The 55,025-nt window shown below is 69.1% G+C and carries 65 protein-coding genes and 1 pseudogene (2 of these 66 cut by a window edge); 30 read left to right on the top strand and 36 right to left on the bottom strand.

The features are described 5' to 3' along the window. The 13 genes from BCF44_RS28835 to BCF44_RS28775 all read right to left on the bottom strand — a co-directional run. Nucleotides 1-397, bottom strand: the 5' portion of a protein-coding gene (locus BCF44_RS28835; RefSeq protein WP_246015667.1) for a hypothetical protein. 86 nt of this gene lie to the left of the window's left edge; 397 of the gene's 483 nt are visible here — the first part of the coding sequence; its start codon is at nucleotides 395-397; the stop codon falls past the left edge of the window. After that, nucleotides 394-1,356, bottom strand: a complete 963-nt coding sequence (locus BCF44_RS28830) for a GH25 family lysozyme (RefSeq protein WP_116177540.1) — start codon at nucleotides 1,354-1,356, stop codon at nucleotides 394-396. The genes BCF44_RS28835 and BCF44_RS28830 overlap by 4 nt, the downstream gene beginning before the upstream one ends. Nucleotides 1,357-1,438: 82 nt before the next feature. After that, on the bottom strand, nucleotides 1,439-1,804 hold the full coding sequence (locus BCF44_RS28825) for a hypothetical protein (protein WP_116177539.1): 366 nt from the start codon (nucleotides 1,802-1,804) through the stop codon (nucleotides 1,439-1,441). Further along, nucleotides 1,801-2,499, bottom strand: coding sequence for a hypothetical protein (locus BCF44_RS28820; RefSeq protein ID WP_116177538.1), 699 nt, complete (start codon nucleotides 2,497-2,499; stop codon nucleotides 1,801-1,803). The genes BCF44_RS28825 and BCF44_RS28820 overlap by 4 nt, the downstream gene beginning before the upstream one ends. A 21-nt stretch (nucleotides 2,500-2,520) precedes the next feature. Further along, a complete protein-coding gene (locus BCF44_RS28815; protein ID WP_116177537.1) occupies nucleotides 2,521-3,633 on the bottom strand; it encodes a hypothetical protein in 1,113 nt (370 codons plus the stop codon). Between the two features lie 471 nt (nucleotides 3,634-4,104). Continuing rightward, complete coding sequence (locus BCF44_RS28810; RefSeq protein ID WP_147328672.1) at nucleotides 4,105-5,139, bottom strand: hypothetical protein; 1,035 nt, start codon at nucleotides 5,137-5,139, stop codon at nucleotides 4,105-4,107. A 22-nt stretch (nucleotides 5,140-5,161) separates the two neighbouring features. Then, a complete protein-coding gene (locus BCF44_RS28805) occupies nucleotides 5,162-6,049 on the bottom strand; it encodes a phage tail family protein (RefSeq protein WP_147328671.1) in 888 nt (295 codons plus the stop codon). A gap of 12 nt (nucleotides 6,050-6,061) precedes the next feature. Next, nucleotides 6,062-8,914 carry a phage tail protein gene (locus BCF44_RS28800; protein ID WP_116177534.1) on the bottom strand — a complete coding sequence of 951 codons (2,853 nt, stop codon included), beginning with the start codon at nucleotides 8,912-8,914 and terminating at the stop codon, nucleotides 6,062-6,064. Nucleotides 8,915-8,921: 7 nt separating this feature from the next. Then, nucleotides 8,922-9,278, bottom strand: coding sequence for a hypothetical protein (locus BCF44_RS28795; RefSeq protein ID WP_116177533.1), 357 nt, complete (start codon nucleotides 9,276-9,278; stop codon nucleotides 8,922-8,924). Between the two features lie 41 nt (nucleotides 9,279-9,319). Further along, complete coding sequence (locus BCF44_RS28790; RefSeq protein ID WP_116177532.1) at nucleotides 9,320-9,598, bottom strand: hypothetical protein; 279 nt, start codon at nucleotides 9,596-9,598, stop codon at nucleotides 9,320-9,322. After that, entirely contained in the window at nucleotides 9,595-9,819 is a 225-nt protein-coding gene (locus BCF44_RS28785; protein ID WP_116177531.1) for a hypothetical protein, read from the bottom strand. Before BCF44_RS28785 ends, BCF44_RS28790 begins: the two co-directional genes overlap by 4 nt. Next, nucleotides 9,816-10,433, bottom strand: a complete 618-nt coding sequence (locus tag BCF44_RS28780) for a phage tail tube protein (RefSeq protein ID WP_147328670.1) — start codon at nucleotides 10,431-10,433, stop codon at nucleotides 9,816-9,818. The genes BCF44_RS28785 and BCF44_RS28780 overlap by 4 nt, the downstream gene beginning before the upstream one ends. A 76-nt stretch (nucleotides 10,434-10,509) precedes the next feature. Continuing rightward, nucleotides 10,510-10,938, bottom strand: coding sequence for a hypothetical protein (locus BCF44_RS28775; RefSeq protein ID WP_170217805.1), 429 nt, complete (start codon nucleotides 10,936-10,938; stop codon nucleotides 10,510-10,512). A 58-nt stretch (nucleotides 10,939-10,996) separates the two neighbouring features. Between BCF44_RS28775 and BCF44_RS55725 the strand changes: the two genes are divergently transcribed. Then, entirely contained in the window at nucleotides 10,997-11,134 is a 138-nt protein-coding gene (locus BCF44_RS55725; RefSeq protein ID WP_170217804.1) for a hypothetical protein, read from the top strand. Nucleotides 11,135-11,273: 139 nt separating this feature from the next. On the opposite strand, the gene BCF44_RS28765 is transcribed toward BCF44_RS55725, so the two are convergent. Beyond that, a complete protein-coding gene (locus tag BCF44_RS28765; protein WP_116177527.1) occupies nucleotides 11,274-11,603 on the bottom strand; it encodes a head-tail adaptor protein in 330 nt (109 codons plus the stop codon). A gap of 143 nt (nucleotides 11,604-11,746) precedes the next feature. Between BCF44_RS28765 and BCF44_RS28760 the strand changes: the two genes are divergently transcribed. From BCF44_RS28760 to BCF44_RS28750, 3 genes are all read left to right on the top strand, one after another. Next, on the top strand, nucleotides 11,747-12,187 hold the full coding sequence (locus BCF44_RS28760) for a hypothetical protein (RefSeq protein WP_116177526.1): 441 nt from the start codon (nucleotides 11,747-11,749) through the stop codon (nucleotides 12,185-12,187). A 4-nt stretch (nucleotides 12,188-12,191) separates the two neighbouring features. Further along, entirely contained in the window at nucleotides 12,192-12,908 is a 717-nt protein-coding gene (locus tag BCF44_RS28755; RefSeq protein ID WP_170217803.1) for a GAF and ANTAR domain-containing protein, read from the top strand. A gap of 341 nt (nucleotides 12,909-13,249) precedes the next feature. Then, a complete protein-coding gene (locus BCF44_RS28750) occupies nucleotides 13,250-13,537 on the top strand; it encodes a hypothetical protein (protein ID WP_116177524.1) in 288 nt (95 codons plus the stop codon). Here BCF44_RS28750 and BCF44_RS28745 read toward each other — a convergent pair. Then, on the bottom strand, nucleotides 13,534-13,884 hold the full coding sequence (locus BCF44_RS28745; RefSeq protein WP_116177523.1) for a hypothetical protein: 351 nt from the start codon (nucleotides 13,882-13,884) through the stop codon (nucleotides 13,534-13,536). The genes BCF44_RS28750 and BCF44_RS28745 overlap by 4 nt on opposite strands. A gap of 327 nt (nucleotides 13,885-14,211) precedes the next feature. Here BCF44_RS28745 and BCF44_RS28740 point away from each other — a divergent pair, with 327 nt between their 5' ends. Next, nucleotides 14,212-14,595 carry an STAS domain-containing protein gene (locus BCF44_RS28740; protein ID WP_246015715.1) on the top strand — a complete coding sequence of 128 codons (384 nt, stop codon included), beginning with the start codon at nucleotides 14,212-14,214 and terminating at the stop codon, nucleotides 14,593-14,595. Here BCF44_RS28740 and BCF44_RS28735 read toward each other — a convergent pair. From BCF44_RS28735 to BCF44_RS28715, 5 genes are all read right to left on the bottom strand, one after another. Beyond that, complete coding sequence (locus BCF44_RS28735; protein ID WP_116177521.1) at nucleotides 14,592-14,771, bottom strand: hypothetical protein; 180 nt, start codon at nucleotides 14,769-14,771, stop codon at nucleotides 14,592-14,594. The genes BCF44_RS28740 and BCF44_RS28735 overlap by 4 nt on opposite strands. Next, nucleotides 14,768-15,757 carry an SU10 major capsid protein gene (locus BCF44_RS28730; RefSeq protein ID WP_116177520.1) on the bottom strand — a complete coding sequence of 330 codons (990 nt, stop codon included), beginning with the start codon at nucleotides 15,755-15,757 and terminating at the stop codon, nucleotides 14,768-14,770. Before BCF44_RS28730 ends, BCF44_RS28735 begins: the two co-directional genes overlap by 4 nt. Nucleotides 15,758-15,784: 27 nt before the next feature. Then, nucleotides 15,785-16,414 (bottom strand): hypothetical protein, encoded by a 630-nt coding sequence (locus BCF44_RS28725; RefSeq protein WP_116177519.1) that lies wholly within the window; start codon nucleotides 16,412-16,414, stop codon nucleotides 15,785-15,787. Between the two features lie 344 nt (nucleotides 16,415-16,758). Beyond that, nucleotides 16,759-17,727 carry a VG15 protein gene (locus BCF44_RS28720; RefSeq protein ID WP_116177518.1) on the bottom strand — a complete coding sequence of 323 codons (969 nt, stop codon included), beginning with the start codon at nucleotides 17,725-17,727 and terminating at the stop codon, nucleotides 16,759-16,761. After that, nucleotides 17,724-19,229, bottom strand: a complete 1,506-nt coding sequence (locus BCF44_RS28715; RefSeq protein ID WP_211353266.1) for a phage portal protein — start codon at nucleotides 19,227-19,229, stop codon at nucleotides 17,724-17,726. Before BCF44_RS28715 ends, BCF44_RS28720 begins: the two co-directional genes overlap by 4 nt. Before the next feature lie 46 nt (nucleotides 19,230-19,275). Here BCF44_RS28715 and BCF44_RS54845 point away from each other — a divergent pair, with 46 nt between their 5' ends. Beyond that, nucleotides 19,276-19,875: a hypothetical protein gene (locus BCF44_RS54845; RefSeq protein WP_147328669.1), complete on the top strand. Its 600-nt coding sequence runs from the start codon at nucleotides 19,276-19,278 to the stop codon at nucleotides 19,873-19,875. On the opposite strand, the gene BCF44_RS28710 is transcribed toward BCF44_RS54845, so the two are convergent. From BCF44_RS28710 to BCF44_RS28695, 4 genes are all read right to left on the bottom strand, one after another. After that, nucleotides 19,841-21,616 carry a terminase large subunit gene (locus BCF44_RS28710; RefSeq protein ID WP_116177517.1) on the bottom strand — a complete coding sequence of 592 codons (1,776 nt, stop codon included), beginning with the start codon at nucleotides 21,614-21,616 and terminating at the stop codon, nucleotides 19,841-19,843. The two genes, BCF44_RS54845 and BCF44_RS28710, sit on opposite strands and share 35 nt — an antisense overlap. Beyond that, nucleotides 21,576-22,037 (bottom strand): phage terminase small subunit P27 family, encoded by a 462-nt coding sequence (locus BCF44_RS28705; RefSeq protein WP_116177516.1) that lies wholly within the window; start codon nucleotides 22,035-22,037, stop codon nucleotides 21,576-21,578. Before BCF44_RS28705 ends, BCF44_RS28710 begins: the two co-directional genes overlap by 41 nt. 193 nt (nucleotides 22,038-22,230) lie before the next feature. Continuing rightward, on the bottom strand, nucleotides 22,231-22,647 hold the full coding sequence (locus tag BCF44_RS28700; RefSeq protein ID WP_116177515.1) for a hypothetical protein: 417 nt from the start codon (nucleotides 22,645-22,647) through the stop codon (nucleotides 22,231-22,233). Continuing rightward, entirely contained in the window at nucleotides 22,631-23,284 is a 654-nt protein-coding gene (locus BCF44_RS28695; RefSeq protein WP_116177514.1) for an adenine nucleotide alpha hydrolase family protein, read from the bottom strand. The genes BCF44_RS28700 and BCF44_RS28695 overlap by 17 nt, the downstream gene beginning before the upstream one ends. A 113-nt stretch (nucleotides 23,285-23,397) precedes the next feature. Between BCF44_RS28695 and BCF44_RS28690 the strand changes: the two genes are divergently transcribed. From BCF44_RS28690 to BCF44_RS28660, 6 genes are all read left to right on the top strand, one after another. Further along, the gene (locus BCF44_RS28690; protein ID WP_116177513.1) at nucleotides 23,398-23,634 is read left to right on the top strand and encodes a hypothetical protein; all 237 of its coding nucleotides are present in this window, start codon (nucleotides 23,398-23,400) and stop codon (nucleotides 23,632-23,634) included. A 758-nt stretch (nucleotides 23,635-24,392) separates the two neighbouring features. Continuing rightward, nucleotides 24,393-24,809 (top strand): hypothetical protein, encoded by a 417-nt coding sequence (locus tag BCF44_RS28680; protein WP_116177511.1) that lies wholly within the window; start codon nucleotides 24,393-24,395, stop codon nucleotides 24,807-24,809. A gap of 222 nt (nucleotides 24,810-25,031) precedes the next feature. Next, nucleotides 25,032-25,313 (top strand): hypothetical protein, encoded by a 282-nt coding sequence (locus tag BCF44_RS28675; protein WP_147328668.1) that lies wholly within the window; start codon nucleotides 25,032-25,034, stop codon nucleotides 25,311-25,313. A gap of 62 nt (nucleotides 25,314-25,375) precedes the next feature. Further along, on the top strand, nucleotides 25,376-26,488 hold the full coding sequence (locus tag BCF44_RS28670; protein ID WP_116177509.1) for a DUF932 domain-containing protein: 1,113 nt from the start codon (nucleotides 25,376-25,378) through the stop codon (nucleotides 26,486-26,488). Next, a complete protein-coding gene (locus tag BCF44_RS28665; RefSeq protein ID WP_116177508.1) occupies nucleotides 26,485-27,144 on the top strand; it encodes a hypothetical protein in 660 nt (219 codons plus the stop codon). Before BCF44_RS28670 ends, BCF44_RS28665 begins: the two co-directional genes overlap by 4 nt. Nucleotide 27,145: 1 nt before the next feature. Then, a complete protein-coding gene (locus BCF44_RS28660) occupies nucleotides 27,146-27,526 on the top strand; it encodes a hypothetical protein (protein WP_116177507.1) in 381 nt (126 codons plus the stop codon). Nucleotides 27,527-27,763: 237 nt separating this feature from the next. Here the strand turns inward: BCF44_RS28660 and BCF44_RS28655 are convergent, their stop codons facing one another. The 6 genes from BCF44_RS28655 to BCF44_RS28630 form a co-directional block, all read right to left on the bottom strand. After that, complete coding sequence (locus BCF44_RS28655) at nucleotides 27,764-28,504, bottom strand: DUF7341 domain-containing protein (protein ID WP_116177506.1); 741 nt, start codon at nucleotides 28,502-28,504, stop codon at nucleotides 27,764-27,766. Continuing rightward, the gene (locus tag BCF44_RS28650; protein ID WP_116177505.1) at nucleotides 28,501-29,046 is read right to left on the bottom strand and encodes a zinc finger domain-containing protein; all 546 of its coding nucleotides are present in this window, start codon (nucleotides 29,044-29,046) and stop codon (nucleotides 28,501-28,503) included. The genes BCF44_RS28655 and BCF44_RS28650 overlap by 4 nt, the downstream gene beginning before the upstream one ends. Continuing rightward, nucleotides 29,043-30,194 carry a hypothetical protein gene (locus BCF44_RS28645; RefSeq protein ID WP_116177504.1) on the bottom strand — a complete coding sequence of 384 codons (1,152 nt, stop codon included), beginning with the start codon at nucleotides 30,192-30,194 and terminating at the stop codon, nucleotides 29,043-29,045. Before BCF44_RS28645 ends, BCF44_RS28650 begins: the two co-directional genes overlap by 4 nt. A 12-nt stretch (nucleotides 30,195-30,206) precedes the next feature. Beyond that, nucleotides 30,207-30,431 carry a hypothetical protein gene (locus BCF44_RS28640; RefSeq protein ID WP_116177503.1) on the bottom strand — a complete coding sequence of 75 codons (225 nt, stop codon included), beginning with the start codon at nucleotides 30,429-30,431 and terminating at the stop codon, nucleotides 30,207-30,209. Further along, nucleotides 30,428-30,760, bottom strand: a complete 333-nt coding sequence (locus BCF44_RS28635; protein ID WP_116177502.1) for a hypothetical protein — start codon at nucleotides 30,758-30,760, stop codon at nucleotides 30,428-30,430. The genes BCF44_RS28640 and BCF44_RS28635 overlap by 4 nt, the downstream gene beginning before the upstream one ends. 149 nt (nucleotides 30,761-30,909) lie before the next feature. Then, complete coding sequence (locus BCF44_RS28630; protein WP_116177501.1) at nucleotides 30,910-31,245, bottom strand: hypothetical protein; 336 nt, start codon at nucleotides 31,243-31,245, stop codon at nucleotides 30,910-30,912. A 301-nt stretch (nucleotides 31,246-31,546) separates the two neighbouring features. On the opposite strand from BCF44_RS28630, the gene BCF44_RS28625 reads away from it, so the two are divergent. The 4 genes from BCF44_RS28625 (at nucleotide 31,547) to BCF44_RS28610 (ending at nucleotide 34,406) form a co-directional block, all read left to right on the top strand. Then, entirely contained in the window at nucleotides 31,547-31,996 is a 450-nt protein-coding gene (locus BCF44_RS28625; RefSeq protein WP_116177500.1) for a hypothetical protein, read from the top strand. Nucleotides 31,997-32,092: 96 nt separating this feature from the next. After that, on the top strand, nucleotides 32,093-32,629 hold the full coding sequence (locus BCF44_RS28620) for an ImmA/IrrE family metallo-endopeptidase (protein WP_147328667.1): 537 nt from the start codon (nucleotides 32,093-32,095) through the stop codon (nucleotides 32,627-32,629). Nucleotides 32,630-32,635: 6 nt separating this feature from the next. Next, nucleotides 32,636-33,802, top strand: coding sequence for an MAB_1171c family putative transporter (locus BCF44_RS28615; protein ID WP_116177498.1), 1,167 nt, complete (start codon nucleotides 32,636-32,638; stop codon nucleotides 33,800-33,802). Continuing rightward, complete coding sequence (locus BCF44_RS28610; RefSeq protein WP_246015663.1) at nucleotides 33,783-34,406, top strand: phosphatase PAP2 family protein; 624 nt, start codon at nucleotides 33,783-33,785, stop codon at nucleotides 34,404-34,406. The genes BCF44_RS28615 and BCF44_RS28610 overlap by 20 nt, the downstream gene beginning before the upstream one ends. Nucleotides 34,407-34,501: 95 nt before the next feature. On the opposite strand, the gene BCF44_RS28605 is transcribed toward BCF44_RS28610, so the two are convergent. The 4 genes from BCF44_RS28605 to BCF44_RS28590 form a co-directional block, all read right to left on the bottom strand. After that, entirely contained in the window at nucleotides 34,502-35,683 is a 1,182-nt protein-coding gene (locus BCF44_RS28605; protein ID WP_246015661.1) for a methyltransferase domain-containing protein, read from the bottom strand. Next, nucleotides 35,680-36,672, bottom strand: coding sequence for an ATP-grasp ribosomal peptide maturase (tgmB, locus tag BCF44_RS28600; RefSeq protein ID WP_246015659.1), 993 nt, complete (start codon nucleotides 36,670-36,672; stop codon nucleotides 35,680-35,682). The genes BCF44_RS28605 and tgmB overlap by 4 nt, the downstream gene beginning before the upstream one ends. Before the next feature lie 3 nt (nucleotides 36,673-36,675). Next, nucleotides 36,676-36,930, bottom strand: coding sequence for a hypothetical protein (locus tag BCF44_RS28595; protein WP_147328666.1), 255 nt, complete (start codon nucleotides 36,928-36,930; stop codon nucleotides 36,676-36,678). Nucleotides 36,931-37,019: 89 nt separating this feature from the next. Next, complete coding sequence (locus BCF44_RS28590) at nucleotides 37,020-37,379, bottom strand: hypothetical protein (protein ID WP_116177496.1); 360 nt, start codon at nucleotides 37,377-37,379, stop codon at nucleotides 37,020-37,022. Between the two features lie 1,119 nt (nucleotides 37,380-38,498). Between BCF44_RS28590 and BCF44_RS54840 the strand changes: the two genes are divergently transcribed. The 8 genes and pseudogenes from BCF44_RS54840 (at nucleotide 38,499) to BCF44_RS28545 (ending at nucleotide 45,758) form a co-directional block, all read left to right on the top strand. Further along, a complete protein-coding gene (locus BCF44_RS54840) occupies nucleotides 38,499-39,566 on the top strand; it encodes a helix-turn-helix domain-containing protein (protein WP_147328665.1) in 1,068 nt (355 codons plus the stop codon). Between the two features lie 90 nt (nucleotides 39,567-39,656). Then, on the top strand, nucleotides 39,657-40,178 hold the full coding sequence (locus BCF44_RS28575; protein ID WP_116177724.1) for an HD domain-containing protein: 522 nt from the start codon (nucleotides 39,657-39,659) through the stop codon (nucleotides 40,176-40,178). Nucleotides 40,179-40,343: 165 nt separating this feature from the next. Further along, a complete protein-coding gene (ndk, locus tag BCF44_RS28570) occupies nucleotides 40,344-40,754 on the top strand; it encodes a nucleoside-diphosphate kinase (RefSeq protein ID WP_116177723.1) in 411 nt (136 codons plus the stop codon). 55 nt (nucleotides 40,755-40,809) lie between these two features. Further along, a pseudogene (locus BCF44_RS28565) lies at nucleotides 40,810-41,049 on the top strand (nucleoside-diphosphate kinase); the annotation flags it as partial. Between the two features lie 183 nt (nucleotides 41,050-41,232). Further along, nucleotides 41,233-42,165 carry an ABC transporter ATP-binding protein gene (locus BCF44_RS28560; protein WP_116177493.1) on the top strand — a complete coding sequence of 311 codons (933 nt, stop codon included), beginning with the start codon at nucleotides 41,233-41,235 and terminating at the stop codon, nucleotides 42,163-42,165. Beyond that, entirely contained in the window at nucleotides 42,165-42,962 is a 798-nt protein-coding gene (locus BCF44_RS28555) for an ABC transporter permease (protein ID WP_116177492.1), read from the top strand. Before BCF44_RS28560 ends, BCF44_RS28555 begins: the two co-directional genes overlap by 1 nt. Nucleotides 42,963-42,967: 5 nt before the next feature. Continuing rightward, nucleotides 42,968-43,777 carry an ABC transporter permease gene (locus BCF44_RS28550; protein ID WP_116177491.1) on the top strand — a complete coding sequence of 270 codons (810 nt, stop codon included), beginning with the start codon at nucleotides 42,968-42,970 and terminating at the stop codon, nucleotides 43,775-43,777. 16 nt (nucleotides 43,778-43,793) lie between these two features. Continuing rightward, nucleotides 43,794-45,758: a TIGR03960 family B12-binding radical SAM protein gene (locus tag BCF44_RS28545; protein ID WP_116177490.1), complete on the top strand. Its 1,965-nt coding sequence runs from the start codon at nucleotides 43,794-43,796 to the stop codon at nucleotides 45,756-45,758. Here BCF44_RS28545 and BCF44_RS28540 read toward each other — a convergent pair. Then, nucleotides 45,741-47,345 carry a S8 family peptidase gene (locus BCF44_RS28540; protein WP_116177489.1) on the bottom strand — a complete coding sequence of 535 codons (1,605 nt, stop codon included), beginning with the start codon at nucleotides 47,343-47,345 and terminating at the stop codon, nucleotides 45,741-45,743. The two genes, BCF44_RS28545 and BCF44_RS28540, sit on opposite strands and share 18 nt — an antisense overlap. A gap of 210 nt (nucleotides 47,346-47,555) precedes the next feature. Here BCF44_RS28540 and BCF44_RS28535 point away from each other — a divergent pair, with 210 nt between their 5' ends. The 6 genes from BCF44_RS28535 (at nucleotide 47,556) to proB (ending at nucleotide 54,900) form a co-directional block, all read left to right on the top strand. Beyond that, nucleotides 47,556-48,392, top strand: coding sequence for a TIGR03936 family radical SAM-associated protein (locus tag BCF44_RS28535; RefSeq protein WP_116177488.1), 837 nt, complete (start codon nucleotides 47,556-47,558; stop codon nucleotides 48,390-48,392). A 147-nt stretch (nucleotides 48,393-48,539) separates the two neighbouring features. Next, a complete protein-coding gene (locus BCF44_RS28530; RefSeq protein ID WP_116177487.1) occupies nucleotides 48,540-51,350 on the top strand; it encodes a translation initiation factor IF-2 N-terminal domain-containing protein in 2,811 nt (936 codons plus the stop codon). Between the two features lie 272 nt (nucleotides 51,351-51,622). Beyond that, nucleotides 51,623-51,931: a 50S ribosomal protein L21 gene (gene rplU, locus BCF44_RS28525; protein WP_043717997.1), complete on the top strand. Its 309-nt coding sequence runs from the start codon at nucleotides 51,623-51,625 to the stop codon at nucleotides 51,929-51,931. A gap of 14 nt (nucleotides 51,932-51,945) precedes the next feature. Further along, on the top strand, nucleotides 51,946-52,215 hold the full coding sequence (gene rpmA / locus BCF44_RS28520) for a 50S ribosomal protein L27 (protein WP_116177486.1): 270 nt from the start codon (nucleotides 51,946-51,948) through the stop codon (nucleotides 52,213-52,215). Between the two features lie 57 nt (nucleotides 52,216-52,272). Then, complete coding sequence (obgE, locus tag BCF44_RS28515) at nucleotides 52,273-53,778, top strand: GTPase ObgE (RefSeq protein ID WP_116177485.1); 1,506 nt, start codon at nucleotides 52,273-52,275, stop codon at nucleotides 53,776-53,778. Nucleotides 53,779-53,781: 3 nt separating this feature from the next. Then, nucleotides 53,782-54,900: a glutamate 5-kinase gene (gene proB / locus BCF44_RS28510; protein WP_116177484.1), complete on the top strand. Its 1,119-nt coding sequence runs from the start codon at nucleotides 53,782-53,784 to the stop codon at nucleotides 54,898-54,900. An 86-nt stretch (nucleotides 54,901-54,986) separates the two neighbouring features. On the opposite strand, the gene BCF44_RS28505 is transcribed toward proB, so the two are convergent. Then, nucleotides 54,987-55,025, bottom strand: partial view of a G1 family glutamic endopeptidase gene (locus BCF44_RS28505; RefSeq protein ID WP_116177483.1) — the 3' end only. The gene runs 681 nt beyond the window's last position; only the last 39 of its 720 coding nucleotides appear in the window; its start codon lies beyond the right edge, outside the window; it ends in the stop codon at nucleotides 54,987-54,989.

Genomic DNA, 55,025 nt, shown 5'->3' with positions numbered 1-55,025 from the left:
GGGTGACCTTGCCCTCACTGGAGGCGACGAACCCGAACGCGCCGAGCAGGGCAACGACGGCTGCAATCAGGCCGGTCAGCGCGCCGCCCTGGCCGTCGGTGATCAGGCCGGAGCCGACCAAGCCGGAGATGAGGGCGGTGAGGCCGCCGATGATCGCGGCGGCCTTGCGGACCGGTCGGGGGCGTCCTGGGGTGGAGTTGTCGTTCGGGGTGGTGGTCGGGTCAGCGGTCACGGTGCGGGTGATCCTTTGCTTGGTGGTGTGGGGTGGGAGGTTGTCCAGCCAGGTGTAGAGGCGGACGAAGGCGATGCCGGCGGCGACGGAGGCCCAGGCGATCAGGACGCCGAGGTAGAGCAGGCCGACCGCTGCGCGGTCGGCCTGGCTCAGGTCGGTCGTCACGGTCGGCGGATCCACTCACCTGCGAAGATCAGGTTCGGGTTCGGGATGCCGTTGAGGCTGGCGATGGCGTCGACGGTGGTGCCCCAGTTCGCGGCGAGCTGGGAGAGGGTGTCGCCCGGCTGGATGCGGTACATCTGGCCACCGGAGTTGCCGTTGCCGGGAACCTGGATGACCTGCCCGACGCGGATCAGGTTCGGGTTCGGGATGTTGTTGCGGCTGGCGAGTTCCTGCCAGGTGGTGCCGGTGCGCTCGGCGATGGCGGAGAGGGTGTCGCCGGCGACGACGGTGTAGGCGACCCAGCCGTCCGAGGGCGCCGACGGCGGGGTCGGCTGGGTGGGGGCGGAGACGCCGCCGATGAGCACGGCGGACAGGTCGACGCCGTCGACGGTGGCGTCCCGGTCGACCAGGCCGCCGAAGCCCGGGACCGAACCGCGGTTCGAGTGCTGGTGGATCGCCAGCGCCGGGTCCGAGTAGTCCGGGTGGCCCGGGTCGCCGTTCCACTGGGCGACCCACAACCTGGTCGACGGCGACGCCCAGCGGGACGGGACCAGCACGTTGCGGTACCAGTCCAGCGAGGCGTAGACGAGCAGGCCGACGCCGGTCCGCTGCTCGAACAGGTCGCGGAACGCACCGATCCAGGTGTTGGCGTCATCGCCGAGGCCGACTTCGACATCCAGCATCGGCAGCAGCGAGCCCGCCGCGAGCAGGTTGCGGGCGGTCAGCTCGGTGACGAAGTGGTCGACCTGCGCCGAGGGGTCGCCGGGGCGGGCGAAGTGGTAGCCGCCGGCGTGGATGCCCGCGCCGCGTGCGCCGTCGGCCTGGGCGGTGGCGTAGGGGTTGGTGTAGTCGGTGTCTTCGGTGACCTTGACCGAGACGAACGAGATGTTGTTGCCGGCGGTCGCCGTCCAGTCGATGGCGGAGCCCTGGTACGAGGCGATGTCGATGCCGTAGTTGGTCAAGCCGGACCTCTCTGCGTGCGGACAAGACGACGCCGGCCCATCCCCTGGAGCGGGGCGGGCCGGCGTGGTGATGGGTAGTGGCTCAGGTGCGCCGGGCGGCTGCGGCGTCGTCTTCGGCGGCGCGGCGGCGGGCGCGTTCGTGGTCGAGTTCGGTGCTCAGGTCGCCGATGCGGGTTTCCAGGGTGGCGATGCGGCCTTCCAGGGTGGAGGCGCGGCGGCGCAGGCTGACCAGCTCGGCCCGGTACGCCTCACGCAAGGCGGACAGGTCGGCGGCGTGGCTGGCTTCGCGGGTGGCCAACGCCTCCAGGTAGGCGGCGCGGTCGGCCCGATTCGCGGACAGCAAACGGAAGTTGGCCGTCAGGAGGTAGCCGACGACGATCACCAGCGCCCCGACGACGCCGAGGCCGGGCCACGTGCTGATGTCGCCCGCGGCCTCGCCGAGGGTCATGACTGCATCCCGACAGCGTAGGCAAGGGTGGCGCGGACCGTGCCGGTGCCGGTGGTGCGGTGGACTTCCAAGCGCACCTCGCAGACGTCACCGAACACGCCGGGCATGGCCACCGGCCCGATGACGAGCCCGCCGGCGGTGTCGGCTGCCACGGTCACGGTGCCCAGGACGGTGTTGGTGGCCAGGTCGCGCAGGCGGGCCTCGCCGGTGGTGTCGGCGAGGTCGGTGGCGGCGTGGATGATGGCGTGGATGCGGGGGTGCTGGCGGTTGAACATCCAGCGCTGCAACGGATCCCAGTCCGCCGATTGGGTCGCCGGCCAGTCGGCGGTGCGGTACGGGCTGAGGGTGCCGCCGATGTAGGGGCGGCCGATGCCCGCGCCGCTGGGGGTGTCGTCGGAGAAGATGACGTTGCCGGCTTTATCCCAGATGGCCAGACGCAACGCGCCCGCGCCGCTGGCTTCCTCGTGAACCGTCCGCAGCGCGGTGTGTGGTTCGGAGGTGGGTTGGGTGAGGCCGCCGACGAACAGGGTGCTTTGGCCGTTGCTGTCCTTGACGGTTAGGCCGCCCTGGCTGCGGATGGAGATCCCGGCGACGCTGACCATGTCGCGGCCGAGGGTGCCGCGAGCGACCTGGTCGATGCGGTCTTCGAGACGTCGGAGCCGGTCAAGGAGTGTGTCGGGTTGCGGGGTGAGCACGTAAGGGCGTTCTCCTTGCGGCTACAGGGATGCCGGCACGACGGCCAGGGTGAGCGAGAAGACGTCCGAGCCGCCCGACTGGCGGCTGATCTGGATGATGCGCCGCCGTAGCGGGCCGCTTGGTGTCCAGCGGTCGGGTTTGGGTTGGAACACGGCGTCGTCGCCGACCAGGTACGTTCCGGGTGCGGGGTCGGTGTCGACCCGCACGACGGCGGTGTCCAGCTCGGTTCCGGTGCGGTAAGCGGCTTGGTAGGAACGGGCGTAGGCGGCCAGGGTGTCGGGGTCCTTGACGTCGGTGTGGTCGCTGTTGACCAGGTCCAGCGCCGGCCAGCCTTGCGTGGTCAGGGAGTTGTCGGCTGCGGCGCCGATGAGTCGGCCGTGTTCCATGCCGTCGCCGGGGATCAGTGCCGTGGTGGCTTGGCTAGAGGCGTCTTCGTCGCTGCCCCAGGCGACTAGCGCCGCGCCGTGGTCGAAGACATACTCCGAGCCGGCCTGCCCCAGGTAGGGGTTGCCGAGCCTCGCGGTCCACTGGATCCGGCTGCCGTCCGGGGTCCAGCCGGGGAGGAAGTGGCAGTCGGGCCCGTTCTCGACGCCGACGAGTTGGCCGAGGCGCTGGCCGGTGGAAGCCAGTTCGTAGCCGAAGTAGGCGCGCTGGTTGGTGCCGGCTACCGACTCCGGCAGCAGCAGCGGCAGGTCACCGCCGGCGCGGTCGGTGGCGACGCGCAGGATCTCGGCGGCGATCGACGGCAGTGTCAGGTTGGTGAGCAGGACGTCGGCCCGTTCGTCGGCGTAGCCCCATGCGCCGAGCCGGGCCAGGACCCGCCTGTCGAAGACGCTCCATAGGCCGGACGCGCCGATCTCGACGATGTCGCTTCCGGGTTGGCGGCGGCGGGTGACGATCGGGCCGGCCCAGGTGACGGCGCGCCCTCGGGTGACGGCCAGGAAGCACCGCCAGGGCGTGGTGACTGCCCGCAGGTCGATCTCGGGCGGCACGGCGTCGAGCGGGATGTTCGCGGTGGCGGTGCCGGCAGCGTTGAGGGTGTCGGTGTAGGCGGGATCGGCCGGGAGTTCGGCCAGGATCTCGCCGGTCCGCAGGAATCCGACGACAGCGTGGAAAGCCAGGGAAGCGGCCACAGGTACCCCCGATCGGGTGATCCGTGGTCAACGCCGTCAGGCAGGTTCGGGAGGCCGCTATGCTGCTGCCCGCAAAGGGGTAACTCCCTGCGCAGACCCGAATTGACAACTAAGGAGTGCGCGCGAGAGAGCCCGGCGCTCTCGCAGCGAGAGGTACCCCCTCCCCACCACCACTTCACCAAACGTGATCCACCTGAGATCCACCGCCGGAGGCGGACTCAGCACAACCAGTCGTATCGGCTGGTTGAGCTGAGGCTGCTTGCCTTCCGCTCAACCAGGCGGAAGGAGAAGCTAGTGGGATTTCAGTTCGCCGGCCAGATCACAGTTCCGTGGCCGTTCGTGTTGATCTTTCTCGGCGGCGCGGCGGTGTTGGGGCAACCACGGATCTTGCGCGCCTGCGTTGCTGTTGTCAGGATCGTGCGCTCCCGGCTGGCGGTGCGGAGTTGGGGCGAGTCCAAGAACGTGCCGCAGCTAGGCCGGGAAGCGGTAGACGAAGAGGGCACCGTTGAATTGGGTCGACGACCACGTGCCGTCGTTGAAAACCCGGTTGGCGGTCAGGAACACGGTGTGCGCGCCGGTCAGGGTGTCGCTCACGCCGGTTTGAGTGCTGAACCAGCCGCCGCCGTCGGTCGGTCCGACGCCGACAGCGATGGCGAACGGGGCGTTGACGTCGTCGATGGTGATCCACAGATCGGCCCGGCTCCCGACGGTGATCAGCTCGGCTGAGCCTTGCGCGATCACGCGGTAGGGCCAGCCCGGGTCAGGCACGGAGACCGAGGCCAGGGAACGGTTGGTGCTCTGGTTGTTCAGCGCCCGTACCGGTGCGGCGAACATGGCGGGTTGGTGGGTGGCGTGCCATGTGGTTCCGTCCCAGGCTTCCAGCCCGCCGTTGCGGTAGCGGACCTGGCCGGCATACGCGCCCGGGTCGTTGGCCCGGTCGCCGGGCAGCATGACGCCGACGCCGGTCCGCATGGCCGCCGAGCGGCGGACGTCGACGACGGCCGAGCTCTGAATCTGGGTCGTGGTCGGGGTGATGGTGACCTGGGCCAGCGGCAGGCACCCGTCCGGGGCTTGCGGCGCGGTGGGCTGTGCGGCGGGCTTGCCGGCGATGGGCTCGACCGTGAACCCCGTGGTGGCGTCGCCGAGTCGCTCGTCCCTGATCCGCGCCACGATCAGGTCAACGCGCCCGTTGGAGGGGTCCGGTGGGGTGAGCTGGATCCGGCCGGGGATGTCGAGGGTGCCGACGTAGGGGCCTTGGCCGGTGCGGGTGATGACGGCCTGGCCGGGGTTGACGATGACGTTCATGGACGGGGTCGGGCTGTCCGCGACGACCAGGAGGTCCAGGGTCGCGCCGTTGCTGGTGGTCGAGGGCAGGACGCCGGAGCGCCAGCTGCCGGCCGCGCCAGGTGCGGGGCCGAGCACGGCTCCGAGGGCATAGCGGGCGGCCCGGGAATTGACCTTGAGCTGGGTCGCCCACGCGCCCAGCCCAGGAAGTGCCGATGTCAAAAGGACTTCACCGCCTTCGGGATCACCACCACGCCGGCCGCCAGGTGACGTGCAGACGCGCGGCGAGGTTGGGGACGTCGTTGTGTGTCAGGGCGAACTCAGCGCGGCCGCCGGCTGGGATGGTCAGCGCGTCCCAGTCGGGGATGATCGCCCGGTGCCGGCGTTGCGTCGCGCCGCCCAGTAGGACGGTGCGGGCGGCGATGTCGATCGTGACGACCTGCCCGACTGGGATCGGGTCGAGGTAGGTCAGGGTCGCGGCGCTGTCGGTGCGGGTGATCGTGATCGGCGGCGTCAAGGGCCCGAACAGCGACAGCACGGGCGCGGAGTCCGCGGTGCCGGGATTGGCCGCGACGGCGGGCCCCAGCCCGCTGGCGGTGCCGAAGTCCATGCCGCCCTTGGTCTCCAGGTCGAGGCCGCCGCCGGTCTCGAAGTCCAGGCCGCCCGCCTCCACCGGCAAACCGCCGTCGGCGTTCTGCGGCGTGGCGTACTTGCGCGGGTCGGGTGCCCGCAGGGCCAACGCGAACGACAGCGAGTAGCCACCGGGGTCGATGGCCACTTGAGTGGTGTCGGAGCGCGCGACCGACGCGGTGAGGTCACCGGTCTCCTCCGTGCAGCGCAGTTCAACCAGCCGGGTCGGGTCGGACGCGAGCGCGGCCAGCCGGTGCTCAGCGCGCCGCCGCGCCTCCCAACTGGTCGCGATCACCCGCCCGCCCAGGTCGATCGTCCGGGCACCGGCCCAAACCGGGGCCGGGTACCCGCCGTGCGCCCCGGTCCGGTCGGTGCTGGTGGTGCGCGCGGGCGGGCTGGACGACCAGCCGGCCTCGCTGGTGATCAGGTACTCGGTGCAGTCCGGGTCCGGGTCATCGTTGAACACCAACCCGTCCAGCACCCACCGCACCCGCAACCCCATGCACACCAACCCCTACAACCGGCCGGCGAACGTGAGGCGGCGGTCGACCATGGCGGCGATCTCGGTCTCGGACTGGCCCGCTTGGGGGTAGACGTTGATCGTCACCGGCCGCAGCGCGGCGGCCGGTGTTGGCCCGCCCGTGCCGTTCACTGGGGCTGTGCCGGGCAGGTCGGTGGTCAGCTGGGTCAGGTAGGAGCGGACCGCCGGCGTGCCGTCTTGCAACCCCACCAGGAGGCCCTGCATGATGAGCTTTCCGTTGGGGGTCAAGAGCTTCCGGTCGACCGACGGTGGGCCCTTCCACTGGGAGATCCAGTTCGTGAGTTCGCTCAGCTTGTCCTTGACCCACTGAAACCCGGACTCGATGCCGCGCACGAGACCGGCGATCAGGTTGCGGCCGGCGTCGACGAGGGCACCGCCCCAGCCGCTCGCGGTCGAGACGATCGCGGCACCGAGCGCCTTCACCGCCTGGACCACGATGTCGAGCCCGGACAGCAGCACGCCGCCGAGGCCGTTGACCACGCCCAGCACGATGTCCTTGAGTCCGGACCAGGCTTTCGACCAGTCCAACGTGATCAAGCCGACGGCGACCTCGATCACGCCGCGCACGACCTGAAGCGCGCCGGACACGATCGCCGACAGCGCCCCGAACACGTCGGCGACGATCCGGCCGAACGCCTCGACCTGCGGCGACAGGTCGTCGGCCAGCAGCTTCACCAGCGGCGTGGCGTCGGAGATCAGCTCGGTGAGCACGCCGGCGGCCTGGACGATCACCGGCACGAGCTGGGCCACGATCTGCACCAGGCCGGGCAGCAAAGCCGATGCCAGCTGTAGCAGGGGTGGTGCCAGCCCTAGCGCGGCTACTACCAGCTGTAGCAGGGCGTCTGTCAGCGATGGCAGACTCGGTAGGAGTCCATTCACGACAGTGATCACTGCGCTGGCGAGTTGCTGGCCGATGGCCACCAGGGTCGGTGTCGCGGCGGCCAGGTTGGTGCTGATCACCTGCGCGAGCTGGGCCACAGTCGAGGTGATCGCCGGCAGGGCCGGTGCCAGAGCGCGCAGGGTGGCCAGCAGCACCGACGCGCCGGCCGTGGCCACCGACTGGAACGCGCCCAGCAGGGACCCGAGCACGCTGACGGCCGCGCCGCCGAACACGCCGAGCAGGTCCGAACCTTGTTGCACCAGTTGGGAAACCCAGCCGGCGGTCAGCGACAGGGCGTTGACCAGCAGCGAGCCGAAGGCCGTGATCAGGGGCCCGGCAGCGGTGGCCAGCTTGAGCAGGGCGGGGGCGAGTTGGCCGGTGATCGATGCGGCGAGCTGCGAGCCGAGCAGCTGCAAGACCTGCTGCACCGGGCCGACCAGCGCGGCCACGACGGGCTGCACCGCGCGTAGCGCCGGCACCAGAACCTCGGCCGTCACCTGGGCGGCGGTGGACAGGAGTGGTGCCAGGGCAACGAGAATCCCCGCGAGCGGGGCGAACCCGCCCGCCAACGAGGCCAGCGACGCCCCGAGCTGGGGGCCGAGTTTCGCGACGGCCGGGGCGATCTGCGTGACGAGGACCTGGCCCAGCGCGTCGAACAGCGGGAACAAGCCAGCCGCGACCGCCGACAGGCCACCGAAGACCTGTTGCAGGGCAAGGATTCCGGGCGCACTCTTGGCGAACGCGGCGATCTTGTCGGTGATCGCGACCAGCACGGACAGTGCGCCGGTCCCGGACCCGGCGACCGCCCGGAACACCGAGGCGACGATCGACACGAGGTTGCCCAGCAGGTCACCGAACTGGCGGGCGGCGGTGATGCCGGCCTGCATCCACCCGGCCAGCTGCCCGGTCTGGCGGGCCTGCCCGATGAACTCGGCCCACTTCAAGGCCAAGGCCCCGATGCCGGCGGTCAGCGCGGGCAGGAAGCTGGAGCCGACCGTGGCGACGTCACGCAGGATCGACAGCAGCGGCCCGAACGCCTGCCCGAGGTTGGCCACGGCCTGGCGGGCGTTGGTGAAGATCGTGGCGAGGTCACTGGAGACGCTGGCCTGGTCCAGGAACGCGGCCAGGCCGTGGGCGGAGGTGTTGAGCGCGCCGGCGATGTCAGCCAGGCCGGTCCGCACAACCGGCAGGTAGCGCTGCCCGAGCGAGGCGACCTCACCGGACAGGCCGGCGAACAGCCGTTGCTGAACGTCCAGCTTGAGCGCGTCCAACGCCGGGGCCAGCGCCCGGATCTGCACCGCGGTTTCGCGGGCCGCCGGGGACAGCTTCTCCAGGTCTTGGGCGAATTTGGCCGGATCGGACTCCTTGAGCGCGTCACCGAACCCGGACAGCCCGACCTTGACCGTGGCCAGGATCGCGGCCGCCGTGAGGCCGGCGGCCGGGATCGTCAGCAACGACCCCGATGCGGTGACCGCCGCCGACCCCAACCCGATCACTTCGGTGGCCGCGCCGGTCGCCGCACCGGCCAGCGCCGCGACCTTCAGCGTGTGGGCGCCGACAAGCCCGGTGGTGCGGGCCAGGTTCGCGCCCAGCTTCGTGACGCCGGCGTCAAGGTCGCTCAGGCCCTTGGCCGCGCTGCCGGTCTTGTCCAGGGCGACCTTGATCGTGATCTTCTTCGACAGCTCACGCCGCAGCCGCTCGCCCTTGGTCTCGGCCTCGGCGGTCTCCAGCTCGGCCAGCAACCGGATCGCGGTCTGGTCGCCCTCGCGGGCGGCAATGCGCAGCTGCTCCTTGAGCAGCTCCGTGCGCAGCTCGGCGGTCAACCCGAGGTGCGGGGCGTCGCGTTCGTTCTGCTTGACCTGACGGCGGATCTCGACGCCCAACCCCTGAAGGGAGGGCATGATCTTGAGGTAGGCGTGGGCGACGATGGCCAGGCCGACCACCACCCGCTGGTCAGGTCCCGCGCATCATCCGAGCCATGTCACGCAGCGAGACCGTCTCGGGCTCCGGCTCGTTCCGCGCGCTGTCCGGGTCGGTGTCGGTCAGTTCCAGCGGGCTGGCCAGGTGCTCGGGTGGGATGGTCTGGCCCAGCGCGGCCGCGACCGCCGCCCACAGTGCGGTCATGCGGCGTTCGACGGCGGCGGTCAGCATCTCCAGGCGCGACCAGCCGGCCTCGGGCGCGATCGCCCGCCAGACCCGCGCATCGGCTGGGAGGCCGCCGACGAGTACGCACACCCGCCGGTAGGTCATGTGGCCTCGGTAGAAGTCGAGCAGATCGACGCCGTAGACGGCCAACAGGTCCGATTCCAACGCTTCGGCGGTGAGGTCGGTCGCCAGCAGCTGGGCGACCGTTAGGGGTTTCCCCGCCCCAGCTCCCGCATGACCTGCGCGGAGAACTCCTCGATGTCCATCGCCGTGAACGCCACCGTCCGCAACGTCTGGTACTGCTGCTCACCGAGCAGCTCCCGCAGCGCCGTGATCGGCTTGCCGGCCTCTTCGGCTTCCATCGCGGCCAACGGGAACTGCTCAGCGGTCGGAATGCGGAACTTCTTGTCACGCCAAGTCAGGGACAGGCCCTCGCTGGCCGGGGCAGGCTTCTTCGTCGCCTCGGCGCGCTGCCGGGTGCTCACTGCTGGCTTTCTCCTTCGGGTTGGGGGAACTCGTGGCGGATGAGTGCCGACAGGCCCTTGGTCGCGAACTCCAGCCGGGTGGTCAGCGGGCTGTAGACGACGGGGCGGCCGACCATGACGGCGGAGGCTTCGTCGCGCAGTTGGTGATGGCGCAGCGCGGTGCGCAGCGTCTCCAGCACGGTGGCCAACTCGCTACGGGCGTCGCCGGTCAGTCCGGTCACGAGCCACCTCCACTGGTCTGGGTGGGCGGGGTGAGCAGGACGGCCGGGTCGTCGGTCAACCAGACCGCCAACGTGGTCGTGGTGCCGGTCGGCGAGAGCGCGGAGAACGTCATGCCCCACCGGTTTTCCTGCGTTCGCGACCACTGGGCGTCGTCGGTGTCGGACACCTCCGCACGCGGCACGTAGAGGCGGTGGTGGAAGACCTCGGTGTCGGACACCTGGTCGACCCAGTCCACGCACAGTGCCCGCACGTCACTACGGGGGATGGACGAGAACTCGGCGCGGTAGATCTTCGAGCCGGAGGCGGTCGGCGCGAAGGTGATCCCGCCGAAGTAGGCTCCGAGCACTGCCGCCTTGGTCTCCTGGAACACCGACTTCACGGTGAATTCCTGGGACTTGTAGATGTAGCGAGCCGGCGAGAGCATCTGCCAGGACTCGGTGCCGTCCTTCTCGACCTTCCGGGAGACGGTGACACCATCCGATGTGGTCAGTCCGAGGCCGGTCCACGCCGCCGTCAGCGGCGTGGTCGCGTCGGGCGGCTCCGGAGTGCCGGGCGGGGCCAGTGATACCTCCCCGGTGCCGGCGATCCGGACCAGGCTTGCGTTCAACGTCAACAAGTCCTCCAAGGGAACAGGCCGACGCCCACCCGCGCACCCACCGGTTCCTCGGGTGGGCGTGCGCGGGTGTGGTTTACAGCAACGGTGTTCGGGCGAACACTGCGACAGAGGCGGTGGCCAGGGGCTGGTCGGTGTAGGGGTCCAGGCTGGTGATGGGCGCGGTGATCGGGTCGGCGGCGATGGGTGCCGCACGGATGCCGGGTGCGCAGAGCAGGCCGAGGGCCAGGGCGCAGACCGCCTTGGCGGTGAACTCGGAGCGGTGCCAGCACGTCAGCCGGATCGTCGAGCGCTGTACCGCTGGCCAGCTCCAGGTGTGGCCGTCTTCGGCGACCAGCAGCCACGGCAGGCTGGGTGGCCCGTCGTCAGCGTCGCTTCCGGGTTCGGAACCCATCTCGGAGGAGACGACGAGCCCGGCGGCGTAGGGCTCGGCGCGCTCGGCGAGGGCGGGCCGAAGGACGTCGAGAACGAGGGCGACGACGTCCCGGGGCACGGGCAGGCCCACGGGGCACCTCCAGCTGGTCGGCGATCTCGTCGAAGCCGATCGGCTCCAGGCCGGCGGCGTGCGCGGCGCGGGTCAGCAGTCCGTGGCGGGCTTCCATGCCGGCTCCGGCGGGATGCTGGACGGCGACGGTGACGCCCACGCGGGTGTGGGCGGGGTCGTCGAACACCTCGATCGGCACGGGCGCGTGGTCGCGTAGCCGTAGGCCCCGGGCGCGGGCGTGTGCAGCGACTTGCTCGGCCAGCTGCTGCACGGCGTCGTGCAGCTCCGGCGAGAGCAGGATCTCTCGCACGCCGTCGTAGTCGACGGTCACGCGGTCGATGGCGGGCACGGTGGTTTCAGCCCTCCACGTGGGTGAGGTTGGCTTCGTAGTGGGTGTGGCCGAATCGCGGCGTCCACTGCGACGGCTCCCCGGTGATACGGAATGTCTTGCCCTGCCAGGAGATGCGGTCACTGGTGGCGATCGGACTGGTCGTGAACAGCCGCCAGGTCGTGACGACCGCCTGGCGGCCCGGTTCGGGGTTGGGCGTCGAGCCCGTGGGTTGCATCAGGCCGGCGATGGTGCGGCGTGCGGCGCCGGGACCGTAGTCCAGGCGTAGGACGGGGTTGCCGTACTCGTCGACGACGCCAACCGGGGTGATGACGGTCAGTCGGTGAGGTAACAGCACAGCACCACCGCCACACGCTCGCGGCCCAGGGTATGCGGCGTTTCATGCCCTTCAGCAGTGCTCTACAGTGCCGAAGGTCCCTCGCCGCGACGCCCGTGCCGGCCGCACCGTTGGTTGATTCCTCACCCCGAGGGGGCGACATCATGACCGTCCAACCCGAGCAGGTCACCACGGTCAACGCCGAGTGGTCCATCACCCTCGTGGGGGATCACGCCGACATCCACGCCCTGCCCACGGCAACCGGCGAATCGGATGGCGCGTGGCAGCCGCGCGCTGGGCATGGTGACGGTATCGGTATCCCGTTGGTTCGCCTCGGGTCGTTGATCGACGCCGTGCAGGCGACGTTGGCCGACCCGACGGCGCGGGAATTGATTGCCAGACACGGTGAGCAGCCCGCCTGGTCGCGGCCGGGTATCGATCGCACCGAGCGGGTGGTGTACCTGCACGGCCCGGTGTCTGTGCCCGACGCTGGATCGGGCTACGGCCTGACCTCTCGCTTTCAGGTGCCCGTCCAGACGTTGCGGCAGTTGTGCACGCGGTTGCGTGGGGCTGCCGCGCAGAGCACGACTGTCTGGCCCCGCTGAGCACGTGCACAGAGACCGGTATGCCGCGATTGCCGCCGCGATCGGCAGGCAGGCCGCCGCCGAGGGGGTGTCGGTCGGGATTAGACACATCTGCCGGGCTTGCGCCCATGTGGTGGGCGTCGACGGGGTGAGCTTCTGCACGGCCGGGGATTTGGGGGAAGCCGAGCCGATCTACGCGACCGGCGTCGTCGGCGAACGCGCGGTGGAACTGGAGCTCACCGTCGGCCGGGGGCCGGGTGTGCAGGCGTTGCTCACGGGTGAGGAGGTGCTGGTCGGCGACCTGACCCGGCACGACTGTCGGGAGCGCTGGCCGGTGCTGGTATCGCTGCTGGCGCCGTTGGGTGTGCAGGCCGTGTTCGCCCTTCCGCTGATCATGGGTGAGGTGGCAGTCGGGGTGTTGGAGCTCTACCGCATCGGTCCGCAGCCGCTGAGCGCCGACGCGCTCGCCGACGGGCGTGTGTTCGCCGACTACGCGTTGGCGGCGCTGTTGGGGGGTGTGGTCGATGAATCATCTGGACATGACCTGGACGGTGTGCTCGCGGGTTCCTTGGCTCAGCAGTGGGTACGCGTTCATCAGGCGGTGGGTGTCGTGTCGGCGCAGTTGGGAACCGGGCTGACGCCGGCGTATCAGCGGTTGCGGGCGCACGCGTTCGTCACCGACCGTCCGCTCCGTGAGGTCGCCGACATGGTCCTGGAAGGTTGGCTCCGCTTCACCCGGTGACCATGCTCGCTAGGTGCTGGCCCCTTGCTGCCGTGTGTCGACGGGCGGACGCTCGGGAAGCGCCGAGACCCCGCGCTCGTCCACTGGATTCGTCCCCGTCGAGTGCGTAGTGGGCGGTGGTCCCCGGCGGACTGTAGTGGCCCGCAGTAGCTGGAGCCTGTGCTCCGGATCCCTCCGCCGGGGATCTCATCAGCAGCGACAACTGGCGTAACTCGAACGTGTGTGCGAGCATCTGACCTGCGGGTACGCACCCCGGCCCGCGCCTCCGGTTGCCGGGGCCCCTCCGCCAGGGGAAGCGGCGGGCGGGGCCTCGGCAACGCGCACCACACGGGAGCGAGCGCATGAACTACAACACCGAGGGCGACAACCGGCGGATGCTCCCGGGCCCAGAGGGAAGCCAGTACTGGTCGCCGACAGACTGGTACCGCGAAGCGATCGACGTGCTGGCGGAGCACGTCGAGTCCGGCGACCGGCTGATTGCCGGCGGCACGCGGCCGCACACCCGGGCCTATCTCAAGCTTGTCAGCCTGTCCCGGCAGATCGTCGCCGTCCGGGATGCTCGCGACGAGCGCAACCAGATGCGCCACCGTCCCAGCGATGTGAACGACGCAAACGACTTCGGTTGCTAGACCGTCCAGATGGAGAACGCCCCGCCTGGCCCGGGATGGACAGGGCGGAGCAACTCCAGCTCGTCATCGGTGAAGTAGAGACCGCCGCCTGGGTGCGCGGAGGTCCGAGAGACCTCGCCCACCGACTCGTTCGTCAACCCGTCCGCCGGCGTGGCCAACGCTCGTAACACCGCCGTGGCGACCACGCCGACAGCGGTGTCCGGCGGCGGCTGCGGCATGTCCGGAACCTTCGCCTGAACGATCGCGGAGGCGTCGGCCAGCAGCACGGCGGCGCGGGCCTGCTGCTGGTCGTCGAGTGGCTGCGGGGACCGGGCCTGGACGTCACTGACCGTGGCAAGGGAGATCACGGGTATTTCACCTGCCCGAAAGTGCTAACGGTGCTTCGGCGTGCCGCGATTGCCTGGGTGCTGGGATTCCCAAGTGCGTGACCCGGCCGCCGCGTGGTCCCTTCGTCACCCCCCGAGCGAAGGGACCGCGCGGGTCCGTCACACATAGTCACCACCTCCCTTTGAGCCTGCTGGTTGCTCGTGTCGACCATGAGCGCCAAGCGGGTCGGTAGCGGTTGCCGGTGTTCGCGGCGCGGACCTATGGTTGGCGAGGCAGCTGAATGATCAGCTGCGCCGTGGTACCTGCGTGCTTGCTGCGGACCGGCAACTGAGGAGCCTGCGGTGAACATGGACGGCGAGGACCGCCTCAGGCGCACGGATGCACAGCTCACCGCGGCTACCGCCCGCATCGGCGACGCGGCTGTGGTCCATCTTCGCGGAACGGCAGACCTGGAGACTCGCGAGCTACTCGACAACATCCTTCAGACCGCTGCCGAGGGGGTCATCGCGGTCATCGTGGACCTGGACGGCCTGGAGTTTCTCAGCTCGACCGGATTGAGCCTGCTCATGCAGCTGCACAACAAGCTCGCTGCCGACGACCGGGAACTGCGTCTCGTCGCACACTATCGCCATCTGCTGCGCCCGTTCGAGCTCACCGGGCTCCACGACGAGCTGAACTTCGACCAGTCGGTGGACGAGGCGCTGGCCGTGGTGGCCCGCCACCACGGCTAGTCCGTGGGCCGGCTGGCGGCGGGTCGGCCACCGACGGCCCGAACACCCAGCTCGGCGGGCAGCCCGCGCAGGGCCTCGATGGTGGCCTTGTCGGTGACCTCGGCTTCGCCGTCGACGAACACCACGCCGAGGTCGTGCACGATCAGCTCGGGGTGGCGGGTGCTGGTGAACTTCACGAGGACACCGCCGTCGTGGTCAGGCCGGTGATCTTGCCGTGGGCGATCTCCGGCCCGTACTCCAAACCGATCTCTCCGTAGATCTGCGCCTTGTCCGCCGCGCCGGTCTTCGCGAGGGGCTCGGAGAACAGGAAGCCCTTGCCCGGCGTCTCCAGCAGCACCGGGGCGCACTGGTCGAGGCTGACCACTAGCACCGTGTCGGCCGGCATGTAGCGGTTGAGGCTGACGTTGAGCTGGCCGAAGTCGGTCTCGATCGTGGTCACCGAGACGCCGCCGACGTTGCGGGTCTGCTCGCGGTAGTTCTTCAGCGTCACGAACTGGTTGGTGAGCTGGCGCTTCTGCCACGCCCCGCACATCAACGTCGCGGTCTCCGAGACCTGGATCCCGCCGTTGGTCCACACCGACTGCAACAGGTCCAGGACCATCTTCTCGGTCAGCGCGGCGGGCTGCGCGTTGGTGACCACGTTGGTCTTGATGGCCTGGAGGATGCCGCCGGTCTTGCGGGCGGTGCTGTTGTCGGTGGGTTCGGCCATCGTGCCGGTCAGAAAGCTGACCTCGACGTCGCGGCCGATCTGGATCAGCGACTGGCGGGTCTGCCAGTCCATCTCGTCCGGCACGGGGTTGGTGCCGGGAATGGAGACGGCGTTGGCGATCGGCGAGCCGGTGCCGGCGAACTGCTGTTGCGCGGCCTGGCGGGTGTAGGTGACGCCGACAGTCTCCTGGTGGATCTCCACCACGTTGCGCGCAGTCCCTCGAACACGGGACTCCGGCGGCGGGGCGTCCGCGCCCTCCAGGCGCTGGCGGGCTGGGTCGGGGGCGCGCAGGTCGTAGACCTGCCAGGTGTGCACGACGCCGTTGGCGCGCTTGCCACCGGTCAGGCCACCGATCGCACTGAGGAAGGGCGTGTCGCTCGGCGTGAGCGCGAACAACTCGCCGACGTAGTTGGGGGTGTTGTAGACGTTGGCGATTGCCGCCACACCGGGCATAGGAACTCCGTTGCTAGGAAACAGAAATCAGTGCTGCTGTGCGGCGAGGTCCCGCAGGCGCTTGTTCTTCAAGGCGATGGCCGTGACCCAGTCGCCCCGGGCCTCGGCCTCGCTGATCTGGCCGGCGATGCCGGACGGGCCGGAGTCTCGCGGCCCCTGCGAGGGGTCCGGGGCGGGCCGGCGCGGTCCGTCGACCCGCGCGAGGTGCGGCCGGGCGGCGAGCACCGCGGCCAGGTCGTGGGCGATGGCGGCGGTGTCGATCACGCCGTCATCGCCGATGTAGCGGTCCCGCTCGTCCAGGTAGCGCGGCGCGTCGGTCGGGTCGGCCCAACCTGTTGCGGCGGCGCGGATCTCGGCGTCGATGGCCCGGCGCCGCAGGCCGGCAAGCTGCTGCTCGGCGGCGGTGGCGCGGGCGGCGGCCTTCTCGGCCTCGCTCTGCTGCGCGGCCTCGATCTCGTCCAGCCGCTTGGCCTTGTCCTTGTTGCTCCGTGCGGTCTGCTCGGCCTTGCTCAGCTTCGCCTGGGCGGCTTCGTAAAGGGCCTTGTAGTCCGGCTCGGCCGGTTCGGGCTGGGGCTGCTGCTGCGGTGCCGGATCGGTGGTGCTGACCGGGCCGGGCGGCTGGTTGTCGGCCGGGGCCTGGCCGGTGGTGTCACCCAATGGTGTTCTCCCTGGGGAATCGAGACGGTGGATCGGGTGGCCGTGGCACCCTGGGCGTGTGAAGTCGCGCCGGCCGTCGCCACCCGTGATGGGGCTGCTTGCTGCCGCCGCACCGACGTGCGCGGCGATTGCCGCTTACACCGGGCCGATGACCTGGCAGCACTTCGGTTTCTTGGCTGCGGCGTGTCTGCTGTTGGGCGCGGCAGGGCTGGCCGCCGAGCTGAAGCCGGCTTCGAAAAAGAAAAAGCCGAAATGTCCAGGTGCAACGGGACTGATCATGGCGGGCGGACACGAGTCCGCCTCTCAAAAAAGCTCGCGAACTGTAGCAGTACAGTGCTACAGCGCTACTGTTGACGGATGTAGCCGAACCGCCGTAGCTGCCTGACAAGCTCGTCGCGATCCCGGGCCACCGCCACCAGCTGAGCGGGGGTAGGGCGGGCGACACCGCTGGAACGGTGCCGCCGGCCGGGTCGCTTGTTGAGCTCACCGAGCTGGCGGCCGAGCCCGCGCGTGGTGGTCGCCTCGTGGGTGAACTCGTGCCCGCCGGCCACGTACACCGAGCCTTTGCGGCGGGCGTTGACCACGCGGCTGATGTCCGCGCCGTGTCGGATCGCCTCCGCGCCGCCGGGGCCGAATGCCTTGTTCTGCTGGGCTTTGCTCATTGTCTCGAACAGCGAGCGCGGGTCGGTCGCGGCGCCGTCGGCCCTCCACTGCTCGCGGGTGACCGGCTTCATGCCGCAGTCGCAGCGCGGATGCCGCAGGAACCCGGAGCTGTAGCGGTAGAGCCGGCCGGCGAGCACGATGCACCGCCCGCACGCCGGCAGGTGCACAAGCCGCTCGTAGCCGTACACCTCCGGTTCGAGGAACCCGCCGATCTGGACGGCCACGCGGCCGGCGTCGGCGACCTCGGTTGCGGTGTAGGTCAGCAGCTTCGCGCGGCCGATGTCGGCCGCGTCGCCGGGCGGCGCGCCTAGTTCCAGCGCCCGCCGGAAGTACGCCCAGGCGTAATCCACCAGCGCACCCAGCGGCAGACCGCCGGCTGCGGTGCCGGCCAGAGCCGAGGCCACCAACCGGCCCAGCGGCCGGGAGGCCGCGCCGGCCGCCGCGAGCGTGGCGGCCACATAGGTCTGTCCGGTGCTGGCCGCGCTGGTCTGCCCGGAGCTGATGGCGGCCACCAGCTCCGGGCGCGCGCTGGTGTGCCAGGCCGCCGTGTCCGCCAGGTTCAGCCGCGACCACACCGCCGCCACGGTGGTCACCGCCTGCCGAACGGCGCGCTGCTGCACGGCGCGGAACCGATCATCGGTCGCGGTCACCGGCTTACCCCTTGTGCGGGTTCGAGGAACCGGGCCGCGGTGCTGCCACGCGGCACCGGCACGGCCGGTGCGACGTCCTGCAGCGGCTGCTGCGGTGGTGGCTGCTGCGGGCCGAACTCGGGCGGCTCGTCGCCGAGGATCCGGTTGTATGCCTCGGTGTCCTCGGCCTCCATGTCCCGGATCTGCGTGTCGGAGTAGCCCAGCGCCCGCCGCGCCGCGCGGCGGGGCAGCAGCTTGTCAGCGGAGTAAAGCTTCACCACGCCGTCAGCCTGCGCGGCGAACGTCGGAGTGGCCGGGTCCATCCACATCGTCTCCAGCCGCAGGGCCTCCGGCGGGATCCGACCGTCCCGCACGAGCAGGACCAGGCGGGCGACCTGCTCCCAGCCGTCGCCGAACCAACCGTGCCGGCGCTCGGCTCGTTTGATGTGGCGGGCCTCGCTGGAGCGGATCGCGTCCGCGCTGGCCGGGTTCTCGGTGCTGAAGCCGAGGTAGTGCGGCGGCAGCCCGGACACCGAGGCCACCAGCTTGGCCAAGGCGTTGAGCGTGTCGTGGAAGTTCGACAGCGACGCTTCGGGGAACTGCCCGACACTGACCCCGTCCTCCTTCGGGGACTTCGGGGAGGCCCAGAGCACGCCGGCCACGGCCTCCCACGGCGTCAGGGCGCGGCCGGAGGCGTCGACGAAGTCGTCCTTGTCGAACCCCAGCGCGTAGCGCCGTGGCATGGCGTGGAATTCTGCGCTGATCATCATGTCCGTGGCGATCTTGCACGCGGCGTCCGAGAGCGGCAGGACGCTGGCCAGCTCCGAGCGGCCGAGGCGGGCAGGCCGGTTGAGCCGGCGGCGGGTACGTGGCCGGTTGATGATCGGCACCACGGGCACCTGGCCCAGGCCGTGCTCGTCGCGGTCGGTCTCTTCCCAGGTGCCGCCGCCGTTGTCGGAGGTGTACCAGACGGTGCGGTTGGGCAGGTACAGCGTGGCGTAGCCCAGCCCGGGGTCTTCGGTGTCCTCGTCGCGCCAGCGTTTCAGCGCTGCCCGCACGGTGCGGGTGCGCGGGTCCAGTTCGGCGTGGACCTCCAGCGGCGACTCGACGGTCACCAGCGGCGTGGTCGGGTCGTTCTCGTTGGTGCCGACGATCGCGAACGCGCGGCCCAGCGCCAACGCGTCGACATGGGCCTGCTGGGAAAACAGGTCCAGGCGGTTGGCCTGCCAGATCTGCCAGAGGTCCCGGTCGGCTTCCTCCTCCCCGCCCATCCGGAAGCCGGTCACGTCCAGCCGCTCGTCCAAGCTGTCGACGACGAGTTCGGGCCAGGCGATGACGACTTGCCGCACGCGGGTGTCCAGGCGCCGCAGCAACTCGGGGTGCATGTAGGAGAGCGACTGCTCGCCCTCGTAGTAGGCGTCCAGCGTCTCCAGGCCGGGAAGCTGGGCGTTGTGCAGACGCGCAAGGCGGGTAACCCACTGCATATCAGCGAGCTCAGGCGCGAGGACCCCGATCACGATCATCCCCTTACGTCGCTACCAGCCGACCGTGGCCGGTAGCGTCCAGCCCATGCCGAGTGGCCAGGTTCCCCAGTGGCTCGTGATTGTGTTGCCGTTGATCGGCACGCTGGTGGGCGGTTTGGGTGGAGCGTTGGGCGGTGCGTTCCTAACCGCGCGTGCCGCGAGGAAGCGCGAACGCGAGCAGAGACAACACGACATTTGGAAGCAATCCGAGGCCCATGCGATTGCAATAAAGTCGGAGTGGCGCGCCGAGCGCCTCCAAACCTACAGCAAGTTTCTAAGCCTACTTGATCAGTTTCGCAAGTATGTTCCTAATGAAAAATTTGGTGTAGTTGTCAAGAAATCCGACACGACAGAAATGCACGAGTTGAACCTTGCCGCGTGGGAGATCTACTGGCACATCGCACTGATAGAGGATGGCGGCGAATCGGTTACGCGGATAGGAAAGGGCCTGCTGGAGCTTCAGATTGCCTTCATGGTCGCAGCCCATGGTGTCGAGGTGAGCCCGAAACCCAAAGAGGGAAGTGGGCAGTACGGCAAGCTTCTTGTGCAGCTAAGAACGGCCATGCGAAACGAGCTCGGCGTCTCGTACCATGCGAGCTCCGCGCTTACGACTACCCCATCACCACCATTCGGGATGACTTCTTAACCTTCTGACCACGTAGCCGCCAGCCGCCTACAGCCATAGCGGTGGTCGGCACAGCGTCAATACGCTTGCCGGTCTTGCCGCGCTCAGGCTTGTCCGGGCGGATCAGGTCCGGCTCGCCTGCCGGCGAGCGGACTTCCACGTTGTCGAAGCACCAAGCCGCCACGGGATTCGCATGATGACTCCAAGCCCGGGAGCGGGTCAGGGCCATCAACTCGATCATGCCGGGCGTGAGGCCCCGGTAGGTCTGCGGCACGGGGTACATCGGCACCCGGGTTCGCCGCTCCAGTCGCTGCCGGACGGGTTCGCCGGACCACTCGTCGTAGGAGATGTCCGCGACGCGTAGCGCGGCGCAGTCGGCGGCGATGTCGGCTTCCACGAGGTCGTAGTCGATGACTTCGCCGGGCGTGACGGTGATCCAGCCGGCCTCGACCCAGCGGGACACCCGGCTGTCGGTGTGCTTGTCGAGGAACGCCACGGCGGCCTCGGGCAGCCAGAACCGCCACAGCGCCGAGAGGTGCCCGTCGATGCCGTCGGGTACAACCAGACACCACGCGGTGAGGTCGAGCTTGGAGGCGAGGTCGAGTCCGCCCCAGGCCGGCTTTCCGGCGTGTCGCGCCCGCAGCTGCTCGGGCTCGGCGGCGGGGGTGCCGGCGCACAGGTTGTAGAGGTGCATCGGCATCCACCGCGTGGACTGCTGCACCCACTGGTTGAGCCGGAACTGGCGGAACGAGTTCTCCCGGGCCGGGTCGTTGCGGGCCTCGCGGGCTTCCTCGCGCAGGGCCTCGATGCTCAGGAAGTCGCCGAGCGCCGGGTTGGCCAGGTGCCAGTTCGCCTCGTCCCACGGGTCGGCGTCCGCCGACAGGTTGCGCAGGTACACGAACCGGTGCGGTGCCCGCGCCGGGTCATCGGCGATCCGCACGCACTCGTCATGCTCGGACTTCGCGAACGAGGCGGGGTCGTTGCCCGCCGTGGTCGCGGCGAGCATCAGGGGTTGCATCCGGGTGCCCATGCCGGTGCGCATCGCTGACCACAACTCGCCGTTGGGCTGCGTCAAGACCTCGTCGAAGATCACCGCCGACGGGTTGTGGCCGAGGTTGCCCTTGGCGTCGGCGGCGACGGCTTCGTAGAAGCTGCCGGTCCGCTCGTCGACGATTCGGGCGGCGTGGTCGATCACCCGCAGCCGGCGCGAGAGCACCGGGGAGAGCTTGACCATGCGGGCGGCGACGTCGAACACCTTGCGCGCCTGGGCGATGTCCAGGGCACAGCCGTAGATCTCCGCGCCCTCCACGCCGTCGGCGACCAGCATGTACAGCGCCACGAACGCCAACAGCTCGGACTTGCCGTTCTTGCGCGCCAGCTCGATCCACCCGATGCGGAAGCGCCGGACGTAGCACTCCCACTCCGGGTCCCAGCGGACCTCGCCGAACAACGGCACCACGATGTCGTCCTGCTGCCACTCGGCCAACAGGAACGGCTTACGCGCCCACCGGTCTTTCGTGTGCACGCAGACCTCTTGAGCGAACGCGACCGCGTGCGCCGCGCGCTGCATGCACAGGTGGTCCCCGCGCTTGCGGCACACCGTGCCGTCGAAGGTCCGACCGCACACCGGCAACGCCGGCGGCTTCTTCCGCGCCGCCCGTGGCTTGGCCGCGGTTGTCGTCGCCGTCGTCTTCTTCGCGGCCGCCGTCTTGGTGCGGGTCTTAGGAGAGGAGCCGGTCCGCGCCGCCGTTTGTGTGGGCATCGCCGCCCGTCTCGGTCTTGAGCGCCTGGCGGTCCGACGGGGTCAGGCCGAAGCGGGCGGCGTAGGTCAGGAAGATCCGCTCGGCGTCGGCCTGCACGCGCAGCGCCGGGTTCGGACCCAGGCCACTGCCGGCGGGTACGAGCAGCGCGGAGCCGTTGACCAGCTTCGTGGCCGTCTTGTACCGGCCCAGCGCCTCGCACAGCACCACGAACGCGTCGAGGTCCCAGGCGGTCAGCACGCCGCGCTGGATCAGCGTCGGGGCCAAGCGGTCCCAGGCCGCCCGCGCGTCCGGCGACAGCCACTCCGGCGGCACGATCTCGGTCTCCGGCGGCGTCGGCTCGGTCTGGTTGATCCGGTCTTTGCGGTCGCCGTGCAGGACGCGCAGCGCGGTGGGCTTGCCTGCGGGGCCACGTTTGCCCATCAGGCACCTCCCGCCCGCGCTGCGCGATCCTCAGCGCTCGGTCAGCTGGACCCAGAATTCGCCTTGCCACGGCTGGCAGCCTTCGGCGCGGTGGTGGCCTTCCGGCGGGTCGTGCTGGCCTTCTTCGCCGTCGCCCGGGTCGCCCGGCCCCTGCCGGCGCTGGTCGACCGTCGTGCGCGAGGAGGCATCTACATCACCCCCTCTCCGTGTCGTCGGTGCTGGGCATCGCCACGCCCAGAAGTTTCGCGGTGGCGTAGCCGTCGAGGTACTTGTCCCCGATCGCGATCAGGCCGGCGGCGCCGAGGAAAGCCTCCTTGTCCTTACGGGTGCGAAAGCAGACACAGAACCAGTACTCCGACTCGGTCGCCAGCAGCAGCCGCTCGGCCTCGCGGGCGGTGCGCTCACGGAAGCCGCGGTGCAGCGCGTCGAGCTCCGCGCGGGCGTCGGTCTCCTCGTCGCCGGTGTAGTCGACATCGGCGAGCGGATCCGGGTCGGGCTCGGCGTTGAGGAACGCCAGCACGTCGTCGTTGGAGGACACAGCGGTCACCGACGCCGCCGCCTGCAACTGCGCAAGCAGCGCGGCGTTGGGGTCGTCAGCGGGTGAGGTCACGGCGGAAGAACTCCAGTTCGACCAAGGGGAACCAGGACACGATCCGGGCGTAGTCGTCGGGGGCGTTGCTGCGGACCGGCTCCAGAAACCGGTAGTCGATGCCGTCGAAGCTGCGGCCGAACCACTCGTAGTCGATCGGCAGCTGGACGGCGTGCCGCTTCAGGCACTGGCGGATGTCGGCGATCTGCCAGTCCCAGATGACCGACATCTTCCGCGTGTGCTCGCGGACCGGGCCGTGGGTGGACATCGCCATCCGCCGCATCGGCGAGTCCGCGGCCCGCACGCCGTCGATGTTCCACGCCCCGGCCAGGTCGTAGTCGGCGCGGATGCCGTCGGCGACCTCCTCGTAGGTGGGCTCGGTGATGCCGGACGCCTGGATGATCGGCCACCGCTCCGGCGGGGTGAACACGTAGCTGGTCAGCCACCGGTAGAGCGACGGGTGCGGCAAGTCGATGATCTTCGTGTCGAAGAAGTCCTCGAACGCCTTGAGCGACTCGTCCACGAACTTCAGGCCGGGGATCGAGTACAGGTGGTAGGGCACGACCTCGATGCCGTATTCCCGCAGTGCCAGCCACGCCGCGATGGAGTCCTTGCCCCGCGAGAACGCGAGTAAAACCGGGTTTCCCTCCTGGGCCAACTGGGTAAGCAGCTGGGCCGAGGAGGGGCGGCCCTCGATGGTGATCAGTGGCGACCTCCCTGCGCTTGCGTCCGAACAAGGTTCGGACGTGCGAACTGAGTTAGCATCGGCGCGTGGCCGATGTGATCAAGCAAGCCGAGCAGCAGCGCGAGGCCGTGCTGGAGGAGGCGGCGGCCGCCTCCGAGCAGCACCGGGCATGGCGCGACGAGCGAAACCGCCTGATCATCCAGGCTTCCGCGCTGAACATCTCGCACCGCCGGATCGCGTCCTACGTCGGTCTGTCGGACGTGTGGGTCGGCAAGATCGTCAAGGGCGAGAGCGACGGCGAAGACGTGCCCGGAAGCGTCTGAAAAACCTGGCAAGACCCGGACGGCCCTCATAGGCTTGTTCGCCGTCGTCGTGCTGAGGGGTCCCTCCCCTGGGAGTGCGGTCCACAAAGGACGACGGCGTCGTCGACCGGGCGAGGGCGTCGCAGGACAAGGCCGGTCGGCGCTGTCCATAGTGGATGTTTAGGGCTGATGCCAGCCACCACGGGTAACTGCGGTCCGGGCGGTGACTCGGGAGTGACACCAGGCGCACAGCCCTCGCCCGTGGCGTGGATCGTCAGCGTCGCGGCCGGCGGCCACGAGGTCGCGGCGAATCACCGGCCAGTGGTCGGCTACCGTCGCCGCTCGGGTGCAGGCCGCGCCCGCGTGGTGCCGACAGTCCCGCCGGTCGCAGCGGCACACCGGGTCGCGCGTCAGCACGCCGGGACGGAAGCGGCTGCGGTGGCCGGCAGAGTAGCCACGCTGCGCCGAGGTCCCATGGGCCCGGCGGGAGCGGGACCGACATGACGGGCACCGCCCGCCCCGGCTCGTGGTGTTCGGGCAGCCGGGCTGCGTACAGGGGCGACGGGATTGGAACGGCAATGCGCCACCCCAATTGAATTCAGCGTCAAGCGAATCGAATGGGAAGCAATTCGATTAGGATTACTACATTCGGACTAATGTGGTCCAGGTCTCTTCAAATCCTATTGTTTAGTGTCCTCTGGTGTGACACTATATAGGTGTTGGGCGGTTCGGGGGTGAGGCAACACCCCGGGGTCGGGAGTCAAACAGAGAGAGCTGTTATGGCGAAAAAGATGATGACTGGTTATCGGTACGGAAGCCGGTTCGACGGCACTCGGCACATCACCGACCTGGAGACCTTGGCGCGCAGGATGCTCGCGGACTTCGCGGTCCTGGACAGCGCCGAGTGTGAGGCGGCGGGGGTCGGGATCGAGCTCCAGGTCTACGTCTACGGCAACACGTTCATGGAGATCTGCCTCTGGGGGCTGACGGACAAGGTCGTCTTCCGTGGCCGTCCGCCGGCCCTGCTCACCACGGTGGCCAAGCGATATGAGCAGCAGGTCACCGAATTCATTCAGTCTTACGGATGGTCCCGCGACGGCGGTCGACGCCGGTTCTTTGCGCTGGTCAATTTCATGGAAGAGCGCGAGTGGCGGTCTAAGGGGGACTATGACCCCGTCATGAAGATCATCGATTAAACGGCAGCGATCGCGTCCCGGTACAACGGTGAGGCAACACCCCGGGACGCGATCGGCCGGAACCCCAGAAAGAGCGAGATGAGTTCCGACAGAGGAGATCCTACCGTCCTGCCGCTGCCGGCATCCCAGGCGATCGTCATCACCCTGCCCCGGCGGCTGACCGCCCTGGCTTCGGTGCGAGCGCGTCGACGGTCCACCGGCACGGCGGGCAAGATCCTGCACATGTCCGAGTACCGCGACACCCCTCCCGTTGACCCGATCGACAGCGTTGACGACCCGAAGCGCCGTCTCGCGCTACGCCTCGCCCGCCGTGACGAGCTCGCTGAACAGCTCGCCAAGGTCGAGGAGCAGGTGCAAGCCGACGCGGCCGCCGCGCGGTTGGCCGGGATGCTCGCGATCGAGATCAGCGAGGCGACCGGATGGTCGCGCAACAAGACCAACTATGTGTTGCGGAACGCCGGCGTTGCTCCGGATCGCTCCGCGCCGCGTAAGCGGCAAAGCTAGCCCTACCCATCAGCCGTTCGGGGTGAGGCAACACCCTGACGGCATTTCAGAAAGAGCACGCAATGACGAAGCCGGTACCCCCTGCCCAAAAACAGGGCACGACTCCCAAGTTCAAGCCGACGGACGCCTGGTCCACGCTGGCCACCGCTGTCAACAACTCCCGCAACGTCGGCGAGCTGCTGAAGAAGGCGGAGCTGTCCGACTGGGACCCGCGCCTGGAGCCGATGGCGCTGCTGTCCGACATCGGGGTCTGCATCGAGTGTGAGCGCCCGAAGGGGCAGAAGCACACCCCGGCCTGCTCGGTGGGCAAGGCTGAGACGGACCCGGACGCCGACGGCAAGGTCACCGACGACCACACGACCGACATCATCGAGGCACCCGGCGCGTGGGGCTTGGCCCGCACCAACTCCGAGGGCTTCACCGAGTACCTCGGGGCGGTCACCACCCGCCAGTACACGGCGGTCCCGATCGACACGCGCGCCAGCATCCTGACCGAGATCGTCAAGCAGGCCAAGGCGAAGTTCGGCCCCGCCGGTCCACTGTGGAACAACACGGCCGCGTTCGCCACAGTCAAGCTGCCGGAGCTGATCGCCGTCGGCAAGTCCGACGAGCTGGAGATGCGGGTCGTGCTGATCAACTCGTTGTTGCCCGGCAGGCCCTCGGAGATCAGGTTCGAGGCGGTGCGGCTGGCGTCCAACACCATCCAGCACTTCGCGGCCGACCGGCTCACGCTCAGCAGCGCCGATGACGCCGACGCCCGGCTGACCGAGGCCAGCGAGGCACTGGACAGCGCGGTCCGGCACGCCGCCAAGGTTGGCGAGATCGCCTCGGCGATGCGCGCCAAGAAGCTGACGGTCGCCGAGTTCGAGAAGGTCTGCGACCAGATCTGGTCGAAGCCGGCCGACACCGCCAACAGCTCGGTGAGGGAGCTCTACGAGAACCGCCAAGGCATGTTGAAGATCATGTTCAAGGGCGAGGTGGACCAGTTCGCCGGCATCGGGGGCACCCGATACGGCGGGCTGCAAGCCATCCTGACCGCCATTGAGCACAACGTTGCTGCACGGACCGACCAGACCGCCGACGACCTGAAATACCGTGCCGAAGACGTGCTGTTTGGGCGGCTGGGCAAGCTCGCCCGCACGGCGGTCGAGCTGCTGGAGGTGCCGGCGGCATGACCGACTCGACCAAGTTGTACGACGTGATCCGGGAAGCAGGCGGGGAGGAGTTCGGCGTCAGCGATGTGCTTCGGCCGGGCCCGCTGAACTACGGCGACACCGTCGACTGGAGCACCTTCACGCCGGCTGACTTCTTCTGGAGCCCCGACGTGCTGGTGCTGCCGGTGACCTACTCCAACGTCAGCGGCACCATCCAGACGGCGGCCAACGCCCGCGAACTGATCCGCGTCTTCGGCAAGGACAACTTCGTCACGATCCACGGCGAAAAGGGGCTGTTCGGGCTGGCCCTGCTGTCCCACACACCCTGGCCTCGCACAAGCCAGCTGGAGCGGTTGGCCACCATGCTGACGATGCTGGCATCTGGTGATCAGGTGCTGCTCAACACGCGCACCTACTGGGAGTACTTCGCCGAGTTGCGCGACAAGGCGTGGGAGGCGTCGTTGGCGGCCAAGACGGCGGAGTCGCTGGCCGCCCTCGCACCCGCCGGGGTCACGGTGAATCGGGCGAGCCTGCGCACGGATCCCTGGATCCGCCACGGGTACCAATGGTTTAAGGGCAACCAGTGGATGCCGCAAACCGCTACCAGCGTGATCAACGCGCGGCATGACGAGGCTGTGCGGCACGTGGCCCGCACCGTTCTGGGGTGGGAGGTCTGAGGTGGCCGAGATCGAGTTGCAGCCGGGCCACCTTCCCCGGATGCCCGTGCAGTACGAGGACTTCTATGACGGCGACGACTGGATGGAGGCCATGCACGAGCGCGGTTGGGTCACGCCCGGCATCTGGGGCGAGCGTGGCTGGCAGCTCGGCATCTGGCCGCTGATGATCGTGGCGATCTACGTCGAGCCGGAGAACGACCTGTGGGCGTTCGCCACCTACATTGAGGGTGACGTCGAGCTGCACGCCTACGACGACCGCAAGGAGCTGCTGCACGCGGTGACCGATGTCGCCGTTGACTGGTGGCGCAAGGGGTTCGTCCCAGACGGCCCGGATGATCTGCCGGAGCAGGGGTGGTTGCCACACCACGGCAAGCTGCCGTAGCGGCCACCTCAGTGGCTACCAGCTGAGCATCCCAAGGGGGACCGGAGTGGGGTCCGGTCCCCCTTGGGGCTTTTCCGGCCCTGTGCGGCTCTCTGAGCGGCTGGCAGGGGCAACCGGGAACCAAGCCAGCAGGGCCGGAACGGCGGAGAGCCCCGGTTGACCAGGGATACGGTCAACCGGGGCTCTCCGGTTTTGGGCACACGTGTACTCAGCCCGACCAGTATCGGTGTTTGCGCGTCATGCGTCAATGCCTTCAGTGACCACTAGAGAGTGATCCTCGTCACTCTCGCTGTCGGGTGTGGACTTCGCCGCGAGCGCTGTCCAGGCCCCCAGCGGCCACCGCTGCGCACACGCTCCGCACACGACCTCGGTGCGGTCGCTGTCGATGGCCAGCGCGGGCCGGCGCACGAAGTCGCCTTCGTCCTCGGACCAGGTGTGCACCGCTGTGGCCCGGCATACCGGGCAGGCTCGGCCCCGCAGGGTGTAGCGGCGGGGCGGGTCCAGGATCTGGCGGGCGCGGCGCACCCAGTCGTTGGCCACGGCAGCGGCCCAGCACACGTACTCGGGGGCGTCGTGCTGCCACTGCTCGGCGTGTGCCGCCCACCGGTCCACGTGCGGGCCCAGCTCGGCCGGGTGCGGGTGGTCGTGGCCGGCGCAGCAGCGGCGGACCTCGGTGCTGATCTCGGCCAGCAGGGACAACGCTGTCAGGTCGGCCGGCGGCTTGGAGCCCAGGCCGCCCCCGCTGGTGTACTCGCCGCCCGGCGTGACCGCCTCGGCGAGCTGGTCCAGCAGCGGCAGCACCTCGGCCCGCTCGATGGTCCCGTCATCGCGCAGCAGCTTCACGAACCCCACCCGGACGAGCTGGTCCACGGCCGTCTCCCACGTCAACCGAGCCAGCGCCGCCCGCTGCCGGGCCTCCGCGGCTTCCCGCCGCGTGGAGTGTCCACTCTGGACGAAGTCGGTCAGTTGGTCGGTCATGCGCTCGCTCCCGCCTCGACGGCGGCCGGCTCGATCGGATCGGCCAGCCGTGCCGGGTGCAGACCGGTGCGCGGGTCGCGGGACTGCGCCCGGCCGCCGTGGTTTCGCCCGATGCGCTGGCAGCGCGCCCCCGGTTTGGCTCCGCAGGACTCCAGCGGGCACTGCCGCGCCAGCGCGGCCGACCGCTCGGGGATGTGCTCCCAGCCCATCGCCGCGTACACGGCGGAGATCCCCCGAGCGCCGGCGGCCGCGAACCGGGCCCGCTCGGCCTGCGGGTCGCCGACCACGCGCAGCGTGCGGGCTTCCTTGGCGCGGCGGGCCTGCTTGATCCGGGCGATGATCACCGTCGGGGTGATGCCGTCGGGGTTCGTCTTGGCGTGGGCGTAGATCGCCGCCTCGCACTCGGTCAGGCCGTAGCCGGCTAGGTCGTGCTGCCAGCGCAACAGGTCGACCTCGCCCATCGCCCGGCGGCTGAACGACGACGTCAGCGTGAGCAGCTTGGTGACGTCCGTGCGGGTCATCAGCTGGCCGGAGTCGCTCATGCCGCCACCACCGAGACCGTCTCGCCCAGCAGCTCCCCGAACACCGCCGGCTGACCGTCTGCAGGAGGAGTCTCACCTCGGAGCAGCCGGCCGAACGCGCTCTGGTCGTTGTCCTCGACCGCGACCCGCTGGGCCATCGCCAGCGTCGCGGCCACCGCCTCATCCGCCCGGGACCGGGGCGCGTTGGTGGCGGCGATGACCTGGCCCCGCATGGCCTCGCCGACCAGCTCCGGCAGCAGCCGGGGCGGCAGGGTCTTGCCCGACCAGCGCCGCAGCCCAGCGGCGACGTGCTCGGCCTGCTCGCCGTCGACGAGCAGCGCCGAGGCGTGCTCGACCAGTTGGCGGGCAACGGACTTCGGCAGGGTGGGGGTGTTCTCGGCGACCAGCCGGGCGGCGGCCTCGCGCGTCTGGGCGCTCACGTGTGCGCGCGGGGGTCCCCCAACCCGAGTAGCTGCTACCGCAACAGGGACAACCACAGTCCCTTGCCCCCTGCCCCCTTCCCCCTGAGCCTGCGCGGAAGGGTTGTGCGAAGGATTCGCGGAAGGGGTGCCGGCAGGGTCGGGAAATCGGTGTCTGGCCGGCGGGCCGTCGTTGTCCGCTGGCACGAGAGCCGGCTCAACGGGAGGCTCCGACGCGGCCGGCGTCTTGGGCCGTTTGCGATGGGCGCTCATGGCGGCCTTCGCAGCGGGCGGCAGCTCGTGCTCGCCGGCCTCCAGCGCGGCCGCCACGATCGCAGGCGCCTGGCCGACGAGGTCGACCGGCAGGCGCCGCAGCTCGGCGGCCACAGCGGACCGCAGGATCGGCGACTCGATCTCGAAGGACTGCCTCAACGCGGCGGCGAGCACCTGCGGCTGCTTGTCGATGCCGTCATTGCGGATCAGTGTGCGGACAACGAGTTCCTCGGTGTCGTGGTCGACCACCAGGAATCGGGCGGCGTCCAGCTCGGACAGCGCCGCGCGCATCTGCTGCACGGAGATGTCCTCGTGCGCCGACGCCCAGCGCTTGACAGCGAGGTCGAGCAGGCCGGCGTAGGACAACCGCGGTTGCGAAAGCAGTTGGACGTAGACCGTCTTCGCGGTCGCCGAGAGCCGCCTCCATTCCTTGTCGTTCCAGATCGTGCACAAGATGCGGGCGTGATCACGCGCCACAGGTAGGTCCCCCTAGAAAGAACGATGTGCAGCAAGGCAAAGCCGCGCCCGGATCCGGGCAGCGGTGTAGGTGGTCATGCCGGTGCGCGCAGCGACGGCCGCGTCCGTGGGGCCGCGGGCGTGCGCCCACGCAACAACCAGCTCACGGGCGGTCGTGGTCAGCTCCTCAGCGAGCAGCTCCCCGTGCAGACACCGCCGCGCGGCGTCGGCGTCGGCATGGCCTTCGGTCGGGATCACGCCCCTCTGGACGCAGCCGACGGGTCGGCGGCATCCGGCTCGTTCGGCACCAAGGCCGCGAGGTTGAGGGCGTAGATTGGACAGAACTTATTGCCGTTACGGCCATGTGTGTCGGTTGAACGCACGTGCCGATCGGTCGTTACGAGCAAGCCGGCGTTCACCAGCTGCCGCACGGTGGCCCCGACCATCGGCGGTCGCACCCAGCCGGGCAACCGTGTGCGCCACTGGTTGGCGTTGACTTCCCGGAACGGATCGCCGAGCGCAGTGGTCACGATCCCGGTGACGACTGCTCGGACGTGGTCCTCGTTGCGTGGGTCGCCGGTCAGCAACGCGGCAATGGCGTCGACGGTCGCGCTGTAGTCCAGAGGTAGCCCGACGAGGCGGGCGGTGATCTCATCGGCGACCGCTCGAAGAGAAGTGGGGGCGGTGTTCGTGGCCTGGCCAACACCCCCGTGGCGGCCAGGCCCCGAACGCCTGCTCACTTGTCCAGCAGGTTGAAGGTCCGGACGCGCTTGGTCTCGGAGCACATCGCCGCGATGTCCGGGAAGTGTTGCTTGAGCAGCTTCTGCGTCAGAGACGTCCGCAACGTCGTCCGGTACGTGAACACGGGCGCTCCGTCGACGGCAGCGACCTCGGCCGTACCCATGTCGGCCTTGAACGCCTTCTCGATCTCAGCTCGGGCACGCGCGTAATGCGCCTGCCTCTCCACCACCTCACGAAGCGCGGCCAGCAGCGCCACGCCAGGCGCGGTGAGTTCGACTGTGTCCTCCGCCATCGAGTCCTGCGATGCGGCGGAAAGGATCCTGATCAACACGTGTTCTCCTATGCACGGCAACGGTTGTGAGCGGTTCGTCGGTTGCCGGGCACCTGCGCTGGGTGCCCGGCGCGGGTATCCCCGCCAACCACGCCGCCAGGTGCGCGAGAGCCTGGCCACGACTCCGCCACGCGACCCCGGCAGTCGAGAACGCCGAGCCAATTTCAACTATCGTTGTAGCCACCACAACCCCCGTTGTGATCGTCTGCGTGATCGACTATGGTTGCCCCATCAAGAGGGTGTCAACTGTTGTTGCGAATACGCTGGTCAAGTCAACAACGAACGTTGAGGGAGGTGTGGCGTGGCCCTGCGCGAACCGGCCGGCGGCGACTCGTTCATGAATCGGTTGAACCTGCTGTTCGAGCTTCGTCGCGCGAGAGACGGTGTGGTGCCGACCAACGAGACGGTGGCGCAGGCGATACGCGACTCCGGCCACTCGATGACGCAGCAGTACCTCTGGAAGCTGCGACACAGCCCGGCGAGCGATCCCGGCATCTCGCGGGCTCAGTCCATCGCTGACTACTTCAAGGTGCCGCTGGAGTTCTTCACGAAGGTCGATGTCGCGCGCAATGTAGTTGCTCGCGAGCTTCGGTCATCAACGGCTGGTCGTACTGGTGGCATGCATGTCGCGCCAGAGCAACGCAGGGGAGCGTTGCTCCGACAGGTGGACGAGATGACGCCGGCTCAACATCAGGCGCTGCTGACTCGGCTGCTCGCAGTGGTCGAGGACGCCGTACCCGAAACGGACTAATGGCACTCCAGATACATAACCGGCCAAAAATGAGAACGTTCTCACAAGGAGGCGTCGAGCTGCAACGCCGCGCTACCTACGGCCGATCAGCACAAAATGGACGAGTTACCCCCTGCGATCACTCATCCCGAAGACGTGGCCGCCCTCGTTGCCGCGCTTCCACTTCCGGAGTCGTACACGGTCGCCGAACTGAGCCGCGCGTGTGGCCACCTGATGGACACCACGATCGTCGTTCAGCCGTACCCGGAGAGCATCGTGGCCGAGGCAAACGTCGAAGGCCGACCCCTGCCGTCCGGGGTGTTGCTGAACACGGCCAAGGGTGTCCACATCTTCTACCGGTCAGACACGTCAGCCATGCACCAGCGGCATGTGATCCTTCACGAGCTTGGCCACCTGCTCTGCCGGCACCCGACGGCGACCGTCGACGAACCGGCCACTGACCTCAACACGGCCAACATCAGCCAGGCCGCCCAGCGCTCGCACTATCACAGCGATCGCGAGCGCGCGGCCGAGTTGTTCGCGTACCTCGTCGAGCAACGCGGCGGCCAACTCTCCCTACCGGGCCGAAACCGTCGAGACGACCCGACCCACGCGGACATGCTCCGCCGCTTCCGATCGACCTTTGAGGGATAACACAACTTGCGTACCGTCGATCTCCTGAACCTGTTGATCACGATCGCCAACGTCGCCGCAGTCGCCTTCTGGTGGCGCTCCTGGCGTCAGACGCGAAAGCCCGCCGTCACGGCGATGCTCCTCGCGTTGGTGATGCTCTGCCTGAGTATGCTCATTGAGACGAGTCCGGTCGTAACCCCTGTGCCGGCCGGGCTTACCTGGTTGTGGATCACCATCGTCGTCCACTTGATCGTGCTGGTCTCCGACTACTGGTGGCAGGTGTTCGCCCTCCGGGTGAGATGGCCGATCGCGCAGGCCCTTGCCAGAGCGCGGTGGCGACGCAACCTGACGATCATCGTCGGAGCGGTCATGGTGGTGTGCTTCGCGATCGGCCCGCTCAGACTCGGACTCGACAACATTTCGTCGAACTACGGCGGGAAGTCCGGCGTGCTGCCCTACCTCATCGCGTGGGAGGGCTATCACGCCCTGACCATGGCGAGCCTGGTTGTCCTTGCTCTCGGAGCCAAGCACATCCCCGACCCATGGCTCAGGTTCGGCGTCTGGGTCATCGGCCTTGGCGGGGCGTCCGGATTCATCTGGGCATGTCACCGCATCATCTACACCGCTCTCGTAGCTCTCGGCACGCCGCCGCCGTGGCCCGACTACGGCGCCACAGGCGTCGGAACCGTGTTGTTGACGACCTCCGCTTCGACTCTCGCGATCGGCGTCTTGATCCCGCCACTTGGCCAGATCTACGCACACCGCCGCGCCGAACGCCTGCTGCTGCCGCTGTGGAGGGACCTCACGTCCGCCAACCCAGACGTGGTCTTCCCGGAACGGTCGGTGTCGACCCTGCGTGCACGCGCGACGGAAATCAGGGATGTCCTTATCGGCCCGCTGCGCTCGTTCCTCGATCCCGCCGTCGAGCGCGAGGCTCGCTCGAAGGCTGAGGCGAGCGGTCTCCGTGATGACGAACTTCGCGTGACCGTCGACGCTGCTGTGATCGCGGCAGCGTTGGCCGCACAACGCCGCGGCGCACCGGTCCAGGCAGTGGAGCCCGTTGTCATCAGCTCGCCGGACGACGCAAACGAAGCCGCTGATGTAGCCTGGCTCGCTCGGATCGCCTCCGCCTACATGAAATCGCCGATCGTGGCCGCTATCAGGGAGTCTGAGCGTGAGCGCGTTGACAAGTAAGTCGGGAAGCTTCCTCGATTCGGCCGCGAAGGTCGCCACCGAGGTTCTCGCACCGTGGGTCTGGGTGGGCGCTCTCCCGTTCGCAATCGCTTGGCAAGCAACAAGATCTGTGCTTCCCACTGTGCTGTGGGGACTGCTGATCGCGGTCACCGGGGCGGCGATTCCGATGGCGGTCATCGTTCGCGGTGCTCAGCTCGGCCGTTGGGTAAGCCACCACGTGACGAACCGCGAGGGCCGCTGGATCCCCCTGCTTGCGTGTGTCACGTCCCTCGGGGTGGGGTGGGTAGTTCTTGCGATAGCTGGGGGACCAGCCGAGATGCACGCAGTCACGGCGGCGATCTTCTCCGTGCTCGTTGCCAGCATGATCATTACGTTCGCTGTGCGTTGGAAAATCTCCCTGCACGCAGGACTGGCGTTCTGCTCCGTGGATGTGCTGGCGATTGCATACGGGCCTTGGCTGCTCGCTCTCGCTCTCTTGGCCGTGTTCGTTGGCTGGTCCCGTGTCCGACTCCATGCACACACGCTCTTGCAGGTCCTGGCTGGTGGAGCGCTGGGTGCCTTGCTTGGTGGAGGAACATTCGTGCTTGTCACGACCATGGTGTAGCCCCTCGCAGGGCGTGTGCACTGATTGCTGACGATCGAGAAGGTCTCCCAGCCGCAGCGCGACGGCTGGGAGACCGGCCTACGCACCGTTTGGCTCTAGATTGGAAGATGCCACTGGTACGGAGCCCCTGGTAGGGAAACGTATTGCTCGCCGTCCTTCGTGACGGTGATCATGAACTGATCGCGAGTCGGCCGGCTGATGTTCTGCCACAGCTCATAGGACGCTTCCAGGTCGTCCCACAAGCGCCGCGTTCCTCCCTGGGTCACAAAGCTGCTCGGCTCCTCGTCGACCTCGACCCGCGCCCAGGAGTCGGAGTCAGGATGCACGAGGCAGAAGACCGTTCCTGCGGACTCCACCTCGACGCGCGTGTGTAGCGAGCCGGGGATCGCCAACTGAGCGAAGAAGGCGAAGCCGTTCGAGGGGCCGAAAACGCTCAGGTCGAAGTCGGTCTTGCGAGTGTCTCCCGCAGCACCCGATGCGCGTCCGACCAACCTGGCAAGATCGGAGCCGGGACGGACGTGGTGGTCAGGGCTGTGTAGAGGCAGGAAGCTGCCGCCGGCAGGCAGAAAGACGCCAGACGCTCCGTGCTCTGCTGTACGGGTTATCCGCGCGACACCTCCGGCGAAGCTGCCCCGGACATCCGCGAGGATGATGCCGCCGACCCGCACCTGCTCAAGCCATGCTGATGGAAAGCGGCGGACCGAGCAGGTGGCGACGATCCGGTCGTACTGCGCCCGATCGGGATACCCCACGTACCCGTCGGCGAGGTCCAAGGTGGGGTGGAGATCGAGCTCCGCAAGCCGTTCCCGTGCTGACTCGATGTATGCGGGATCGACGTCGATTGACGTCACCGCTTCCGACCCCAACCGGGCAGATAGCAGGCCGGCGTTCCATCCAGTGCCCGTCCCGATCTCCAGAACGGTGTGTCCGTCGGCGACGTTCAACGACTCCAACATGCGGGCAACTACGGTGGGGGATGAACACGTACTCAGTACCGTGCCGTCGTCACCGACGCTAGTCAGCAACGCCTCGTTGGCGTATACCGCCCGCAGCCAGCCCTCCTGCTGGTTCGGGTCCCGCCCGTTCAGCTTGTGACCGCCGAAGTTGTCCGGCAATCGGAACTCGGGAACGAACAGGTGTCGCGGAACGCGTTTGAATGCATCCTGCCATTCCGACGACGACAGTAGACCCTTGGTCAGAAGCTGCTCGATAAGCAGCGCCGAATATCGGCGAGCCTTGGCCTCTCCAGCCTCGTCGAGCATCACGTAGCTCGTCATTCCTGCCCCTCGGCTAGCAGTTCGGCCACGGCCGCCGCGATGGGTAGTCCGGTCTCTTGCTCAATCCAGCCCCACTCGCCGTTCGGGTTGAGGTCTACGAAATAGTACCGGCCATCTGGGGTGACAACGAAGTCGGCGGCGCAGAAGCGCAGCTCCAGGCAGCGTGTGAGCGCGAGCAGTCGACGTTCGACCTCGGCCGGTAGCTGAGTTCTCTCGTAGCGTATCGACGAGTAGTCCGCCCGCCAGTCGAGTTGCCCCTTCGGCGAGTCCGAATAGAGATTCGCCGCGTATACGTGTTCGCCGACGACGGTAGCGCGAACGTCCCTGGCTTTCGGTAGGCGCTCCTGAAACTGGTGAACGGTGAGCGCGATTCTCCCATCCGCGATGAAATCAGGTGACACTTCGGTTGCGTAGACCATCGACAATCTGTCGCCATCGACGACTGACGCAGACGCCAATGGCTTGTAGACCAGGAGGGACCCGAGTAGCTCCCTCGCCTCGCCTTCTGCGGTTGGGTCGTTGGTGAGCATCGTCGCCGGCACGTCGAGCCCGTACCTGGCGGCCGCCGCCAGTTGGTAGGGCTTGTATTCGGCATTCGCCACACGAGCGGGATGGTTCAGCCACAGACATGGAAGGCTTATCAGAAGCCCGCCGATTCCCCTGCGCGCCTCACTTCCCGCAAATCGTCGCTCGGCGTCCGTCATGGCGTCAGGGAATGAAAATCCTGTCGGACGTCGAAAATAGATGCTACGGATTGACTCAAGCTTCACTGAGCCGCTCGGACTGTCGAGCGTGCCGCGCCAGCCGTCGGCGAATTGGGCATTCAGTGTCAACGACAGTGGGAAGTCTCTTGTGTCGAAGCGAAACACGGGAACGCTGCGAGAATGCAACTCCTCGACCACCATGTCAGCGGTCAGGTCGTTCTCCCGCGTGAGCACAACGACGGTGTCACGTTGCGGCTGAAGATCGGGAGCGGCCACGATGTGCACGTCCTACCACGTCTCGTCGGTGAACGAATCCGGGTTCGCGTCGTCGTTGCCGTCGCCCTCGTCGCCGTCCGTCGTCTGGGTGGTGGCCTGCGTCGTCGCCGCGCCCACCAGCGTCACCGTGGCGGGAGCGACCCGCAACGACAGTCCCAGCGGCGTACAGGCTCCGTCGGAGATGCACTCCGCCGTCGGAACGATTCGACCGCCGGGACGGCCCATCGGGAAGTGCTCACGAACCTCGTCGAACAAGGCGGTAGTCACCACGGTTTCCTCTCGCATGTGTCGGTAGCACTGCACCCCCGAAGTCGTTGACTGCGGGAAGTCGTAGAACGTCACGGCATCTGGCTGGCTCACGTCGTCTCGATGACTGGAAGCACCTCCGTCACGGCATCCTCCGCTTCGCGCGCGTACCGAGGATGAGGTACAGGCATCGACCGCTGTGCGTTGGCGTTCGGGTGCGGAGGCAGGCAGTGGATCGGGATGGTGAGCGCGTTCTCGTAGAAGACCGCTGGTTGGTGGGCCACGATGGGCCACGTGTACTCGCTGGCCTGTTGAAGGTACGTCTGTTGCGGTGCCGAGTAACGAAGAGCCAGTTGCCTCGCGACCTTCGCTCGCCGTACCTCCTGCCGCTTGTCGAGTACAAGCCAGCCGGCGCCGCACAGCGCCAGGCCGAGACACAGCCCGACGGCGATCCACTCCAGTACCTCCATGCCAGGTCCTCATCGACGCCAGGAGCCGTTGGCGCACAACGGTAAGCGTTGCTGGGCACCCGGCTGGGACGTTGTTCATGGCTGCATTACGTGCTCAGGTCGTGTCGGTAGTTCGCCGCGCACCGTGAGGAGCTGCACCCCAGTCCTCCACACCAAGGACGCGAGGTGCGACTTGATCGCCTCGTCCGTGGACAAGTCGCGGGGGTGGAGCACCAGCACGCCGTAAGGCTTTTCTTCGCGGATGCGAGAACACATGTTGGCGAAGTCGGGCCGGCTTACAGACGTGTCGGGGTAACCCTCGTCGAAGAACATACGGCCGACGCGCAGACCGTGATCCTGGCAATACCACGCGAGATGTCGGCGGACAGCAAACACGTAGGACGGCCGATGCGACGGAAGTCGTAGGTAACCGAAAACGAACGGTACTGGAGGGCGCAGGGGGATATGCATCGCGTGTCAGAGCCCTAAATTCGCGTGGGGTACGTGTGAAATGTGGACGTTAAATTAGGTTCTGGGCCGCCGGAACGGCTCGTGCCCGCAACAGTTGCGTTCGGCGCTAAAGCGGCTGATACGCGGTCATTCCTTGATCTGTGGTGCGGCTGAGATGCGCAGGCAAGATGTCGTCATGCGCACCTCAGCCGAGCTGGAGGCGCACCGTCCGCTGAGCTGTGTGCGGGAGGTCAACGAGACCGGACAGTTCGACGGCGCCGACAGATCGTTCCGCCAGCGGCGGCACCACGATCGCCACGTCGTCGCGACGTACCGCCTTTTGTCTCCTGGGCGGTGTGCGGCAGGACAGTGCACTCGAACCCATACGGATGCGACGGTCAAGAGCAAGTACAGCGTTGCAAGCGAGTAGACCGCGACGTCCTGGGCGACTGGCGTCGCGGCAAGCGAGTCATGCATGGCGGCGCACCTCCAGTCAGGTGACGACCTCGGCAGTGACTCTGCGTGTTGGTTGACCGTCACGTAGTAGACGCTAGGCTTGTTTGTCCTGCACTTGGACTGACTGCGAGTACGGGTTTCAGCTGGTCAAGGCTGAACCGTTGGGGGCCGGAGATGGACCGAGGAAGGCGAACGCGTACCACTGGTACGGGTTCTCCGCGTTGCCTGGGCGTGGTGTCCGGCTACCTGTTCAAGTTGATTCGTGAGTCGATCCCGATGACGCAGGTCGAGCTCGCCGAACGACTTGCCGTCGACCTGAACACAGTCCAGGGATGGGAGCTCGGGCGTCGACCGCTGACATCCATGCGTGCCTTGGATCTCGCACGGTTGCGTATGAAGATGACCGGTCTTGGCGTGCAGCCGAGCTTGTTCGAGCTGCTGTCGGACGCGTTCGAGGCAGATCTCGTCATCGCCGACGCCGTCGAGGCCGGCGCGCGGGTGGCTGATCCAGTAAGCCACCCTCTGGCTGCGGTAGTGCATCGCCGTGACCTCACGAACCTGATCACCTGGCCTGTCACAGGCGTCACGCCTACACAGCTGGCCAACCTTGCAACTGGTCGACCAGTGCGACGAGGGCCTGTTTCGGACCGCCCCGTTTTGCATGCTGATGAACGGGCGCGATTCTTTGATCATCTTCTTACGTCTGCCGATGCGTTTCGTAAAGATGAACACGTCTTGTTGAGGCGTCAGGCGATTTATCTCCTCGGATTCGACGACCGTGAAACCTCGTCGCAATGGCTTCTGGACGAGCAGAATAAGTCCGTTAGTGCGGCGAGTCGCGCTGGAGACATCCCTTCTTGGGTTGCTGTACGGTCGTCGGCGATTGCGCTTGCTCGCAACGGAAACAAGGAGCCCTTGCGGCGGTTCGTTGAGACGGGCTTGTCTACGGACATGCAACAGACCGCAAACCTCAACTACTGGGCATATTGGTTGGGCGAGATTCCCGAAGCGCAAGCTGATGACGGATTCATGATCGATGCGCATCCCAACCGCTGGGCCGGCACACGCGTCATCGAACACCTGCTAGGCCGCCTGCGTCCTGGGTCGGACCACGCGGACCTCAACATCCACACCCTGTGGACTTTGCTTCTCGCCCGGCCCGCTGTACTTGATCACCAACCTGACCTGCGGCGGTTGGCGCTCACCAAGATCGCGCAGACCGAGGCCGATCCCGACCTGGGCTCCCGGACACGTCAGGAGTTGGCTAGCGTGGCCTACGCGATCCGGCTTGCTGACCGATGAGGAAGGTTCCACGTGGCTGCTGACACCAGCTCCGTCTCGCCGACAGAGACGGACACCGACGCGGTTGGCATTGCGACCTTCGCGTTCGAGATGGGTGTGTTGAAGCGGATGCGTCGCGCCGGCTGGTGGCACGTCGGAGTACGGGATCCAGAGTCTGTCGCTGAGCACAGCCTCCGAGTCGCGCAGCTCGCGGGTTTGATTGCTGCTGAGGAAGGTGCAGACCCCGCGCGGGCTGCGTTCATGGCGATCTGGCATGACTCGCAGGAGACACGTACTGGCGACATCCCGCACACGGCAAAGCCCTACATCCCGAGTAGTGGCGACAACGAAGCGATCACCAAGGACCAGGTCGCGAGGATGCCCGAGGCCGCTGCCAAGACCGTGCAGGAGGCCGTCGGCGAGTACGAATCGCAGTCCAGCCTTGAAGCACGCTGCGCCAAGGACGCGGACAAGTTGGAGTGCCTGATCCAGGCTGTCGAGTACGGCGCCGCTGGCTACCAAGGTGTCGAGGGTTGGATCAAGTCATCGCAAGACGCGCTGCGCACCGACACGGCGAAGCGCATAGCGATTGCAGCCCTGTCGACATCTCACATGGCGTGGCGTGACCGCTAGTTCCGGCCTCGTTCTACGACGGCGGCCTGTGCGTTGATGACCGTCCGGATGCGACTTCACGTTGACTGCCCTGAAGGCCAGATGCCGGATGCCGCTCGTTAGGCTGCTGTCCAAACCGTGCTGCGGCATGTAGCAGGGCCGATCCCCATGAAGGAGAAGACAGTCGTGAGCGAGCGCACCCTGGTGCTGGTCAAGCCGGACGGCGTCAGCCGCGGCCTTGTTGGCGAGGTCATCGCCCGTATCGAGCGCAAGGGCCTGAAGCTGGCTGCGCTGGAGCTGCGCACGGCGGACCGTGCCGTGGCCGAGGAGCACTATGCCGAGCATGCCGGCAAGAGCTTTTACGGCGACTTGGTCGAGTTCATCACTGGTGGTCCGCTGGTGGCGATCGTGGTCGAGGGCACGCGCGCGATCTCGGCGTTCCGGCAGCTGGCCGGCGGCACGGACCCGGTGGAGAAGGCGACCCCGGGCACCATCCGGGGCGACTTCGGCCTGGAGGTTCAGTTCAACCTGGTGCACGGTTCGGACTCGCCGGAGTCGGCCGACCGGGAGATCAAGATTTGGTTCCCTAGCCTCTGAGCTGCGGAAACGGGTCAAGTACCCACAGTGCCCCTGTGGGTACTTGACTAAGGGCTTCTACAACGACCTGGTCGAGTTCATCACCGGCGGCCCGCTGGTGGCGATCGTGGTCGAGGGCACGCGCGCGATCTCGGCGTTCCGGCAGCTGGCCGGCGGCACCGACCCCGTCGAGAAGGCGACCCCGGGCACCATCCGCGGCGACTTCGGCCTCGAGGTCCAGTTCAACCTGGTGCACGGCTCGGACTCGCCGGAGTCGGCCGACCGGGAGATCAAGATCTGGTTCCCGAACCTCTGACGCGTCTGCATCGGAGCCGTGCGGGGCGAGGTCGCCGCCGGTGCCTGGACCGCGGGCAGTTGTCGATCGAGTCCGTCCATCGATCGACAACTGACAAGGGAAGGCACCGGCCTCGTGGGCGACCTCGCCCCGCACGGAACGCGCGGCATGTAATTGTCGGGGGTCGGCGCTAGCGTCGGTGCTGTGAGTGACGACGCGGTCCTGGTGCAGGCGGACGGCCTGGTCAAACGGTTCGGCGACTTCGAGGCCGTGCGCGGCATCGACGTGAAGGTCCGGCGCGGCGAGGCGTTCGGCTTCCTCGGCCCGAACGGCGCGGGCAAGTCGTCGACGATGCGCATGATCGCCTGCACGTCGCCGCGGACGGCCGGCGAGCTGCGGGTGCTGGGCATGGACCCGGACCGGCAGGGCCCGCGGATCCGAGCGCGGCTCGGGGTGGTGCCGCAGCAGGACAACCTCGACAACGAGCTGACGGTCCGGCAGAACCTCCAGGTGTACGGCCGGTATTTCGGCCTGTCCCGCGCCCAGGTCCGGGACCGCGCGACGGAGCTGCTGCGGTTCGCGCAGCTCACCGATCGCGCCGACGACCAGGTCGACCCGCTGTCCGGCGGCATGAAGCGACGCCTGACGATCGCCCGCTCGCTGGTGAACGAGCCGGAGCTGCTGCTGCTCGACGAGCCGACCACCGGCCTGGACCCGCAGGCGCGACATCTGTTGTGGGACAGGCTGTTCCGGCTCAAACAGTCGGGCGTCACGCTGATCGTGACCACGCACTACATGGACGAGGCGGAGCAGCTCTGCGACCGGCTCGTGGTGATGGACGGCGGCCGGATCGTCGCGGAGGGCTCGCCGGCGGGACTGATCGCCGAGCACTCCAGCCGCGAGGTGCTGGAGCTGCGGTTCCCGATCGACCAGCAGCAGGCCAACGTGCCGCTGCTGCACGACCTGGCCGAGCGCGTCGAGGTGCTGCCGGACCGGTTGCTGATCTACACCGACGACGGCGAGTCGGTGCTGGCGCAGGCGAGCCGGCGGGGCGTGCGGCCGACCTCGAGCCTGGTGCGACGGTCCACGCTGGAGGACGTCTTCCTGCGCCTGACCGGCCGGACGTTGGTGGACTGATGGCCGCCACCGGACGGACCGTGCACCCGGTCGCGGCGATCGGGTTCGTGCTGGAGGGTCTGTGGACCTGGTACCGCCGCAACTGGCGGTCCACGGCCGTGTCCAGCTTCCTGACGCCGCTGATGTTCCTGACCGCCATGGGTTTCGGGCTGGGCAGCCAGATCAGGCCGGGCCCGGCGACCGACAACCTGCCCTACGTCGTCTACCTCGCGCCGGCGGTGCTGGTGGGGCTGGCGGTGCAGGTGTCGACCGGCGAGTCGTCGTTCCCGGTGCTGGGCTCCTTCAAGTGGGACCAGCGGTACTACGCGATCACCGCCACCCCGGTCACGGTGGACCAGCTGCTCGCCGCGCAGGTCGTGTGGGTGGCGCTGCGGGTGTTCGTCTCCGGCCTCGCCTACGTGCTGGTCGCCGCCCTGTTCGGGGCGTTCGTCAACGCCGGCGCCCTGCTCGCGGTGCCGATCTCGATGCTGGCCGGCCTGGCCTTCGGCACCTGGGTGGTGGCGCTGGCGGCGACCGTCAACGACGAGGGCAACGCCTTCGGCAACGCGTTCCGGTTCGTGGTGGTGCCGATGACGCTGTTCGCCGGCACGTACTACCCGATCAGCCAGCTGCCGGCGTGGAGTCGACCACTCGCCTGGGTGACGCCGCTGTGGCACGGCAACGAGCTGGCCCGGGCCGCCGAGTTCGGCGGCATGAGCCTGCTCACGGCGGCCGGCCACGTGGCCTACCTGCTGGTTCTCGTCGCCGGCGGGGTGCTCACCGCCCGCTGGCGGTTCCACGTGCGGCTGAAGGTGTGAGGGGCATGACGACTCACGGGTTGGTGCTGCGGATCGTGCCCGTCGGCAGCTACGCCGGCCGCGCACGGGCCGTGGTGGAACGCTCCGCGCTGGTCAACCGCCGGAACTGGCTGCTGGTGGTGTCCGGCGTGGTGGAGCCGCTGTTCTACCTGTTCGCGCTGGGCATCGGCTTCGGCGGCATCATCGGGAACCTGACCGCTCCCGACGGTCACCCGATCAGTTACGCCGCGTACGTGGCGCCGGGCCTGCTCGCCGCCTCGGCGATGAACGGGGCCGTGCACGACTCCACCTTCAACGTGTTTATGAAGCTCAAGTACGCCAGGGTGTACGACGCCATGCTGGCCACCCCGCTCGGGCCGATGGACGTGGCGCTGGGGGAGATCTCCTGGTCCCTGCTGCGCGGCGGCATCTACGCCGCCGGTTTCCTGGCCGTGATGGGCGCGCTGGGCCTGATCACCAGCCCGTGGGCGCTGCTGGCGCTGCCCGCCGCGCTGCTGGTCGCCTTCGGCTTCGCGTCCGTCGGCATGGCGGCGGCCACGCTGCTGCGCTCGTGGCAGGACTTCGACCTGATCCTGCTGGTCGTGATGCCGATGTTCCTGTTCTCCACCACCTTCTTCCCGATCACCGTCTACCCGGCGGCCATCCGGGTCGCTGTCGAGTGCTTGCCCCTCTACCACGGCATCGAGCTCATGCGGCAGCTCACCAGCGGGGCCGTGGGCTGGTCCGCGCTGGGCCACGTCGCCTACTTCGCGGCCATGGTCGCGGTGGGTGGCTGGTTCGCCACCCGCCGCCTCGGCAAGCTGCTCCTGACCTGAGCGTTACCCTTGACGGGTGAGTGTCGAGTCGGTCTTCCCCGCGTTGGAGCCTCTGCTGCCGAGGGTGTCCAAGCCGGTCCAGTACGTCGGCGGCGAACTGAACGCGACGGTCAAGGACTGGGACTCGACCGCCGTGCGCTGGTGTCTCATGTACCCGGACGCCTACGAGGTGGGTCTGCCCAACCAGGGCGTCATGATCCTCTACGAGATCCTCAACGAGCTCGAGGACGTGCTGGCCGAGCGCACCTACACGGTGTGGCCGGACCTGGAGGCGCTGATGCGGGAGCACGGCGTCCCGCAGTTCACGGTGGACGCGCACCGCCCGGTCAAGGCGTTCGACGTGCTGGGTCTGAGCTTCGCCACCGAGCTGGGCTACACGAACATGCTCACGGCGCTGGACCTGGCCGGCATCCCGCTGCACGCGGCGGACCGCACCGAGGACGACCCGATCGTGCTGGCCGGCGGGCACGCCGCGTTCAACCCGGAGCCGATCGCGGACTTCATCGACGCGGCGGTGCTCGGCGACGGCGAGGAAGCCGTGCTCGAGGTCACCGACATCATCCGCGAGTGGAAGGCGCAGGGCCGCCCCGGCGGCCGCGACGAGTTGCTGACCCGGCTGGCGGAGACCGGCGGCGTCTACATCCCGCGCTTCTACGACGTGGAGTACCTGGCCGACGGCCGGATCCAGCGGGTGGTGCCCAACACCGACCGCGTGCCGTACCGGGTGTTCAAGCGCACCACCATGGAACTGGACGAGTGGCCCTACCCGAAGCAGCCGCTGGTGCCGCTGGCGGAGAGCGTGCACGAGCGGATGAGCGTGGAGATCTTCCGCGGCTGCACCCGGGGCTGCCGGTTCTGCCAGGCGGGCATGATCACCCGTCCGGTGCGGGAGCGCTCGATCGAGGGCATCGGCGCGATGGTGCAGCGGGGCCTGGAGGCGACCGGCTTCGAGGAGGTCGGCCTGCTGTCGCTGTCCAGCGCGGACCACTCGGAGATCGCCGAGATCACCCGCGGACTGGCCGACCGCTACGAGGGCACGAACACCGGGCTCTCCCTGCCCAGCACCCGGGTCGACGCGTTCAACGTGGACCTGGCCAACGAGATCTCCCGCAACGGCCGCCGGTCCGGCCTGACCTTCGCGCCGGAGGGCGGCAGCGAGCGGATCCGCCGCGTCATCAACAAGATGGTGTCCGAAGAGGACCTCATCCGCACCGTCAGCGCGGCGTTCTCCAACGGCTGGCGGCAGGTGAAGCTGTACTTCATGTGCGGCCTGCCCACCGAGACCGACGAGGACGTGCTCCAGATCGCCCGGATGGCCAAGGAGGTCATCCGCGCGGGCCGGGAAGCCAGCGGCCGCAAGGACATCCGCTGCACGATCTCGATCGGCGGCTTCGTGCCCAAGCCGCACACGCCGTTCCAGTGGGCCCCGCAGTGCGACCCGGACACGGTGGACGACCGGCTGCGCAAGCTGCGCGCCGAGGTGAACCTGGACCGCGGCATGGCCCGCAACATCGGCATGCGCTACCACGACGGCAAACCGTCGCTGATCGAGGGACTGCTCAGCCGCGGCGACCGCCGGGTGGGCCGGGTCGTCGAGCGGGTGTGGCGCGACGGCGGCCGACTGGACGGCTGGAGCGAGCACTTCTCCTACGACCGCTGGGTGAACGCGGCGGCGAGCGAGCTGGAGCCGCTGGGTGTGAGCCTGGCCTGGTTCACCACGCGCGAGCGGGACGAGACCGAGGTCCTGCCCTGGGACCACCTGGACTCGGGCCTGGACAAGGAATGGCTCTGGGCGGACTGGCAGGACGCGCTGTCCGAGCAGGAGCAGGACGACTGCCGCTGGACGCCGTGCTTCGACTGCGGCGTCTGCCCGGCCATGGGCACCGACATCCAGGTCGGTCCCAGCGGCCGCACGCTGCTGCCGATCTCCCCGGTGGGCAAGGGATCCCCGGTCAGGAACCCGTCACTGGCCGGCGGCTAGCTGCTCCGGGCCGACCGGCTGCGGCTTCGTCCGCGACGACGTCGTCGCGGACGAGCCGGAGTCGGTCGGCGTCGAGCCGTTGCTTACAGGTGCGTCGGCCACGGGCGTCTGCGGCGCGGTGCCGCTGGCGACCGCGGCCAGCGCGTTCACCATGCCGTGGCCGTAGAAGCCGTTGTACGAGGCGTAGCCCGAGCAGTACGCGTCCTGCACGCCGGTGTCGTTGAGGTCGTAGTCGCTGGGACACTGCACCGGCTTCGCCTGCTGGTTCAACAACTTCGTCAACTGCGCGGGCGTGTCGCCGGGGTGCGTGGACGCCAGCAGCGCCGCGACACCGGTCACGTGCGGGGCCGCCATGGAGGCGCCGCAGAAGGTGCCGTAGCCACCGGGCACAGTGGACAGCACGCACGCGTTGTCGCCGTTGGACGGTTGCTGCCGCGAGTCACCGCCGGGCGCCGTGACATCGACAGCACCCAGCCCGTACGAGCTGTAGCTGGCCTTCACCTGGCGCGCGCCCACGGACGACACCGCCACCACGTTGTGTTCCTGTGCCGGCAACACCGAACAGTCGCTGCCGACGCTGCGCACGGTGCGGTTGGGCGCGTTGTCGGGGCTGTGCGTGTCGGTGCCGGGCTGCGTGAGGTCGGCCGCCGAGTTGGTGACCGCCGCGACCGTCAGCACGCCCTGCGCCGTCGCGTAGTCCACGGCCCGCTTCATTGCCTCTGTGACCACGCGCTGCCCCGGCTGGTTGGCGCAGGTGTACTCCCACGGGTCCACGTAGTAGCTGTTGTTGGTGACCGTGAAGCCGTGCGTGGCCGCCCACATGAAGCCGCACACCGCGTACTCGGGGTAGATGTACCCGTCGTCGTCGACGACCTTCACGGACGCGATGCGCACGCCCGGGGCCACGCCGGTGACGCCCTTGCCGTCGTCGGCGGCGGCGATGATGCCGGCCACGTGCGTGCCGTGCGGTGACGTCGTCGGGGCCCACGCTGCCACGCTGGGGTCGGGCTTGCCGCTCAGGCAGCCGACGGACAGCTGCGGGTCCAGCGCGGGCTTCAGGTCGGGGTGGCGGGGGTCGATGCCGGAGTCCAGCACGCCGACCACGACCCGCGGGTCGCCCTCGGTGATCTGGTGCGCCTGCGCGGCGTCGATCATCCGCATGTCCCACTGCTCGCCGCTACGGTCCGTGGTCGGCACCGACTCGGTGCTGGTCGACGCGGCGGCGCCGGTCTCATCGGCCTTCTTGCGGGTCGCCCGCCCGTTCGAGGTCCAGGTCTCGCCCTGCGCGCTGTACGCCCGGTCCGGGCCGATCTTGTCGCCGAACCCGGGGTCCGGCGAGGTGGCCACGGCCACCGCGATCTGCGCGTAGTACACGGTCGCGGTGCCGCAGGCCGCGGCGATCTGCGCGTCGGCGTCCGGCTCGGTGGTGCCCTTGTCGAAGACGACCAGGTAGCGCAGGGTGGGCCCGGGCTGGACGCAGCCCCCCGGCGCCTGCTCGTCCGCGCCGGCCACGGGCGCGCCGAGGCACGCCGCCACCAGGAGGGCAGCACCCAGAGCCGCCAGCGGCGCCCGGCGGAGCAGAGGCACGGAAGACCTCCATCTCTGTGGTGGGCGTTTCGGGGGTCGCCCACGTCAGCGATCAGCCGGACGGTAGCCACCCCCCGGCCGTCGGACAAGCCCGGCGGTCGACGTCAGTGTGCTCGGAGCCCGCCGGGTACCGTCCTACCGGACCCGTCGAACCAGCCAAGGAGAGTAGTCCTGAGCCGCCAAGACTCGCCCAACCCGTCCGCCGCCGCGGTGCAGAAGCTCAGGCTGCGCTACACCAAGCGGGGACGGCTCCGGTTCACCTCGCACCGGGACGTGGCCCGCACCTTCGAGCGGGCGCTGCGGCGCGCCGGCGTGCCGATGGCGTACTCGCAGGGCTTCAGCCCGCACCCGAAGATCTCCTGGATCGGCGCCGCGCCGACCGGGGTGGCCAGCGAGGCGGAGTACGTCGAGATCGGCGTGGTCGACCGGATCGACGCCGAGGCGCTGCGCCGCGCGCTGGACGAGGCCCTGCCGCCCGGCCTGGACGTGGTCGACGCGGTGCAGGCGGAGCAGGGGTCGCTGGCCGACCGGATCGACGCCAGCCGCTGGCTGGTCGAGCTGCCCGGGGTGGACCCCGACGAGCTGCGCGCGGCGGTCGACGCGCTGCTCGCGGCCGAGTCCGTCGAGGTCGAGCGCCTGACCAAGGACGGCCGGCGGATCATGGACGTGCGGCCGGGGGTGGTCACCGCCGAGGTGGGTGATGTGACCTCTCTCACGGCGACGCTTAGTGATCAAGGAGTGGGCGCAACGGGTGATTTGGCGGACGCGCCGCTTCCGCGTAAGGACGACGACACGGCCGCGTCCCGTCCGTATGGGATACTCGTGATGGTGGTACGGCAGCTGACCCCTGCGGTGCGACCCGATGACGTGCTGAGTGCGCTCCGCGTCGTCGCCGGACTCCAACCCCCGGTACCCGCGAAGGCGACCCGGTTGGCGCAGGGCCGGCTCGACGACGCGGGTGGGCTCGCCGACCCGTTCGCCCCCGAGGGGCGCGGGGCGGCGGACCCGGCCAGGGAGCAGGAGCCGGACCAGCCCGCCGTCGATTGACCTGCTGCCCGCAGGCCTGGCCACGCCAGGAAGCCGGGCGGCGCCAGGCAAGGTTTCCCGTCGCCGACGGCGACGGAGACAGAACAAGAACGGGCCCCTGTGTGGCCGCGTCCAGACACTGGACGCGCCCGGGGGCGGAGGAGCTACATGTCGAAGAAGAAGATCCCCGCCGGCGGGCCCGGCGGGGATGGCACCACACCCATTCCCGAGTTCCCTCCCAAGCTGCGGGTGCACGCGCTGGCCAAGGCGCTGGGCGCCAGCAGCCGCGAGGTGCTCGCCGCGCTGGGCGACCTCGGCGAGGTCGTGCGCAGCCCCCAGTCGAGCGTGAGCCGCGAGGTCGCCGAGCAGGTCGCCAAGTCCCTGCTGGCCGTCGGCGACCAGGACGTGGACGACGACACCGACGAGGTGCTGGTCGCGCACGACGAGCTGGCGGACGTGCTGGCCGAGCGCGCCGAGGACGACGAGCCCGTCGCCGAGGACGAGGACGACGCCGTGGCGGTCGCGCTGGCCCCGGTCTTCGCGCCGCCGTCGGTGGTCTTCCTGCCGCCGAGCGCCGCCACCGCCGAGCCACGCCCGTCGCGCCGCCGTCGCGCCGCCGAGCCGGTGGTCGAGGAGCCCGTCGCGGAAGACGAGGACGAGCCCGTCCAGGCCGAGGCCGTCGTCGAGGACGCCGAGGACGACGACGACAGCGCCACCCGTCGCCGCCGCCGTCGCGGCCGTCGCGGCCGTGGCCGTGGCAAGGGCGGTCCCGAGGACGCCACCGCCGAGGGCGAGGGTGACGAGGACGCCGAGGCGGCCGCCGAGGGCGAGCCGGAGGAGTCGGCCGACGCCGAGTCCGGTGAGGACGCCGAGTCCGAGGACGGTGCGGGGAACCGCCGCCGTCGCCGCCGCCGTCGCCGCAAGGGCGGCGCGGACGACGACGTCGCCGCGTCCGACGACGACCCGCCGAACACCGTCGTGCACGTGCGCAACGCCGCCCCGGCCCGGGACGAGGAGCGCTCCGAGGCGGCCAAGGACGAGGTGCGCAGCGTGCGCGGCTCGACCCGGCTGGAGGCCAAGCGCCAGCGCCGCCGGGACGGCCGGGAGGCCGGCCGCCGCCGTGTGCCGATCCTGTCCGAGGCCGAGTTCCTGGCCCGCCGCGAGGCCGTGGCCCGCAAGATGGTCGTGCGCGAGCGCGGCGACCGCACCCAGATCGCCGTCCTCGAGGACGGGGTGCTCGTCGAGCACTTCGTGACCTCGGCCGGCACGGGTTCGCTGGTCGGCAACGTCTACCTCGGCCGGGTGCAGAACGTGCTGCCCAGCATGGAGGCGGCGTTCGTGGACATCGGCCGCGGCCGCAACGCCGTGCTCTACGCCGGCGAGGTGGACTGGGACGCCGCCGGCCTGGAGGGCAAGGCCCGCAAGATCGAGCAGGCGCTGTCCACCGGCGACAGCGTGCTGGTCCAGGTGACCAAGGACCCGGTCGGGCACAAGGGCGCCCGGCTGACCACGCAGATCAGCCTGCCGGGCCGGTTCCTGGTGTACGTGCCGGGCGGCGGCGCCACGGGCATCAGCCGCAAGCTGCCGGACAACGAGCGCAAGCGCCTCAAGGACATCCTCAAGCGCGTCGTGCCCGAGGACGCCGGCGTGATCATCCGCACCGCCTCGGAGGGCATCGCCGAGGAGGAGCTGGGCCGCGACGTGCGACGCCTCCAGGCCACCTGGGACGTCATCAAGGAGAAGGCCGACGCGCCTAGGGCGCAGGCTCCGCAGCTGCTCTACGAGGAGCCGGACCTGCTGGTGAAGGTCGTGCGCGACCTGTTCACCGAGGACTTCTCCGAGCTGATCGTGCAGGGCGAGCAGGCCTGGGACACCATCGACGGGTACGTCCGGCACGTCGCCCCCGACCTGGCCGAGCGGCTGCGCAAGCACGTCGGGCTCAACGACGTGTTCACCGAGCAGCGCATCGACGAGCAGATCACCAAGGCGCTGGACCGCAAGGTGTGGCTGCCCTCGGGCGGCTATCTGGTGATCGACCGCACCGAGGCGATGACCGTCATCGACGTCAACACCGGGAAGTTCACCGGATCGGGTGGCAACCTGGAGGAGACGGTCACCAGGAACAACCTGGAGTCGGCCGAGGAGATCGTCCGCCAGCTCCGGCTGCGCGACATCGGCGGCATCATCGTCATCGACTTCATCGACATGGTGCTGGAGTCCAACCGCGACCTGGTGCTGCGCCGGCTGACCGAGTGCCTGGGCCGGGACCGCACCCGCCACCAGGTCGCCGAGGTCACCTCGCTGGGCCTGGTGCAGATGACCCGCAAGCGGGTCGGCACCGGCCTGCTGGAGGCGTTCAGCACCACCTGCGAGCACTGCCGCGGGCGGGGCGTGGTCGTGACCACCGAGCCGATCAGCCACAACCACGGCAACGGCCAGTCGGGCGGCAACGGCAACGGGCAGGGCGGCAACGGCCAGGGCGGGCAGCAGCAGGCCCAGGCCGACAAGCCGGCGGAGAAGTCGGGCCGCAAGCGCAACCGCAACCGGCACCGCGGCGAGGAGCCGGCGGCGGAGGTCGCGGCCGAAGCGCCGGCTGCCGAGGTTGCGGCTGTCGAGGCGCCGGCTTCCGAGGTTCTGGCTGCCGAGGTCGTCGAGGCCGAGCAGGCTCCCGTCGAGGCAGCCCAGGCCCCGGCCGAGCCGGCCGTGGCCGAGGTCGCGGAACCGGTCGTCGCCGTCGAGGCGCCGGCCGAGCCCGTCGCCGAGGAGGCCGCCCCGGCGGTCGCCGCGGCCGCGGTGACCGGCCCGGCCGCCGTGTCGGTGGCCTACGAGGTGCCGGAGCAGCCGAGCGTCGCCGAGGCCAACGGCCACCACACGCCGGAGCCGGCGGCCGAGCCCGTGGTGTCCGCCACACGGCGTCGTCCGCGGCGCGCAGCGTCCCGGCCCGCGGGCCCGCCGGCCAGCACGGTGACGCAGGACTGACCTGGTGTTTCGCCGGCCCGTGGGCATCCGTCCACGGGCCGGTGCGGCACGCCTGGAGTGACCACCGTCACCCCGGCCCGGCTACGGGGACCCCGGTTTGACCTCCCGTCCACCCGGCCCGTAACCTCTTGTTTGGCCCTCATCCGGAGGGCCCCGTCGTGCGCCAGTCCAAGCTGGTCGGAATTCGCTGCGTTGGATTCCTTGGGGAATGTTCCCTGCCCTTGGACCGTGCGTGCCCCGTCAACGTCGAGTAGCAGGAGACTTCCGTCCCGATGTACGCGATCGTCAAGACTGGCGGCAAGCAGTACAAGGTTGCCGTCGGCGACATCGTCCAGGTCGAGAAGCTCGACGGTGGACCGGGCGCCGAAGTCAGCTTCCCAGCGCTGCTCGTCGTCGATGGCAGCGATGTCATCGCTGACGCCGACGCCCTGGGCAAGGTTTCGGTGACCGCCAAGGTCGTCGAGCACACCAAGGGCCCCAAGATCCGCATCCACAAGTTCAAGAACAAGACCGGTTACCACAAGCGCCAGGGTCACCGCCAGAAGCTGACCCGCGTCGAGGTCACCGCCATCACTAAGTGAGGACCTGACCAGCCATGGCACACAAAAAGGGTGCATCCAGCTCCCGCAACGGCCGTGACTCCAACGCTCAGTACCTCGGGGTCAAGCGTTACGGCGGTCAGGTCGTCAAGGCCGGCGAGATCCTGATCCGCCAGCGCGGCACCAAGTTCCACCCCGGGGTGAACGTGGGCCGCGGCAAGGACGACACGCTGTTCGCGCTGTCGGCCGGCGCCGTCGAGTTCGGCATCAAGCGCGGTCGCAAGACCGTCAACATCGTCCCGGTCGAGGCTGCCGTCTCCGCCTGAGGATCGATTTCTGACGAGGGGTGACCGGCGTACAACCGGTTCACCCCTCGTTTTTTCATGCTCCGGAAGGAAGTTCTTCTCGTGTCTCGCTTCGTTGACCGCGTGACCATCCACGTGGCGGCCGGTAACGGCGGGAACGGCTGCGCCTCGGTGCACCGCGAGAAGTTCAAGCCGCTGGGCGGCCCGGACGGCGGCAACGGCGGTCGCGGCGGCGACGTCGTGCTGGTCGTCGACCCCAGCGTGCACACCCTGCTGGACTTCCACTTCCGCCCGCACGCCCGCGCCACCAACGGCCGCCAGGGCCAGGGCGCGAACCGCGACGGCGCCCAGGGCGAGGACCTGGAGCTGCGCGTCCCCGACGGCACCGTGGTGCTCAGCCCGAGCGGCGAGGTGCTGGCCGACCTGGTCGGCGCCGGCACCCGGCTGGTCGCGGCCCAGGGCGGCCGCGGCGGCCTCGGCAACGCCGCGCTGGCCTCCAAGGCCCGCCGCGCCCCCGGCTTCGCGCTGCTGGGCGAGGACGGCGAGACCCGGGACCTGGTCCTGGAGCTCAAGTCGGTCGCCGACGTCGGCCTGGTCGGCTTCCCGTCCGCCGGCAAGTCGTCGCTGATCGCCGTGCTGTCGGCGGCGCGGCCCAAGATCGCCGACTACCCGTTCACCACGCTGGTGCCCAACCTCGGCGTGGTCACCGCGGGCGAGTCGGTCTTCACCATGGCCGACGTGCCCGGCCTGATCCCCGGCGCGAGCGAGGGCAAGGGCCTCGGCCTGGACTTCCTGCGCCACATCGAGCGCTGCGCCGTGCTGGTGCACGTCGTCGACTGCGCCACCTACGAGCCCGGCCGCGACCCGCTGTCCGACATCGACGCGCTGGAGGCCGAACTCGGCCGGTACACGCCGTCGCTGGGTGGCGAGCTGGCCGGGCGGCCGCGGCTGGTGGTGCTGAACAAGACCGACGTGCCGGACGGCAAGGATCTCGCCGAGCTGGTGCGGCCCGAGATCGAGGCCCGCGGCCTGCCGGTGTTCGAGATCTCCACGGTGACCCGGACCGGCCTGCGGGAGCTGAGTTTCGCCCTGGCCAAGGCCGTCGAGGAGCACCGGGCGGCGCAGCCGATCCTCGAGCCGACCCGCATTGTGCTGAGGCCGGTCGCGGTCGACGACCAGGGCTTCACCGTCGAGCCGGACCCGGAGAACGAGGGCGGCTTCGTGGTGCGCGGCAGCCGGCCGGAGCGGTGGATCCGCCAGACCCAGTTCTCCAACGACGAGGCCGTCGGCTACCTCGCCGACCGGCTCGCCCGGCTGGGTGTGGAGGAGGCGCTGGCCAAGGCCGGCGCGGTGCCGGGCTGCCCGGTCACCATCGGCGACGTGACGTTCGACTGGGAACCGTCCACGCCGGCCGGCATCGCGGTACTGATGACGGGTCGCGGCACCGACGTCCGGTTGGAGACCAACAACCGCGTCGGCGCGGCCGAGCGCAAGGCGGCCCGCAAGGCCCGGCGGACCCCGGGCGAGTGGCCGGAATTCGACGACGCTGTGCTCGATGAATCGGGCGAAGACTCCGAGGAGTAGGTCGTGTCGCAGGCCCGCCAGTCGGTGGCCGCCGCGAAGCGGATCGTGGTCAAGGTCGGATCTTCCTCACTGACCACCGCGATCGGGGGCCTGGACCCGAGCCGGTTGGACGCGTTGGTCGACGCGCTCGCCGCGCGGTCGAAGGCCGGCAGCCAGGTGGTGCTGGTGTCGTCCGGCGCGATCGCGGCGGGCCTGGCGCCGCTGGGCATCGGCAAGCGCCCCAAGGACCTCGCCACCCAGCAGGCCGCGGCCAGCGTCGGCCAGCTGGAACTGGTCCACGCCTACGCCACCTCGTTCGCCCGCTACGACCTGACCGTCGGCCAGCTGCTGCTCACCGCCGACGACGTCGTGCGTCGCTCCCACTACCGGAACGCGCAGCGCACCTTCTCCCGGCTGCTGGCGCTGGGCGTGGTGCCGGTCGTCAACGAGAACGACACCGTGGCCACCGACGAGATTCGTTTCGGTGACAACGACCGGCTCGCCGCGTTGGTGGCGCACCTGATCGGGGCCGACGCGCTGGTGCTGCTGTCCGATGTGGACGCCCTGTACGACGGGGATCCCCGGCGGGGCGGGGCAAGGCGCATCACCGAGGTCGCCGACGAGTCCGACCTGGCCGACGTCATCGCCGGCACGACCGGCGCCTCCGGCGTCGGCACCGGCGGCATGGCGTCCAAGCTCGCCGCCGCCCGCCTGGCGTCGTCCGCCGGCGTGCCGGTGCTGCTGGCGTCCGCCGCCGATGCCGCCACGGCTCTGTCCGCCGCTGACGTGGGCACTGCCTTCGCCGCCACCGGTTCGCGGCTGTCGGCTCGCCGGTTCTGGCTCGCCCACGCCGCCGATTCCGCCGGCAGCCTCAAGTTGGACGACGGGGCCGTCGCCGCCGTCGTGACCCGCCGCCGTTCACTGCTCGCGGCAGGCATCGCCGACGTGGCCGGCGATTTCGACGCCGGCGACGTCGTCGACCTCACCGACCTGACCGGCAGGGTGGTCGCCCGCGGTGTCGTCGCCTTCGACGCCGTCGAGCTGCCGGCGATGATCGGCCGATCCAGCGCGCACCTCGCGCCGGAACAGCGCCGCGAAGTCGTGCACGCCGACGACCTGGTGCCGCTGCCGCACCGGACCTGACCGGGATTTCAATCCCCGGAAATGAGAACCGCACCCGCCACAGGGATCGCCCGTGACGGGTGCGGCTGCCTACCGCAGGCGCTGGGTCAGTGCCTGGTGATCGAGAACCCGGTGCCGTCGGAGCT

Origin of the sequence: Kutzneria buriramensis (genome assembly GCF_003387475.1) — a bacterium.
Classification (GTDB): Bacteria; Actinomycetota; Actinomycetes; order Mycobacteriales; family Pseudonocardiaceae; genus Kutzneria; species Kutzneria buriramensis.
Note: the sequence above shows the minus strand (reverse complement) of the source record. Positions and strands in the feature narration are given on the sequence as shown.

What these genes read in the sequence shown, in the direction of transcription:
- BCF44_RS28655 (WP_116177506.1), bottom strand. Translation starts at nt 28,504, where the DNA reads ATGACCGACCAACTGACCGACTTCGTCCAGAGTGGACACTCCACGCGG.
- rplU (WP_043717997.1), top strand. Translation starts at nt 51,623, where the DNA reads ATGTACGCGATCGTCAAGACTGGCGGCAAGCAGTACAAGGTTGCCGTC.
- BCF44_RS28675 (WP_147328668.1), top strand. Translation starts at nt 25,032, where the DNA reads ATGTCCGAGTACCGCGACACCCCTCCCGTTGACCCGATCGACAGCGTT.
- BCF44_RS28825 (WP_116177539.1), bottom strand. Translation starts at nt 1,804, where the DNA reads ATGACCCTCGGCGAGGCCGCGGGCGACATCAGCACGTGGCCCGGCCTC.
- BCF44_RS28620 (WP_147328667.1), top strand. Translation starts at nt 32,093, where the DNA reads ATGGACGAGTTACCCCCTGCGATCACTCATCCCGAAGACGTGGCCGCC.
- BCF44_RS28740 (WP_246015715.1), top strand. Translation starts at nt 14,212, where the DNA reads ATGGACGGCGAGGACCGCCTCAGGCGCACGGATGCACAGCTCACCGCG.
- rpmA (WP_116177486.1), top strand. Translation starts at nt 51,946, where the DNA reads ATGGCACACAAAAAGGGTGCATCCAGCTCCCGCAACGGCCGTGACTCC.
- BCF44_RS28805 (WP_147328671.1), bottom strand. Translation starts at nt 6,049, where the DNA reads ATGGGGTTGCGGGTGCGGTGGGTGCTGGACGGGTTGGTGTTCAACGAT.
- BCF44_RS28730 (WP_116177520.1), bottom strand. Translation starts at nt 15,757, where the DNA reads ATGCCCGGTGTGGCGGCAATCGCCAACGTCTACAACACCCCCAACTAC.
- BCF44_RS28710 (WP_116177517.1), bottom strand. Translation starts at nt 21,616, where the DNA reads ATGCCCACACAAACGGCGGCGCGGACCGGCTCCTCTCCTAAGACCCGC.
- BCF44_RS28575 (WP_116177724.1), top strand. Translation starts at nt 39,657, where the DNA reads ATGGGTGTGTTGAAGCGGATGCGTCGCGCCGGCTGGTGGCACGTCGGA.
- BCF44_RS28650 (WP_116177505.1), bottom strand. Translation starts at nt 29,046, where the DNA reads ATGAGCGACTCCGGCCAGCTGATGACCCGCACGGACGTCACCAAGCTG.
- BCF44_RS28680 (WP_116177511.1), top strand. Translation starts at nt 24,393, where the DNA reads ATGGCGAAAAAGATGATGACTGGTTATCGGTACGGAAGCCGGTTCGAC.
- BCF44_RS28715 (WP_211353266.1), bottom strand. Translation starts at nt 19,229, where the DNA reads ATGATCGTGATCGGGGTCCTCGCGCCTGAGCTCGCTGATATGCAGTGG.
- BCF44_RS28550 (WP_116177491.1), top strand. Translation starts at nt 42,968, where the DNA reads ATGACGACTCACGGGTTGGTGCTGCGGATCGTGCCCGTCGGCAGCTAC.
- BCF44_RS28605 (WP_246015661.1), bottom strand. Translation starts at nt 35,683, where the DNA reads ATGACGAGCTACGTGATGCTCGACGAGGCTGGAGAGGCCAAGGCTCGC.
- BCF44_RS28665 (WP_116177508.1), top strand. Translation starts at nt 26,485, where the DNA reads ATGACCGACTCGACCAAGTTGTACGACGTGATCCGGGAAGCAGGCGGG.
- BCF44_RS28750 (WP_116177524.1), top strand. Translation starts at nt 13,250, where the DNA reads ATGAACTACAACACCGAGGGCGACAACCGGCGGATGCTCCCGGGCCCA.
- obgE (WP_116177485.1), top strand. Translation starts at nt 52,273, where the DNA reads ATGCTCCGGAAGGAAGTTCTTCTCGTGTCTCGCTTCGTTGACCGCGTG.
- BCF44_RS54845 (WP_147328669.1), top strand. Translation starts at nt 19,276, where the DNA reads ATGCCGAGTGGCCAGGTTCCCCAGTGGCTCGTGATTGTGTTGCCGTTG.
- BCF44_RS28530 (WP_116177487.1), top strand. Translation starts at nt 48,540, where the DNA reads ATGTCGAAGAAGAAGATCCCCGCCGGCGGGCCCGGCGGGGATGGCACC.
- BCF44_RS28760 (WP_116177526.1), top strand. Translation starts at nt 11,747, where the DNA reads ATGACCGTCCAACCCGAGCAGGTCACCACGGTCAACGCCGAGTGGTCC.
- BCF44_RS28705 (WP_116177516.1), bottom strand. Translation starts at nt 22,037, where the DNA reads ATGGGCAAACGTGGCCCCGCAGGCAAGCCCACCGCGCTGCGCGTCCTG.
- BCF44_RS28670 (WP_116177509.1), top strand. Translation starts at nt 25,376, where the DNA reads ATGACGAAGCCGGTACCCCCTGCCCAAAAACAGGGCACGACTCCCAAG.
- BCF44_RS28590 (WP_116177496.1), bottom strand. Translation starts at nt 37,379, where the DNA reads ATGGAGGTACTGGAGTGGATCGCCGTCGGGCTGTGTCTCGGCCTGGCG.
- BCF44_RS28555 (WP_116177492.1), top strand. Translation starts at nt 42,165, where the DNA reads ATGGCCGCCACCGGACGGACCGTGCACCCGGTCGCGGCGATCGGGTTC.